52 protein-coding genes and 1 pseudogene (2 of these 53 running past the window's edge) are annotated in these 57,285 nt (G+C 59.4%); 19 read left to right on the plus strand and 34 right to left on the minus strand.

The window, feature by feature from the left end:
• The 5 genes and pseudogenes from ugpC to GV827_RS14865 form a co-directional block, all read right to left on the minus strand.
• A protein-coding gene (gene ugpC, locus GV827_RS14845; protein WP_164354599.1) for a sn-glycerol-3-phosphate ABC transporter ATP-binding protein UgpC crosses the window boundary here: on the minus strand, positions 1-560 show its 5' portion. 448 nt of this gene lie to the left of the window's left edge; the window shows 560 of its 1,008 coding nt (coding positions 1-560); the start codon lies at positions 558-560; the stop codon falls past the left edge of the window.
• Between the two features lie 2 nt (positions 561-562).
• Positions 563-1,400 (minus strand): annotated as a pseudogene (ugpE, locus tag GV827_RS14850) (sn-glycerol-3-phosphate ABC transporter permease UgpE).
• Positions 1,401-1,417: 17 nt separating this feature from the next.
• Positions 1,418-2,290 carry a sn-glycerol-3-phosphate ABC transporter permease UgpA gene (gene ugpA, locus GV827_RS14855; RefSeq protein ID WP_164354600.1) on the minus strand — a complete coding sequence of 291 codons (873 nt, stop codon included), beginning with the start codon at positions 2,288-2,290 and terminating at the stop codon, positions 1,418-1,420.
• A 45-nt stretch (positions 2,291-2,335) separates the two neighbouring features.
• Positions 2,336-3,643 carry a sn-glycerol-3-phosphate ABC transporter substrate-binding protein UgpB gene (ugpB, locus tag GV827_RS14860; RefSeq protein ID WP_164354669.1) on the minus strand — a complete coding sequence of 436 codons (1,308 nt, stop codon included), beginning with the start codon at positions 3,641-3,643 and terminating at the stop codon, positions 2,336-2,338.
• A 182-nt stretch (positions 3,644-3,825) separates the two neighbouring features.
• Positions 3,826-4,776 (minus strand): 2-hydroxyacid dehydrogenase, encoded by a 951-nt coding sequence (locus GV827_RS14865; protein ID WP_164354601.1) that lies wholly within the window; start codon positions 4,774-4,776, stop codon positions 3,826-3,828.
• A 174-nt stretch (positions 4,777-4,950) separates the two neighbouring features.
• Here GV827_RS14865 and GV827_RS14870 point away from each other — a divergent pair, with 174 nt between their 5' ends.
• The gene (locus GV827_RS14870) at positions 4,951-6,078 is read left to right on the plus strand and encodes a cupin domain-containing protein (RefSeq protein ID WP_164354602.1); all 1,128 of its coding nucleotides are present in this window, start codon (positions 4,951-4,953) and stop codon (positions 6,076-6,078) included.
• Between the two features lie 250 nt (positions 6,079-6,328).
• Here GV827_RS14870 and GV827_RS14875 read toward each other — a convergent pair whose 3' ends face one another.
• The 7 genes from GV827_RS14875 to GV827_RS14905 form a co-directional block, all read right to left on the minus strand.
• The gene (locus tag GV827_RS14875) at positions 6,329-6,640 is read right to left on the minus strand and encodes an antibiotic biosynthesis monooxygenase family protein (protein ID WP_164354603.1); all 312 of its coding nucleotides are present in this window, start codon (positions 6,638-6,640) and stop codon (positions 6,329-6,331) included.
• 13 nt (positions 6,641-6,653) lie between these two features.
• Positions 6,654-7,469, minus strand: a complete 816-nt coding sequence (locus tag GV827_RS14880) for a ChaN family lipoprotein (RefSeq protein WP_235930376.1) — start codon at positions 7,467-7,469, stop codon at positions 6,654-6,656.
• A gap of 79 nt (positions 7,470-7,548) precedes the next feature.
• Positions 7,549-8,349, minus strand: coding sequence for a 2-oxo-hept-4-ene-1,7-dioate hydratase (gene hpaH / locus GV827_RS14885; protein ID WP_164354605.1), 801 nt, complete (start codon positions 8,347-8,349; stop codon positions 7,549-7,551).
• Positions 8,346-9,203 (minus strand): fumarylacetoacetate hydrolase family protein, encoded by an 858-nt coding sequence (locus GV827_RS14890; RefSeq protein ID WP_164354606.1) that lies wholly within the window; start codon positions 9,201-9,203, stop codon positions 8,346-8,348. Before GV827_RS14890 ends, hpaH begins: the two co-directional genes overlap by 4 nt.
• Positions 9,200-10,183 carry a 3,4-dihydroxyphenylacetate 2,3-dioxygenase gene (gene hpaD, locus GV827_RS14895; RefSeq protein ID WP_164354607.1) on the minus strand — a complete coding sequence of 328 codons (984 nt, stop codon included), beginning with the start codon at positions 10,181-10,183 and terminating at the stop codon, positions 9,200-9,202. Before hpaD ends, GV827_RS14890 begins: the two co-directional genes overlap by 4 nt.
• Positions 10,184-10,197: 14 nt before the next feature.
• Positions 10,198-11,706 (minus strand): 5-carboxymethyl-2-hydroxymuconate semialdehyde dehydrogenase, encoded by a 1,509-nt coding sequence (hpaE, locus tag GV827_RS14900; protein WP_164354608.1) that lies wholly within the window; start codon positions 11,704-11,706, stop codon positions 10,198-10,200.
• Positions 11,703-12,092, minus strand: a complete 390-nt coding sequence (locus tag GV827_RS14905) for a 5-carboxymethyl-2-hydroxymuconate Delta-isomerase (RefSeq protein ID WP_164354609.1) — start codon at positions 12,090-12,092, stop codon at positions 11,703-11,705. Before GV827_RS14905 ends, hpaE begins: the two co-directional genes overlap by 4 nt.
• 97 nt (positions 12,093-12,189) lie before the next feature.
• Here GV827_RS14905 and hpaR point away from each other — a divergent pair, with 97 nt between their 5' ends.
• Positions 12,190-12,660, plus strand: a complete 471-nt coding sequence (gene hpaR, locus GV827_RS14910; RefSeq protein ID WP_164354610.1) for a homoprotocatechuate degradation operon regulator HpaR — start codon at positions 12,190-12,192, stop codon at positions 12,658-12,660.
• On the opposite strand, the gene GV827_RS14915 is transcribed toward hpaR, so the two are convergent.
• The gene (locus GV827_RS14915; protein ID WP_164354611.1) at positions 12,657-14,309 is read right to left on the minus strand and encodes a sulfatase-like hydrolase/transferase; all 1,653 of its coding nucleotides are present in this window, start codon (positions 14,307-14,309) and stop codon (positions 12,657-12,659) included. The two genes, hpaR and GV827_RS14915, sit on opposite strands and share 4 nt — an antisense overlap.
• Before the next feature lie 165 nt (positions 14,310-14,474).
• Here GV827_RS14915 and GV827_RS14920 point away from each other — a divergent pair, with 165 nt between their 5' ends.
• Complete coding sequence (locus GV827_RS14920; RefSeq protein WP_164354612.1) at positions 14,475-15,641, plus strand: nucleotide sugar dehydrogenase; 1,167 nt, start codon at positions 14,475-14,477, stop codon at positions 15,639-15,641.
• Between the two features lie 16 nt (positions 15,642-15,657).
• Positions 15,658-16,923, plus strand: a complete 1,266-nt coding sequence (locus tag GV827_RS14925) for a glycerate kinase type-2 family protein (RefSeq protein ID WP_164354613.1) — start codon at positions 15,658-15,660, stop codon at positions 16,921-16,923.
• Here GV827_RS14925 and GV827_RS14930 read toward each other — a convergent pair.
• The 6 genes from GV827_RS14930 to GV827_RS14955 form a co-directional block, all read right to left on the minus strand.
• Positions 16,920-17,846 (minus strand): aminotransferase class IV, encoded by a 927-nt coding sequence (locus GV827_RS14930; RefSeq protein ID WP_164354614.1) that lies wholly within the window; start codon positions 17,844-17,846, stop codon positions 16,920-16,922. The two genes, GV827_RS14925 and GV827_RS14930, sit on opposite strands and share 4 nt — an antisense overlap.
• 62 nt (positions 17,847-17,908) lie before the next feature.
• Positions 17,909-18,883 (minus strand): DNA topoisomerase IB, encoded by a 975-nt coding sequence (locus GV827_RS14935; protein ID WP_164354615.1) that lies wholly within the window; start codon positions 18,881-18,883, stop codon positions 17,909-17,911.
• Complete coding sequence (locus GV827_RS14940) at positions 18,880-19,095, minus strand: hypervirulence associated TUDOR domain-containing protein (RefSeq protein ID WP_164354616.1); 216 nt, start codon at positions 19,093-19,095, stop codon at positions 18,880-18,882. The genes GV827_RS14935 and GV827_RS14940 overlap by 4 nt, the downstream gene beginning before the upstream one ends.
• A gap of 58 nt (positions 19,096-19,153) precedes the next feature.
• Entirely contained in the window at positions 19,154-19,948 is a 795-nt protein-coding gene (locus GV827_RS14945) for an ABC transporter permease (protein WP_164354617.1), read from the minus strand.
• Positions 19,941-20,708, minus strand: a complete 768-nt coding sequence (locus GV827_RS14950; protein ID WP_164354618.1) for an ABC transporter ATP-binding protein — start codon at positions 20,706-20,708, stop codon at positions 19,941-19,943. The genes GV827_RS14945 and GV827_RS14950 overlap by 8 nt, the downstream gene beginning before the upstream one ends.
• 184 nt (positions 20,709-20,892) lie before the next feature.
• Positions 20,893-21,912, minus strand: a complete 1,020-nt coding sequence (locus GV827_RS14955) for an ABC transporter substrate-binding protein (protein WP_164354619.1) — start codon at positions 21,910-21,912, stop codon at positions 20,893-20,895.
• 98 nt (positions 21,913-22,010) lie between these two features.
• On the opposite strand from GV827_RS14955, the gene GV827_RS14960 reads away from it, so the two are divergent.
• From GV827_RS14960 to rpe, 3 genes are all read left to right on the plus strand, one after another.
• Positions 22,011-25,214, plus strand: a complete 3,204-nt coding sequence (locus GV827_RS14960; RefSeq protein ID WP_164354620.1) for a 2Fe-2S iron-sulfur cluster-binding protein — start codon at positions 22,011-22,013, stop codon at positions 25,212-25,214.
• Positions 25,211-26,212 (plus strand): NAD-dependent epimerase/dehydratase family protein, encoded by a 1,002-nt coding sequence (locus GV827_RS14965; RefSeq protein ID WP_164354621.1) that lies wholly within the window; start codon positions 25,211-25,213, stop codon positions 26,210-26,212. Before GV827_RS14960 ends, GV827_RS14965 begins: the two co-directional genes overlap by 4 nt.
• A 65-nt stretch (positions 26,213-26,277) precedes the next feature.
• Positions 26,278-26,967, plus strand: coding sequence for a ribulose-phosphate 3-epimerase (gene rpe, locus GV827_RS14970; RefSeq protein WP_164354622.1), 690 nt, complete (start codon positions 26,278-26,280; stop codon positions 26,965-26,967).
• Between the two features lie 60 nt (positions 26,968-27,027).
• Here rpe and GV827_RS14975 read toward each other — a convergent pair whose 3' ends face one another.
• From GV827_RS14975 to GV827_RS15015, 9 genes are all read right to left on the minus strand, one after another.
• Positions 27,028-28,521, minus strand: coding sequence for a class I adenylate-forming enzyme family protein (locus GV827_RS14975; protein ID WP_164354623.1), 1,494 nt, complete (start codon positions 28,519-28,521; stop codon positions 27,028-27,030).
• A gap of 30 nt (positions 28,522-28,551) precedes the next feature.
• On the minus strand, positions 28,552-29,322 hold the full coding sequence (locus GV827_RS14980) for an oxepin-CoA hydrolase, alternative type (protein ID WP_164354624.1): 771 nt from the start codon (positions 29,320-29,322) through the stop codon (positions 28,552-28,554).
• Complete coding sequence (locus tag GV827_RS14985; RefSeq protein WP_164354625.1) at positions 29,319-29,762, minus strand: PaaI family thioesterase; 444 nt, start codon at positions 29,760-29,762, stop codon at positions 29,319-29,321. Before GV827_RS14985 ends, GV827_RS14980 begins: the two co-directional genes overlap by 4 nt.
• Positions 29,759-30,892: an acyl-CoA dehydrogenase family protein gene (locus GV827_RS14990; RefSeq protein WP_164354626.1), complete on the minus strand. Its 1,134-nt coding sequence runs from the start codon at positions 30,890-30,892 to the stop codon at positions 29,759-29,761. Before GV827_RS14990 ends, GV827_RS14985 begins: the two co-directional genes overlap by 4 nt.
• Positions 30,893-30,895: 3 nt before the next feature.
• On the minus strand, positions 30,896-32,107 hold the full coding sequence (locus GV827_RS14995) for an acyl-CoA dehydrogenase family protein (RefSeq protein WP_164354627.1): 1,212 nt from the start codon (positions 32,105-32,107) through the stop codon (positions 30,896-30,898).
• 20 nt (positions 32,108-32,127) lie between these two features.
• Positions 32,128-33,300, minus strand: a complete 1,173-nt coding sequence (locus GV827_RS15000) for an acetyl-CoA C-acyltransferase (protein WP_164354628.1) — start codon at positions 33,298-33,300, stop codon at positions 32,128-32,130.
• On the minus strand, positions 33,297-35,393 hold the full coding sequence (locus GV827_RS15005; protein WP_164354629.1) for a 3-hydroxyacyl-CoA dehydrogenase NAD-binding domain-containing protein: 2,097 nt from the start codon (positions 35,391-35,393) through the stop codon (positions 33,297-33,299). The genes GV827_RS15000 and GV827_RS15005 overlap by 4 nt, the downstream gene beginning before the upstream one ends.
• A 19-nt stretch (positions 35,394-35,412) precedes the next feature.
• A complete protein-coding gene (locus GV827_RS15010) occupies positions 35,413-36,189 on the minus strand; it encodes an IclR family transcriptional regulator (RefSeq protein ID WP_164354630.1) in 777 nt (258 codons plus the stop codon).
• A 275-nt stretch (positions 36,190-36,464) separates the two neighbouring features.
• Positions 36,465-36,947, minus strand: coding sequence for a class I SAM-dependent methyltransferase (locus GV827_RS15015; protein ID WP_164354631.1), 483 nt, complete (start codon positions 36,945-36,947; stop codon positions 36,465-36,467).
• Between the two features lie 160 nt (positions 36,948-37,107).
• Between GV827_RS15015 and GV827_RS15020 the strand changes: the two genes are divergently transcribed.
• Genes GV827_RS15020 through GV827_RS15035 form a run of 4 tightly spaced genes read left to right on the plus strand, consistent with a single transcriptional unit; the run spans position 37,108 to position 42,959 of the window.
• The gene (locus GV827_RS15020; protein ID WP_164354632.1) at positions 37,108-38,877 is read left to right on the plus strand and encodes an ABC transporter ATP-binding protein; all 1,770 of its coding nucleotides are present in this window, start codon (positions 37,108-37,110) and stop codon (positions 38,875-38,877) included.
• Positions 38,870-40,780: an ABC transporter substrate-binding protein gene (locus GV827_RS15025; protein WP_164354633.1), complete on the plus strand. Its 1,911-nt coding sequence runs from the start codon at positions 38,870-38,872 to the stop codon at positions 40,778-40,780. The genes GV827_RS15020 and GV827_RS15025 overlap by 8 nt, the downstream gene beginning before the upstream one ends.
• Positions 40,777-41,805, plus strand: a complete 1,029-nt coding sequence (locus GV827_RS15030) for an ABC transporter permease (protein ID WP_164354634.1) — start codon at positions 40,777-40,779, stop codon at positions 41,803-41,805. Before GV827_RS15025 ends, GV827_RS15030 begins: the two co-directional genes overlap by 4 nt.
• Entirely contained in the window at positions 41,802-42,959 is a 1,158-nt protein-coding gene (locus tag GV827_RS15035) for an ABC transporter permease (RefSeq protein ID WP_164354635.1), read from the plus strand. Before GV827_RS15030 ends, GV827_RS15035 begins: the two co-directional genes overlap by 4 nt.
• A gap of 117 nt (positions 42,960-43,076) precedes the next feature.
• Here the strand turns inward: GV827_RS15035 and GV827_RS15040 are convergent, their stop codons facing one another.
• A complete protein-coding gene (locus tag GV827_RS15040) occupies positions 43,077-43,850 on the minus strand; it encodes an MBL fold metallo-hydrolase (RefSeq protein WP_164354636.1) in 774 nt (257 codons plus the stop codon).
• A gap of 85 nt (positions 43,851-43,935) precedes the next feature.
• Positions 43,936-46,374, minus strand: a complete 2,439-nt coding sequence (locus tag GV827_RS15045; RefSeq protein WP_164354637.1) for a mechanosensitive ion channel family protein — start codon at positions 46,372-46,374, stop codon at positions 43,936-43,938.
• 255 nt (positions 46,375-46,629) lie between these two features.
• On the opposite strand from GV827_RS15045, the gene GV827_RS15050 reads away from it, so the two are divergent.
• The 6 genes from GV827_RS15050 to GV827_RS15075 are packed head-to-tail and all read left to right on the plus strand — an operon-like array spanning position 46,630 to position 52,644.
• The gene (locus GV827_RS15050; RefSeq protein WP_164354638.1) at positions 46,630-47,832 is read left to right on the plus strand and encodes a glycosyltransferase family protein; all 1,203 of its coding nucleotides are present in this window, start codon (positions 46,630-46,632) and stop codon (positions 47,830-47,832) included.
• A 5-nt stretch (positions 47,833-47,837) separates the two neighbouring features.
• On the plus strand, positions 47,838-49,094 hold the full coding sequence (locus tag GV827_RS15055) for a glycosyltransferase (RefSeq protein ID WP_164354639.1): 1,257 nt from the start codon (positions 47,838-47,840) through the stop codon (positions 49,092-49,094).
• Positions 49,094-50,170, plus strand: a complete 1,077-nt coding sequence (locus GV827_RS15060) for a glycosyltransferase family 4 protein (protein WP_204325909.1) — start codon at positions 49,094-49,096, stop codon at positions 50,168-50,170. The genes GV827_RS15055 and GV827_RS15060 overlap by 1 nt, the downstream gene beginning before the upstream one ends.
• Entirely contained in the window at positions 50,167-50,751 is a 585-nt protein-coding gene (locus GV827_RS15065) for a histidine phosphatase family protein (protein WP_164354640.1), read from the plus strand. The genes GV827_RS15060 and GV827_RS15065 overlap by 4 nt, the downstream gene beginning before the upstream one ends.
• Complete coding sequence (locus GV827_RS15070; RefSeq protein WP_164354641.1) at positions 50,748-51,893, plus strand: glycosyltransferase family protein; 1,146 nt, start codon at positions 50,748-50,750, stop codon at positions 51,891-51,893. Before GV827_RS15065 ends, GV827_RS15070 begins: the two co-directional genes overlap by 4 nt.
• Positions 51,883-52,644 carry a polysaccharide deacetylase family protein gene (locus tag GV827_RS15075; RefSeq protein WP_164354642.1) on the plus strand — a complete coding sequence of 254 codons (762 nt, stop codon included), beginning with the start codon at positions 51,883-51,885 and terminating at the stop codon, positions 52,642-52,644. Before GV827_RS15070 ends, GV827_RS15075 begins: the two co-directional genes overlap by 11 nt.
• An 11-nt stretch (positions 52,645-52,655) precedes the next feature.
• Here the strand turns inward: GV827_RS15075 and GV827_RS15080 are convergent, their stop codons facing one another.
• Positions 52,656-53,486 (minus strand): BKACE family enzyme, encoded by an 831-nt coding sequence (locus GV827_RS15080; protein WP_164354643.1) that lies wholly within the window; start codon positions 53,484-53,486, stop codon positions 52,656-52,658.
• A 76-nt stretch (positions 53,487-53,562) separates the two neighbouring features.
• Between GV827_RS15080 and GV827_RS23415 the strand changes: the two genes are divergently transcribed.
• Positions 53,563-53,799 (plus strand): hypothetical protein, encoded by a 237-nt coding sequence (locus tag GV827_RS23415; RefSeq protein ID WP_204325910.1) that lies wholly within the window; start codon positions 53,563-53,565, stop codon positions 53,797-53,799.
• A gap of 87 nt (positions 53,800-53,886) precedes the next feature.
• Here GV827_RS23415 and GV827_RS15090 read toward each other — a convergent pair whose 3' ends face one another.
• The 3 genes from GV827_RS15090 to lepA are packed head-to-tail and all read right to left on the minus strand — an operon-like array spanning position 53,887 to position 56,726.
• Complete coding sequence (locus GV827_RS15090) at positions 53,887-54,333, minus strand: hypothetical protein (protein WP_164354644.1); 447 nt, start codon at positions 54,331-54,333, stop codon at positions 53,887-53,889.
• Between the two features lie 16 nt (positions 54,334-54,349).
• Entirely contained in the window at positions 54,350-54,934 is a 585-nt protein-coding gene (locus GV827_RS15095) for a hypothetical protein (protein WP_164354645.1), read from the minus strand.
• Positions 54,927-56,726, minus strand: coding sequence for a translation elongation factor 4 (lepA, locus tag GV827_RS15100; protein WP_164354646.1), 1,800 nt, complete (start codon positions 56,724-56,726; stop codon positions 54,927-54,929). Before lepA ends, GV827_RS15095 begins: the two co-directional genes overlap by 8 nt.
• 232 nt (positions 56,727-56,958) lie before the next feature.
• Between lepA and GV827_RS15105 the strand changes: the two genes are divergently transcribed.
• Positions 56,959-57,285, plus strand: the 5' portion of a protein-coding gene (locus GV827_RS15105) for a hypothetical protein (RefSeq protein ID WP_164354647.1). 33 nt of this gene lie beyond the right edge of the window; 327 of the gene's 360 nt are visible here — the first part of the coding sequence; it begins with the start codon at positions 56,959-56,961; the stop codon falls past the right edge of the window.

Genomic DNA, 57,285 nt, shown 5'->3' on the forward strand with positions numbered 1-57,285 from the left:
GATGTCACCCCCAGCCGCCGCTGTAGCTGCTTGATCTCCAGTCGCATCTGCACGCGCAGCTTGGCGTCGAGGTTCGACAGCGGTTCATCGAATAGAAACACGCTTGGCTTGCGCACAATCGCCCGCCCCATCGCAACCCGTTGCCGCTGACCGCCCGACAACTCGCGCGGACGCCGTTTCAGATATGGCTCCAACTGCAACAGCTTCGCCGCCTCTTCCACCCGCGCCGTGATTTCGCCCTTGGGTGTGCCCGCGATCTTGAGCCCGTAGGCCATGTTCTCGAACACCGACATATGCGGATACAGCGCGTAATTCTGGAACACCATTGCGATGTCCCGCTCCATCGGTTCCAGCCCGTTCACAACGCGGTCCCCGATGCTGATCTCACCGCTCGTGACTGTCTCTAGCCCGGCCACCATGCGCAGCAGTGTGGACTTGCCACAGCCCGACGGCCCGACGATCACGATGAACTCCCCGTCCGCAATGTCGATGTTGATCCCGTGGATCACATCGGTCTTGCCGAATGATTTCTTGACGTTTCTCAGGCTGACTGTCGCCATGGTTATTTCTCGCTGTCTACAAGGCCGCGGATGAAGAGTTTTTGCATCGAAATCACAACCACCACCGGCGGGATCATCGCCAGAATTGACGTGGCCATGATCACCGGCCAATCAGCCACATCATCGCCCGATGGGAACATCTGCTTGATCCCCATCACGATAGTGTTCATCGACGGGTCCGTGGTGATCAGCAGCGGCCAGAGGTATTGGTTCCAGCCATAGATGAACAGGATCACGAAAAGCGCCGCGATATTCGTCCGGCTCATCGGCAGCAGGATATCAAAGAAGAACCGCATGGGGCTGGCCCCATCCACCCGCGCGGCTTCGGCCAGTTCGTCCGGCACGGTCATGAAAAACTGTCGAAAAAGGAAAGTTGCCGTGGCAGACGCTATCAGCGGGAATATCAGTCCCGAATAGCTGTTAAGCATACCAAAACCCGCAATCACCTCGTAGGTCGGCACGATGCGCACCTCCACGGGCAGCATCAGCGTCAGGAAGATCAGCCAGAAGAAAAGCCGCCGTCCGGGGAACCGGAAGTACACAATGGCGAAGGCGCTCAGCAGCGAGATGATGATCTTTCCAATGGCGATCCCCATCGCCATGATCAGGCTGTTCAGCATCATCAGCGCCACCGGCGCATTCACCCCCCGCCACCAACGCCTTGCGGTAATTCTCAAAGAACTGATCTCCGGGCAGCAGGGGCATCGGCGGCTTCACGATCTCGGGCTGGCTGACGGTCGAGGCCACAAAGGCCAGCCAGATCGGAAAGAAAATGAACAACAGCCCGATGATCAAACCCAGATGCGTCAGCCACAGCCCCGCACCGCGTTTCTCGACCATGCCCTCGCGTGTTTCCATCAGTAGTGCACCCGGCGTTCGATGAATTTGAACTGGATGATCGTCAACACCCCGACAAGCACCAGCAGAATAACCGACTGCGCAGCAGAGGAGCCAAGGTCTTGCCCCACGAAACCATCCGAATAGACCTTGTAGACAAGGATTGTCGTCGATTGCTGCGGCCCGCCTGACGTAATCGTGTGGATCACGCCGAAGGTTTCAAAGAACGCGTAGACGATATTCACGACCAGCAGGAAAAACGTTGTCGGTGACAGCAGCGGAAAGACAATGGTCCGAAACCGCGTCCAGAAGTGTGCGCCGTCAATTGCAGCGGCTTCGATGACAGTACGCGGAATGGCCTGAAGCCCTGCGAGGAAAAACAGGAAGTTATAGCTGATCCGCCCCCAGGCCGAAGCGACGACCACAAGGCCCATCGCTTCCTCGCCGTTCAGGACATGGTTCCAGTCGTAGCCCAGCAACCCAAGATACCACGTCACCACGCCCACCCGCGTGTTGAACATGAACAGCCACAGCACGCCGGCCACGGCAGGGGCCACCGCGTAGGGCCAGATCAGCAATGTCCGGTACACGCCCGGTCCCTTGATCAACCGATCCGCAAGGTAAAGCGCCACACCCATCGACACCAGCGTGACAAGGATCGAGAAAACTGCCGTCGTGACAAAGGAGGCCCGATAGTACGAATTGGACAGCAGATACTCAAAATTGCCCAAGCCGACATATTGCATCGACAGCCCGAAGGGATCGGGAATGAACAGCGACTGCCAGATCGCCTGCCCCGCCGGATAGAAGAAGAAGACCGCCGTAATGACGATCTGCGGCAAGACCAGCAGCAGCGGCAACCAAATGCCTTTGAAAGTAACGCGCTTTTCCATCGGGATGGCGCACCCCGGCCTACGTGACCGGGGTGCTTTCCTTGGTCAGCGGTTGGCTTGCTCGAACCGGCGCAGCAGTTGATCGCCACGCTCTTTCGCGCTGTCGAGCGCTTCCTGAGCAGATTTGTCACCGGACCAGACCGCCTCAAGCTCTTCGTCGATGATGCCACGGATCTGATCGAATGACCCCAGTCGCAGACCCTTGGAATTATCCGTCGGCGCCTTCGCTGTCATCTGGATCACAGCGGTGTCCGTTCCGGGGTTGGCATCGTAGAACCCTTGCTCTCGTGTCAGATCGGCAGCGGCCTTCGTGATCGGAAGATACCCGGTGTCCTGATGCCACTTTGCCTGAATCTCGGGCGAGGACAGGAAGTTCAGGAAGGCGGCGACGCCCTTGTATTCCTCGTCAGACTGACCTTCCATCACCCAAAGAGATGCGCCACCGATAATGGTGTTCTGTGGTTCATCTGCGACTGCCTTCCAATAGGGCAGCGGGCGCACGTCAAAATCAAACTCGGCCTCCGCCTTGATCCCGGCATATCCCGCAGAGCTTTCGGTAAAGAGCGCGCATTCACCTGCGCGGAAATTCGCACCACCCTCATTGCGGCGACCCGCGTAGATGAACTTGCCATCCTTGGCCCAGTCGCCCATCGCAGAGATATGCGCGACCTGTGCTGCACTGTTCAGGGCAAGTTCGGTGTCGACACCGCCAAAGCCGTTGGCCTTGGTTGCGAAAGGCGTGTCATGATACGCCGAGAAGTTCTCAAGATGGATCCAGCTTTGCCAAGCGGTTGTCATCGGACAATCCACGCCCTCGTCTTTTAGTTGCGTCAACACATCACCAACCTGCTCCCAGGTCGACAGATCCGTATTGGGATCGATGCCCGCCTCCTGCAGCTTGTTGCGGTTCACCCACAAAACGGGCGTCGAAGAATTGAATGGCAGCGACAGCATCTCTCCGTCAGAAGATGTATAATAACCTTTGACCGACCCGATATAGGCATCCTGATCGAACTCTGCTCCGGCATCTGCCATCACCTCGTAGACAGGTTTGATCGCGCCTTGTGCCGCCATCATCGTCGCGGTGCCAACCTCGAACACCATCAGGATGTCAGGCTGCTCACCCGCACGGAATGCGGCGATGCCTGCGTTCAGCGTCTCGGAATAGTTGCCCTTGTGCGTCGCCACGACGGTGTAGTCGGATTGGCTGTTGTTGAATGTCTCAACCTGCTCCGCGACCAACTCTCCCAGACGGCCGGTGAAAGCATGCCAGAATTCAACTTCGGTCTGCGCAAGTGCAGGGGCTGCGAAAGCCATTGTGGAGACGCCAGCGAGTAGGAAATTCTTTACCATTTTGATGATCATCCCAGATCCGTTGAGGGTACAAACCCAGCTATCAGGCGTCGCTTCTTTTTGGCAACGGCCTGAAATATGAAGATTTGTAACAAGCGAACAGGGCCGAAGTCTGGACCGAACTCTTGGTTCTGTGCAAGCCCTTTCATCACCTCCGGTTGTGCTGGCGTCAGACCACTGGACTATACCGGGTTTGGTACCTGCCCGCCGTCAAAGAAGGCCGCAAGGTTCGCCACCGCCATCATGCCCATCTCTTCGCGCACCTCTTGCGCAGAGGTCCCAAGATGCGGCAGCAGGGTGACGTTTTCCATCGCGCACAGCGCCTCGGGCACCTTCGGCTCAAACTCATAGACATCGAGCCCCGCACCCGCGATACGCCCTTCCTGCAATGCCGTGATCAAGGCTGCCTCGTCCACGACATCACCCCGTGCGATGTTGATCAGGTAGCTGTCAGGCGTCATCGCGCCCAATGCGGCGGCGTCGATCAGATGATGTGTCTGAGGCGAAGCCGGCACCGCCAGCACCACCACATCCGCGGCGGCCATCACATCCTCAAGCCGGTCCATCTGCGTGGCTTCGCCCCCCGGATCACTGACAGTGGAGCGATTAAAGAACACCACCTGCATTCCAAAGCCTGCCTGCGCACGTCGCGCAATTGCCTTGCCGATGCGGCCCATCCCGACAACGCCCAGTGTCTTGCCCGTCACATGCATCCCCAACAGCTGCGTCGGGTGCCATCCGGCCCATTCACCCGCACGCACCATCCGCTCGCCTTCTCCCGCACGGCGGCAGGTCATCAGCATCAGTGTCATGGCAATGTCCGCCGTCGCGTCGGTCACCGCTCCGGGCGTGTTGGTGACCTCGACACCGGCCTTGCGCGCGGCGACGGCATTGATGTGATTGAACCCCACGCCAAAGTTCGCGAGGATCTTGCAGCGCGGGGCCTGCGGGAAAACGTCGGCGGAAAAGGCATCCCCCAACGTCGGCAGCACCGCGTCGAACTCTTCAAGAGCCGACACCATCTCGGCGCGGCTCAGCGGCGTGTTCTCTGATCGTATGGTCACCTCGAAACGGGCTTTGGCCGCCTCCACGACCTTGTCTGGCAATGGGCGGGTGATCAGTAATCTCGGCACGATGTGTCTTCCTTGCGTAGGTCCATTTCTGACGTCGCGGCACACTGGCGCATCGTACCGGCAAGCGCAATTCGGATTGGCGGGTGGGTCAGCGCCAATGTTGCATGCCCACCGCTCTTGTGAGACGGTCCGCGCAGCCCCGCTCCACCGCAACTTTCAGCAAGGTGCAAAGACATGAATTCCCAAGCCAAGATCACAGCGGACGCCATCCGCTCTGCCGAAGTCGTCCTGCCGGTACAGGATCTCAAGACCGAGATGCCGTTCTTTCTGGGCGAACTGGGCTTCCGGCTTGACACCATCTATCCAGCCGACGATCCGGCCGTCGCCGTGATCTCTGGTCATGGGGTCCGAATCCGGCTGGAACGGGACAGTGACGCAGGCCCCGGCGTGGTGCGGCTCTACTGCGACAGCCCGGACAGCTTTGCCTCGGATGGCGCGACGCTCACCAGCCCCAACGGCAACCGGGTGCAGGTCCACGATGCCAACCCGCCGCTGGTGATCCCGGAAACGCAGCACTCCTTCATGGTCCGCCGCCTTGCCGACAGCGACAGTTGGATCATCGGCCGCGCGGGCATGCGCTACCGCGATCTGATCACCGACCGGCTGGGTGGCTCCATCATCGCCAGCCACATCCGCATCCCTGATGGCGGCCCGGTGCCTGATATGGTGCATTACCACACCGTCGGCTTCCAGCTGATCTTCTGCTACCGCGGCTGGGTGCGGCTGGTCTACGAAGACCAGGGCGATCCCTTCATCCTCAGCGCAGGCGACTGCGTGATCCAGCCCCCGCAAATTCGTCACCGGGTGCTGGAGGCCTCTGACAATGTCGAAGTGCTGGAGATCGGCGTGCCCGCCGAACATATCACCACCATCGACCACGAGATGGAACTGCCCAACGGCATCGGCGACCCCGACAGGGACTGGGAGGGCACGAAATTCGTGCATCACAAAGAGGCCGAGGCGACGTGGACGCCCTGGCGCATCCCGGGATGGAGCGCACGGGACACCGGGATCGGCACGGGCACCGCGGGCGTCGCCGGAGTACAGGTCGCCCGCCCCGATGGCACCGCTGCGCCAGCGCCCTGGGCCAGCCACGACACCGATATCCATTTCACTTTCGTCAAGGAAGGCAGCCTCACCCTCGAGGCCGACAGCAAGGGGCGTAAATCCCACGACCTCGTGGCAGGCGATGCCTTCGTCCTGCCGCCCTTTCTCAAAACCCGCTATGTCAACGCCTCCGCCGATTGCGAATTGATTGAGGCCACTCTGCCAGCGACTTTCAAAACGACCGTCTTCGACTAGGCCAGAACGATGATTCTGCGCGGGGTCAAGGATGCCGCAGGCACCGCGCTTGCGCGGCTTGTCCTTGACGCCGTGGAGAATCGCCACCCACCCTCGAACAGGTGTCTTGAGCGCAGACTTGCGGCTCAAGCACCTCTCAGCAGACGGGAAAAACCTGTCCGCCTGCGCAACGCTGCAATGACGGGCTCACCCTACAACAGACGCCAAGAATGTCATCGCGCGTCAGCGCGGCAATCGGATCACGGCCGCGTCAGGCAATGTGCTGGATCGTCGTGAAACCTTCAAAGCGCGGGGCACCCTCATGAAGCTTCGACGTGCTGCCTGCATCCTTGTGGGCGGCCCGAAACGCCTCTGATTTTGTCCAAGCCCGAAAGGCATCCTCGGATGCCCATACGGTGTGCGAGGCATAAAGCACCGTCCCGTCGCGCTCAGGCCCACGCAGCATATGGAATTCGACAAATCCGTCCATCTCCTTGAGATGACTGTCACGTCCCAGCCAAAGCGCCTCGAACGCTTCCGCGTTTTCCGGTTTCACCTCAAATCGGTTCATGGCGATGTACATCTGTCTCTCCGGGTCAGTTCTTGTCAAAGGTCGCGCAAGGGTCTTGGCGCGGCGCGGGGTCAGTCACGATGGTCAAATCAAAGCGCGGATCGTCGGGTGCGGCGGGCGCTTCCACAAAGCCCACTGTGTAGGTTGAAACATCCGGTTCTGCCAGCGCGATCATATGCGGCATGGCCCAGTCGCGGCGGGCATGGCCATTGCCGGTGATCACCACGATGGGCGCACCGTAGGTATCAAGTGCCGTCAGCGCAGCCTTCGAGAACGCCGCGTCGCGCAGGCGCTGTGCTTCGACCATGCCCCCCATCAGGTTGAGCGGCATCGCCGCGCAATGGGCGTCGAACTGTAATTGCTTGCGGATGTCCAGCTCTGCGTCAGGCAGGCTTTCGGTCAGACCAAATGCCTCCGCCCCGTCGCCAAAGACACCTGCAGCACCCTCGGCGAAAGCCGCCCGCACGCTGTCGCGGGCGACCATGGCGCCCACGGCATCAGCGTCTCCGAGTGCGTCGAAAACCGGTGCATAGAGCGCGATGTCAGGCCAGCCGGCGTCCTGCCAGCCTATCGCCGCGCCCAAGGCGGCAATGTCGCTCCGGTCCGAGGCGTTGACGCCCTCGGCCATCTCGGCGTTCAGCATCTCGAAGACCACCGCTTTCGGCGCGATCAGCCGCATCAGGTCAGCCTGCCCCGCATGATGCGCCGGATTGTCGTGGATCTCTCCGAGGATAACGATATCGGCATCCAGCATTAACTCGGTCTGGTCATCCGTCAGGTCCAACGCGACAGCCGCCTGTGCCGCCGCAAGGGTAATGAGTGCTGTCAGTGCCCGCCACATCACGCTGTCTCTCCGTTCAGGTTATATCCGCGGAGATAGAGGGTTTGTTAACCAAATCCACGCGACAGGAGGGCGCAGATCAGTCAAACTTAACCGAGACGGACCCGAAGAAGCCATAATCCGCAATCACCTTTGCGCCCGGTGGGCATTCGACCGGTCGGATGAAACTGCCCGACAGCACGATGTGCCCGGCGTCGATCTGCTGGCCATATTGTGCCATTCGGCGTGCCAACCAGATCACGCTTTCGACCGGGTCGTTCAAGACGCCCGCGCCCAGACCGGTCTCCTCGATCTCACCGTTTCGGGACACCATCGCACCGACCCAGCGCAGGTCGATATCCCCCGGCGCATGGTGCGTCTCTCCCAACACGATGCCCGCATTCGCGGCATTATCGCTGATCGTGTCCAGAACGCTGCGGGTCTGGTGGGTTTGCGGATCGGCGCGCAGGATGCGCGTGTCGAGGATCTCGATCGCCGGGGCAACATAGTCGGTGGCTGCCAGCACTTCATCGCGGGTCACCAGCGCACCGCCCAGCGGGGCCTTCATCACGAAGGCAATCTCGGCCTCCATCCTTGGCTGGATGAAGCGCCCTCTTGGCACTGTCGCACCGCTTTGAAACAGCATGTCGTCAAACAGGATGCCGCTGTCGGGAATGTCGATGCCCAGGGCCGATTGCATCGCCTTTGAGGTCAGCCCGATTTTCCAGCCGATGACTTTGCGCCCCGCCTTCAGCTTGGCCTGCCCCACCTCTTTCTGGATGGCATAGGCATCATCCATCGTCATATCGGGAAAACGCAGGGACAAAAGTCCTACCTGCTGCCCGGTCTGTTCGGCCATGATCAGGTCAGCCGCCGCTGCTGCGTGTTGCTCTGGCGTCATGCCTCATCCTCCACGGTGTTGCGCAGGGTGCCGATGGTGTTCACCTCCACCTCGACAACGTCGCCCGGTTTCAGGAACCTTGGCGGATCAAAGCGCGCGCCTGCGCCGGTCGGCGTGCCGGTGACGATGATATCGCCCGGCTGCAGCGTCATGAAGGTGGAGATATAGGCGATCTCTTCGCGGATCGGGAACATCATCCGGCTCAGGGTGTCGTCCTGACGGACCTCCCCGTTGACCCGCGTGACGATGCGTGCGTCATCCAGTTGAGCGGTATCGGTGAAGGGGACGATCCACGGCCCCATGGCACCGGATTTGTCCCAGTTCTTGCCCTGCGTGACGTTGAACTTCGCATGGCGCACCCAATCGCGGATCGTGCCCTCGTTGCAGATCGTCAGCGCCGCGATGTGGTCATAGGCATCCGCCTGCGCGATGCGCCGCCCGGCCTTGCCGATGACAATCGCCACTTCACCTTCGTAATCCAGCTGATCGCTCTCTGGCGGGCGGATCAGGGGCTGGTCGTGCCCGGTAAAACCGCTGGCAAAACGCGGGAAAAGCGACATGTGCTTCGGCTGTGCGCTGCCGTCCTTATACTCCGCGTTGCGGTCCGGAAAGTTGACGCCGACGCAGAGGATGCGACGGGCGTTGGGCAGCACCATGTCGTAGGTCACATCGGTATGCGTCACCGCCTCGCCATCTGCGGCGCGGGCCAACGTCGCAAGCCCACCGTCTGCAACAGCATCCAGCAGGCTGGGCCATTGCGGAAAATGTGCTGACAGATCGATCATGCCCTTGTCTGCAACCGCGCCGTAATAGCGGGTGCCATCGGCGATGTAGGTGGCAAAGCGAGCGGTCATGGCGCGATGATCGGCGTTGCCTTCAGCTGCGCCTCCTGCGTTTCGGTGCCGACGAACTTTGTGCCATGTTCGAACCAGCTTCTGGGTGCCGCCGCACCCCAAAGCGTCTGGCGCTGCGGATCTTTCAGGTCCCACTTGATCGGCTCATGATCGGGGTCCAGCGTCTGGTAGTCGGAGCTGTAGATTTCAATCCTGTGCCCGTCCGGGTCCAGTACGTACAAAAAGAACGCGTTGGAGATCCCGTGGCGACCCGGGCCGCGTTCGATGTTGCCGACGTAGCCGGTTGTCGCCATCAGATCGAGCAGGTCAATGATGTGCAGCGGGTTCGCCACCCAAAAGGCCACATGATGCATGCGCGGGCCGGTGCCGTTTGTGAACGCCATATCATGCACACCACCTTTGCGGTGCATCCATGCCGCCCAAAGCGCGTGGCTCTCCTCGTCCTCGGTGTATTCCGTCACGCGGAAACCGATGTCGTTATAGAACGCGACAGAGGCGTCGACGTCCGGCGAGAAACAGTTGAAATGGTCGATCCGAAGCGGTCTGACACCATGGTACAGCGCGTAGTTCTGATGGATCGGCTTGAGGCGATCCATCTTGTGATAAAATTCCAGCGGGATGCCGTGATTGTCCGCGGTCAACAGCGTTCGGCCCTGGTAGGGACGCGTGATCCATTCGGTCGGTCGTCCCCTGGCGCTGAAATAAGCCTCGGCGCGGTCCAGGTCATCCTCCGCATATGTCTTGAACCCCATAGTCTCAACCGTGCCGGGCTGATCGGATTTTTGCAAAATGATGCAGTGATGCCCGCGTTCCTCGAGCGCGCGCAGATAGATATGCGTGTCGCTTTCGTCTGTGACCTGAAGACCGAATGTGTCGACATAGAATGCACGCGACGCGGCAAGGTCCGAGACATTCAGGTACAAATGGCTGAGCCGGATGGTATTGAAGTCCGGATACAGATTTGGGGCGGGTACGGGCATTCTGCTGTCCTTTCTCAGACGCCGAGGCGGGAGATTTTGTGTTGGCCGGTAGCGAAGCCAATGTGCTTTTGTTCCATGTAGAACTCAAAGCTCCAGTCCCCGCCGTCGCGGCCGATGCCGCTGGATTTGACGCCGCCGAAGGGTGTCGGCAGATGCCGCACGTTTTCGGAGTTCACCCAAATCATGCCAGCCTCAAGCTTGTCGGTAAAGCGCAGCGCGCGGGTCAGGTCATTGGTCCAGACATAACCTGTCAGGCCATAGTCGGTGTCATTGGCGATCTGTAGCGCCTCCTCTTCCGTACGGAAGGGTATAGACGTCAGAACCGGGCCAAAGATTTCCTCGCGTGCGATCCGCATATGGTTGTTCGCGTCAGTGAAAAGCGTCGGTTTGACGAAATAGCCCTCACTGCCGATGGGCTCTCCCCCTGCCGCGATGGTCGCCTTGTCGTCTTTGGCTATGTCAAAATAGGACGTAACCTTGGCATAATGTTCCTCAGAGATCAGCGGCCCCACTTCGGTCTCTGGATCAAGCGGATGACCGACGCGGATGTTGTTGACCCGTTCGATCAGCCTTGCCTCAAAATCTTCCTTGATGCTCTCCTGCACCAGCAGACGCGAGGACGATGTGCACCTCTCACCGTTGATCGAATAGATCATGAAGATTACCGCATCGAGGGCGCGCTCAAGATCGGCATCGTCAAAGACGATCACGGGATTCTTGCCACCGAGTTCAAGATGCATACGCTTGAGGGTGTCGGCCCCCTGCTTGGTGATCAGGCTGCCGGTGCGGCTCTCTCCGACGAAAGCAATGGCTTTGATGTCGCGGTGTTCGGTCAGGGCCTTGCCCGCATCCTCACCATATCCGTTGACCATGTTCAGCACACCGGGGGGCAGGCCTGCCTCTTCGGCGATCTCGATCAGCAGGCGCGCGGTCAGCGGAGAGGCTTCGGCGGGCTTGTGTACCACCGTGCAGCCCGCGGCAAGCGCCGGGGCGATTTTCCAGGTCGATAGCATGAAGGGAGTATTCCACGGGGTAATCACGCCAACGGGGCCAATGGGCACGCGGGTAGTGACGTTCATCAGCGTGGGCGACGGCAGGTTTTTACCATCGCGGGCCGAGGTAACCTGATCGGCGAAGTAGCGGAAATTTTCGGCCCCGCGCAACGCCGCCTTGGACATGAAGCGCCACGCCTGACCGGTATCCCAGCATTCGCATAGTGCGATTTCTTCCGCGCGTGCCTCGATGCCTTCGGCGACGCGGATCAGGATCTTGCGCCGCTCGGTTGCGGGCATGTCGCGCCATGCGGGGAATGCTTGCTTGGCGGCTTTGGCGGCGGCGTCGATATCCGCGGCGGTGCCATGGGCGACGCTGCAGATCACGCTTTTGTCCACCGGTGAGATGGTCTGAAAGCTGCCACCGCTGCCAGCCGCATCCTCGCCCGCGATCCGGTTGAGGATGCCGCTCTGGCGAAATCGGGTCAGCAGGGTATCCAGCTTGGCGAGGTTTTCGTCGAATTTGCTCATTCGGTGTCCTTCAGGTGGTCGCGGATGGTCCCGGCCTTGGGCGAAAGATCAGGGTCGATATCGCGCATCTCGAACGACAGCGCGATGGGTTGCTTAGCCATGATGGGGGCAATGAAATCGTGGGCGACGCCAAAAAGCGTCTGGGTCGCCAGCTTTTTTGCAGCCATATCACGGCCTGCGCGCAGCCGGACAGAGATGTCGATATAGCCATGCGCGGGGTTGCCATCGGCAATGCTGTAATGCAGTGCGGGCACGGCGCGGACCCGGACACCAGCAGCAGGAAAGATGTCCAGTTGGGTGGCGGCCACGCGGAGCGCATTGCAAAGGCCCGCCATATCGACCGCGTCTTCGAGATTTGCAGAATAGTCGATGATCAGGTGAGGCATATTTAGTTACCATGTTAAGTGTATACTGAAGACCACTCCTGCGAGATTCTGTCAAGAAATTTCCTTCACATGAGAACGATCTGGCCTATAAGACCTCATGTCCAGACGCAGCACCATAGGCACCCTTCCCCCAACCCAGAGGTCCTTGCCGATCGCATTGATCCGTGCGCGAGAGAAAGTGATGGCCCCTATTCGGGACATGCTATCCGAGACCGGGATCACCGAACAGCAATGGCGGGTCTTGCGTGTTTTGTCAGAGCATCCCGCACTGGATGCCACGGACCTTGCCGAGCGTGCTGGGTTGCATCAACCCAGCCTGACACGCATCCTCAAGACCCTGAGCGAGCGGGATTTCATTCACCGCGACACGGACGCCAATGACCGGCGGCGACAGGTGGTTGCGCTGTCGAAGGCCGGGCGCAAGGTGATTGACGACAACCTAGATCAGGCGACCCGGATAGCCGAGGCAATTCAGGCCTTGCTTGGTCAGGAACGGTTTGACACGCTACTGGATCTCTTGACGGCGCTGGATGACTTCTCATTTGATCCGGCAGCGCCACAGGATTAGGGCGCTTCGTCTTCCGCGCTGAAACGCTGCCGCACCGGGCCACGGTATTTCTCTGTCAGTTCGTCGTCGACTTCGGTGCCGTCGTACAGGAACGGCAGAATTCCCCGACGTATCGATTTGCCACGCATGTTTAGGATATCCTGATCTGACCGCGTGACGCGCTGCGACATGCGTCTGCCCCATTGCGCGAGGTAGTCATAGAGACGGTCAACCTTGTCTTGATGGGCATCGCCCTTGGCCAGATCGTGAAATTCGTCGGGATCGGTTTGCAAATCGAACAGCATGGGACGGAAGCCACCTTCGGCATGCATCAGCTTGAAGCGGCCGTCAAAGACCATGAAGAGCCGCGCGTCACGCGGAGCCACCCCCAATTTGGCAGCCTGCGGTGTCGCTGAATAATCGTATTCGCTGATCGCGTACTGCCGCCAATCCGGGGTGTGACCCTGCAACCAAGGCAGCAGGGATCGCCCTTCGATGATGTGATCGGGCACGGTGCCTCCCGCAGCCTCCACAAAGGTCGCGGCCAGATCGATGCTTTCGACCAGCGCGTCGCAAGTGGTGCCACATGTGCTGTCAGCTGTGGAGCGTGGGTCGTAGATGATCAGCGGTATTTTCACCGATGGTTCATGGAACAGATCCTTTTCGCCCAGCCAGTGATCCCCAAGATAATCGCCATGGTCCGAAGTCAGGACGATCATCGTATCCTTCAGCGCATCGGTCGCTTCAAGGTGGTCCAGCAGACGGCCCAGCTGGTCGTCGCATTGCTTGATTAGGCCCATATAGGCCGGGATGACCTTTTCGCGGACCTCCTCGCGCTGGAAGGCCACCGCGATTTTGTTTTCCATGTACGCGCCATAGACCGGATGCGCGTCTTCACGCTCCGCCGGGTGTCGTGTCGCGGCAGGGACGTGGTTCTTGCCAAACATGTTGTGATAGGGCGCAGGCACAATGTAGGGCCAATGCGGCTTGATAAAGCTAACATGCGCACACCATGGAGCTTTCGTCTGATCCATGAAGGCGATGGTTTCGGAGGTGAGCCAGGGCGTCTCGCTGTCTTCTTCTCGGATATTGGCAGGCTGGTCCGCGTTGCGGAACATCCAGCCCGATGCGATCTGGTCATCGGTGATGCCGGCGTTGGCGTAATCGGCCCACGGGTTCTCACCGTCATATCCCTTTTGCTTGAGATATTCATTATAGGGGGAGCGTTTCTCATCGTAATATCCATCGGGTCCGTAGGCCCACAGGCCATCGTCCCTGATCCAGGCGTCGAACCCGCATTCCGCCTGCCGCGCACCGATTTCGCTGTCGGGGGCAAGGCCAAGCCGCGCCATGCCTTCGGCATCGGCCTTCATATGGGTCTTGCCGATCAGCCAACAGCCCATCCCGAGCTTGCGCAGGTGGTCGCCCAATGTCTGTTCACCCACCCGCAGCGGAAAGCCGTTCCATTGCGCACCATGGCTGGAGGCATAGCGTCCGGTATAGAAACACATGCGGCTGGCACCACAGATCGGGGATTGCACATAGGTGTTTGTGAAGCGGACCCCCATTGCAGCGACGCGATCAAAATTGGGTGTCTGCAGATGCGGATGACCGGCACAGCTGAGATAATCAAAGCGCAGTTGGTCATACATGATGAATAGAATGTTCATACCCGTCCCCCCGCGCGCAGTATTCACATCGAAAAGACGGAACACCAGCCTGTTTGAGATGCAAACCTACCCGAATACCGTGTCAGCACCTCTCCCGGCACAACATTGCCAGTCATTCATGAATATGAAAGGAATGGATCGGAACTAAAACTAGGACTGAATTTCATGAAGATCGCCGTATTTGGTATCGGTTACGTTGGGCTGTCCAACGCGGTTCTCCTTGCACAACAAAACACGGTGGTTGCGGTAGATGTATCTGCCGAAAGGGTCGCACTGATCAACGCGCGCAAATCCCCGATCGAAGAAGAAGCGCTGGCGCACTGGCTGGCTGAGCGGAACCTGAACCTGAGCGCAACCACGAATGCCGAAGCTGCCTGCAAAGATGCCAATTTCATCGTCGTAGCAACGCCCACGGACTATGACCCGCAAACCAATTTCTTTGACACCTCAACGGTAGAGGGGGTGATGAGACTAGCGGTCGAGACAAATCCATCGGCCACGATCGTCGTCAAGTCTACGGTGCCTGTCGGTTTCGTACGGCGGATGCGCGAGGAACTGGGAACGGACAACCTGTTTTTCTGTCCGGAGTTTCTGCGCGAAGGTCAGGCGCTGCACGACAGCCTGCATCCTTCACGGATCGTCGTGGGCGCAGATACGGATGCTGCCCGGACGTTTGCGCAACTGCTGAGGGACGGCGCGCTGGAGGCCGATATTCCGACACTTTTCACCGGATCGGACGAGGCGGAATCAATCAAGCTGTTCGCGAATACCTATCTGGCGATGCGCGTGGCGTTCTTTAACGAATTGGACAGCTATGCCTTGAGTGCGGGGATGAACGCGCGCCAGATTATCGAAGGGGTCGGCCTCGATCCCCGGATCGGCACGCATTACAACAATCCGTCCTTCGGATACGGGGGCTATTGTCTGCCCAAGGATACCAAACAGCTTTTGGCCAACTTCTCGGATGTGCCGCAGAACCTGATGCGGGCGGTGGTGCAGGCCAACAAGACCCGAAAGGATTTCATCGCCGCGCAGGTGATCGCGATGAAGCCCGATACCGTCGGCATCCACCGCCTTGCGATGAAGGCAGGGTCGGATAATTTCCGGCAGTCCTCCGTGCAGGGGGTGATACGGGATATCCGCGATGCGGGGCTTCGGGTTGTGATATTTGAACCGTTGCTGGACAAGAAGAAGTTCATGAATTGCGAGGTCATCACTGATCTTGAAGCATTCAAAAAGGCAAGCGACTTGATTGTGGCGAACCGCAATTCCCCCGATCTGAGTGACGTGGCCGACAAGGTATTCACGCGGGACATTTTCGGGTCGAGCTGACCCGCAGGAGCATAGGATGTCAGAGCAGAACCGGCGCTTTCTGAGCGATCTGTTTGAACGGGCGGTTGCAGCTGCTGACCCGATGCAGGCGCTTTCGGGAAAGTTGCCCGCGCCGCCAAAAGGCAAGACCGTTGTGGTGGGCGCGGGGAAAGGTGCCGCGCAACTGGCTCAGGCCTTCGAGGCCCTCTGGGACGGACCGTTTGAGGGGGTGGTGGTTACCCGCTATGGCTATGCCGCACCTTGCAAGACAATCCGTGTGCTCGAGGCGGCGCACCCGGTGCCGGACGCCGCAGGTTTGGATGCATCACGGGCTTTGAAAGACGCAGTCACCGGGCTGGGGCCGGATGATCTGGTGATAGGGTTGATCTGTGGCGGGGGATCGTCGCTGTTGCCGGATCCGCCCGACGGATTGGGCTTGGACGATCTGATGGCCTTGAATGAATCGTTGCTTGCCTCTGGCGCGCCGATTTCGGTGATGAACGCCATCCGCAAGTGTTTCAGCGGGATCAACGGCGGGCGATTGGCAGAGCTGGCAGCCCCCGCGCAGGTGTGTAATTTCATCGTCTCGGACGTGCCAGGCGATGCACCGGGCGAGGTTGCCTCGGGGCCGACCGTTCCGGGACGGCCCGCGCCCCGGGACGTGCTGGACATGGTCGAGGCGCGGGACATCAAAATGCCAGAGCGGCTGATGACGCACCTCCGCGCGCAGCTTGATATCGGCGCCACGCAAACGGGTGATCCGCGTGTGACGACACAGATCATCGCCTCGGCGGCGCTGTCACTTGAGGCGGCGGCAAGGCTGGCCCGTGAAAAGGGTGTGCAGGCGTGGGTCTTGTCTGACGCGGTCGAGGGTGAGGCGCGCGATGTTGCCCTTGTCCACGCGGCACTGGCGCGACAGGTCGCTGCGTCAGGGTTTCCCTATCCTGCGCCCACTGTCATTTTGTCAGGGGGTGAGACAACGGTGACCATACGCCATAAAGGGCGCGGTGGGCGGAATAGCGAGTTTCAGCTCGCACTGGCACTGGCGCTGGAGGAGGTGCCGGAAATCGAGGCCCTTGCCGCAGATACCGACGGGATTGACGGGTCAGAGAACAATGCTGGCGCTTTTGTTGATGGAAAGACCGCTGCCCGGATGCGGCAGGCGGGGGTGAACCCGCAAAGCTTTTTGCAGAAAAACGATGCCTATTCGGCTTTTGAGGCCGTACAAGACCTTTTTGTCACCGGTCCGACGGGGACCAATGTGAACGATTTTCGCGCCATTCTGATTGGAAACGCGCCTTAGCCGTCCCTGCCCTTGACCGACGCGACGTGCTCGCGGATCGCTTCCTTGTAAAGCGCCTGTATCCGTTGTGTGATCGGTCGGGGGCCGTTGCCGATGGGTTTGCCGTCAATCTCGGCGACCGGGGTTTGAGCGCCAAAGGTGCCAGTCAGAAACGCCTCGTCCGCGCCATAGGTCTCGTAAAGTGAATAGTTCTTTTCATGGACAGGGATGCCATTCATGCGGCACAGGTCGATGACTTTCTGCCGGGTCACCCCGTTCATGCAATAATCCCCGGTCGAGGTCCAAACCTCTCCCCGCCGCACGATGAAGAAATTGCAGGCATTCGTGGTGTTCACGAAACCATGCGGGTCAAGCATGAGGCCCTCATCAGCGCCCGCAGCCTCGGCCTGCAGGCAGGCGATGATGCAATTCAGCTTGGAGTGGGAGTTCAGCTTCGGATCCTGGCTCATCGGCAGGCCGCGCACCTGTGGGACCGTGGCAAGGCGGATGCCTTTGCTTTGCAGACGGTCGACAGGTTTGGAATGTTCCATGATGATCACCAGCGTCGGACCGGAGCGGCTAAGCTGGGGGTGCTGGAATGGTTTGTCCTTGATGCCACGCGTCAGCATCAGGCGGCAATGCACGTCGTGGTTCATGTCATTGGCCTGCGCTGTCGCGCGCAAGGCATCGGCGATGCCGTCCTCGTCCATGCCAATATCCAGCGAAATGGTTTTGCAGGAATTGAAAAACCGGTCCATGTGCTCATCAAAGAACGCCCAGACACCATCGTAGAGCCGCATCCCCTCCCAGATGCCGTCGCCCAGCATGAAGCCGCTGTCGTAGACCGACACCTTGGCGTCATCCCGGTGGACGATATCTCCGTTCACGTAAATCTTGATGTCGCGGTTGCGGACGTCTTCGTCTGCGTCATGGGTGGTGCTCATCATCTTGTCCTCGCGCTGCACCCTTGTTTGATAGCAGGATTGGGCGCGGGCAAAAGACGAGATTACGGATCTTCGAGAAAACGCAACAGACGGCCTTCGGCAAGACGCAGGTCGTTTCGGTCATACCCTTCGATATCGAGCGGTTCCTGCCCTGCGCGGTCTATCACTGCCGGATGAATATAACTCTTGCGGGCAATCGTTGCGGTATTGCTCAATTCGGCGGCGGCGGCTTCGGCCATGGCTTTGATGGTTGAGTTACCCTGCTCTGCCACTTGGAAGGCCGCCAGCGTGCCTGTCCACGTTCGGAACGTCTTGGCGGTTACCCCGTCCGTCCCCGCAGCCTCGGCGATGTAGGTGTTGAGTGCGTTGGATGACAGTGTTTGGGCTGCACCCTCGTCATCGATCCAAGTCAAAAGTTCAGCTCCCGGAAGATCGCTGATTTTGTCGAGAATGCGAGACAGGCGCTTGTCATTGAGGTGCCTACGCACCTGCTTGCCGCCTTTCGCCACGTAGCGGAGCCTGATGCCGCTGTCGTCAAGTGCGATGTGTTTGCGCCGCAGCGTCAGTGCGCCATAGCTGCCGTTTTCCCGCGTGTAGTCGGGGTTGCCGACACGGATGGCGGTACGGTCGATCAATGCAACGGCGCTGGCCAATGCGAAGGCTCGGTCGCCCACATCCTCCTGCAGGTCGCGGCGCACGTGGCGGCGGATGCGCGGAAGCATCTCGCCGAATTCGATCAGGCTGTCAAACTTGGTGCGGGCCTGTGCTTCGGCCCAGTCGGGATGGTAGCGGTACTGCTTGCGGGCGCGTGTATCCCGCCCGGTTGCTTGCAGGTGGCCGTTGGGCAGCGGACACATCCAGACATCTTCGTAGGCGGGCGGCACGGCAAGCGCCTCGAGCCGCTTGCGTTCGGGGCCCCGTGCAATCGTGGTGCCATCTGTCGCAATGTAAGTGAAGCCGCGACCACGCCTGCGCCGGGTGATACCCGGTTGGTCATCACTGACATAGACCAGATCGGTCGCGGCAATCGCGTTCATGCCTTGCGCACCTCGGAGGCAAGTTTCAGGACGTTGTCACCGTCTGACTGTTCAATGTAGAGCGCAGGGTCGTCCTTGGTTCCGTTTCGGGTGACCTCGGTGCCTTTGATGGTGCGCGTGGTTTCTTCCGGGAATGTGCTTTGAACGGTGCCTGTCGCGGTGCCATCGCCCCAGTCCCATTCCACCTTGTCGCCTTCGCTGATCTTCGCCATGAGTGCTGTCCTTGTCTGTTTCAGACAGACAACATTCAAAGATGAGGCTTTGTTCCCATCAAACCCGCCAGCGCAGCATGCGGCGTTCGATTGCGCCAATGCCCGTAGACACAATGACACCAAGGATGCTGAGGATGACAACCCCGGCAAACAGACGTTCAAGATCATAGAGACTGCCTGCCTGAAGGATGTAGGCACCGATGCCATATTCCGCGCCCAGCATTTCGGCGGCGACCAAAAGGATGATGGCAATGGTCAGAGAGATCCGCAGTCCCGACAGGATCCCCGGCATCGCCCCCGGCAGGACGATCTTGGCCACGATAGAGCGCCACGACAGGCCAAAGCTTTGCCCCATGCGTATCAGTGTGCGATCGACGTTATCGACAGCGCCGTAGGTCGCGACGACGGTGGGTGTAAATGTACCAAAGGCAATTAGGGCGTACTTGCTGGCCTCGTCGATGCCAAACCAGATCACGAACAGCGGCAGCAGAGCGATCTTGGGGATCGGGAATATCGCTGCGACCAGCGGCACCAACCCCGCCCGCGCAAGGGAGAACAACCCGATAAGAACACCGATCAAGATGCCAAAGGTTGCGCCAAGCGCCGCACCGACCAGCAGGCGGGTCAATGATGGCACAAGATGCTTGAACAGCAGACCTGAGTTGTAAAGTTCAACAAAGGTATAGGCCACGTCGCTGGGTCGCGGCAGGGTCAACGCCGAGATGAAGCCAGTTCGCGTGCCCCATTCCGCCAGCAGCAGCAGGATGACGAAGACGGCAATACCGACACCACGCTTGCGTTCGGCAACAAAACCGCCGCCCCGAAATGTTACCTTTTGTGCAGTTTCAGGCATGGATCAATTCCGCGTCTGCCGCAGCGGCCTCTGCACGCATAAGGCCCCACAGATGTTGTTGTTGCCGTTCCAGCGTGGCGTCACCATAGCTGCGCTCGGCCAGCGGGATATCGATGTCAACGACCTCGCGGATTTGGCCGGGGCGGCGCGAGAGGACAACGATCTTGTGACCAAGGCGCACAGCCTCAGCCAGATTATGGGTCACGTAGACAGCGGTGAAGGGCTGACGGGTCCAGAGGCTGATCAGATCATCCATCAAGAGCTCTCGGGTCTGGCTGTCGAGGGCGGAGAGCGGTTCGTCCATCAGCATGACAGCGGGGTTCACGGCCAATGCGCGGGCGATGGCCACGCGTTGTTTCATGCCCCCTGAAAGCTGTTTGGGCAGAGCATCTGCAAACTCGCTGAGTTTCGTACGGGCAAGCACATCCGCGATGATGCTTTCGCGGTCAGAGACGGACAGACGATGGTCTTCGAGGACAAGGGCGACGTTTCCGTGAACCGTGCGCCATGGCAGCAAGGCAAAGTCCTGAAAGATATAGGTCAGCGGATTCAGGCAGCCGGGTGGTGGTGCGCCGACCTGAAGCACCTGGCCCTGCGTTGGCTGTTCCAGCCCGCCGAGCAGGCGCAACAGCGTGGACTTGCCGCAACCTGAGGGGCCGACAATGCAGACGATCTTGCCCGACGGCGCGTCCAGCGTGATGTCCCGCAGAACCTCGGTGGGGCCGTAGTGGTGATGGATATTCTGGGCTTGGAGATCCAAGGGCATTCCTGAAAGCTAAGGGCAGCCCACTCCTTGAAGGGGGCACCGGGACGGTCGTGCAGCGCACATCATAGTTAACGGGCAAAAGGGCACGTCGAAGAGATATGGTCGCAATAGCCCCTACTGGGGGAGGGAGGGGGCTGCCCGGCGTGCCGCCGGGCGGTACTTCGCTCTGACGCCTCGCTTACGCCCCGATCGTCTCCACGTATGAGGTATCGATCAACTGATCCAGCGTGATGTCCGCGTCCACCAGCCCCTCGGACTGGAACCATTCCAGCTGATCCCGCACCGAGGCCACATTCAGCGCCGCCCCTTCGTTCAGCCGCATCGTCCCGTTGATGATCGACGGTGCCGCCTTTTCGCGCGGGCGGTCGGTATAGACATACTTGTGAATGAGATCGACCATGGCATTCACCCCGTCGTCGCCGCCATCCTTGGCGATCATCGCGCTGTTGTAATCCGCGACGCCCTTGGAAAACCCATTGAGGAAGCTCTGCGTCATCTCCCGTTCGTCCGCCGCGTTCTTGGCAGAGGTAAAGACGGTCGTGACCTGATAGTCCTTCACGTAGTCAGACACGTTTCCGATGATATGCACCGCACCAGACCCCGCCAAAGGCTTGGCGATATGCGGCACGATGGACCACGCGTCGATCTGACCGGACTTCAGCGCGCCGATGATTGCGCCAACCTTTTGAAGCGGCTTGAAGCTGAGGTTGATCCCTTCGGCCTGCGCCATCTTGGAACCCATGTAGTGGAAGGACGATCCCGCCTGCGTGACGCCCCACGACTTGCCATCCAGCTTGCCGGGCGCATCGATGCCCGCCTTGAACGCAGCATCGGAGACAAGAATTTTCTGGCCGTCGATGCCCTCTTCTTCCTGCAGCGCGCCGCCGATGACTTTGATCGCACCCTTGTCCGCGAGGGAAACCAGACCGCCCGAAATCGCGGTCACGGCATAGTCCACATCGCCGCTTGCAATGGCCACGGCCATGGGCTGTGCTGCTTCGAAAAAGCGGAGTTCAACATCAAGGCCCGCATCCGCGAAATAGCCACGCTCAAAGGCAACAAAGCTGCCGGAGTGGCTGGTGAAACGCAGGGCACCGACAGTGATCTTCTTGTTTTGCGCAAGTGCCGGTGTGGCAAGGCCTACGGCGGTTGCGGCACCCATAGTTGCCAGCGCCTGACGGCGATTGAAACGTGTCATGTGATCCTCCCTTTATTTTGATCGAAGCATGGTCGCGGCGGCATCGCAGAGTCAAGCGCACACTGGCTTTTCCCAGCTGCCTATGGCACGGGAATCTCATGAAGTTTTTCTCGTCAAAATCGCGGCGCGTCCATCTGGGCGGGTATCCTCTGGAACGGCTGCACCGGCTTGACGCCCCCTTGAGCACCTTTCCCGACGTTCCGTTCCCAAGCCTGTCGTTCGACCGACCCGAGACGCCGCAGAGCATCGTCAACGCGATGGGGCCGTTTCAGGCGATGATGGATGTTCTGAGGACGGGCAAGGTAAACCCGGTCCGCGCCACCATACCCGGTGACCCTGCTGAACGCGCGAACCATCTCAAGGCATTTGGCTATTACAACGATGCCTCAATGATGGGGATCTGCGCCCTGCCCGAAGCGGCGCGGCTTGCCACGCCACGCCTGAGCGGCGGCACCGAGTTGCTGGCCCGTGATCTGCGGGAGCGCCAGACCAAGACATTGGCAGCCGGTGTCGACGTGATCATGGCGAACCTCCGCGATGCGGCAAACGCGCCGGTGACGCCATTGCCAAGCCACAGCCATGCCATCGTCGTGCTGCAAGCCTATCCCCGCGATCCCCGCAGGGATGAGCCGGGCTGCGACTGGATCATGGACGCGCAGGCAGAACGCGCGGCCTTGCGCGCCACTGAAAACGCGACTGTATTGGCAGAATATATTCGCCAGCTTGGGTTCGACGCACGGGTTCATTCCGCAACGACCTCTGATCTGAACCTCGGTCTTTGTGCGCTTGCCGCAGGACTCACGGTCTGGGAGCAAGAGGCATTGCGTGCCCCGTGGATCGGGGAACGCTTTGGTTTGGCCGTTGTCAGCACTGAGATGGAACTGGCGCCGGACATGCCCTTGGCCGCTCTGCCAGAACAGCCCAGGTCGGTGCTGGGCGGTGTCCAATGGCGCATAGGCGTCCACGGTGGGCTGAGGGCCGGAACACAGGACCCATTCGCGCAGAGGGACTTTGCGCAGGGGCCGCACCCGTTCGAGCAACTCAAGCGGGTCGACAACCCCACGACCTATATCGACGCGCCGAACGTACCGCGCATTCCCAAGCGGACGGACATGTTTGCGCGGGGCCAGTTTGGCGACATGGGGCCAAAGGTGCAAAACGCCATGAAAGGCGGACACCACGTAATCAAATCCGCACCCTCAGCCGCGCAGCGACGGCTCTTGGGCGCATTGATCTTGTTGCAGGACGGTGATGTCAGTGCAGACCCTACCTTGACCGATCCTGCACAGAACGCGGCCAATCTCAAGGCGGCAAGCTATTTTCTGGGCACTGATGCCGCGGGCCTCTCGGCCTGTCCCGAATGGACCTGGTACAGTCACGATGCCACCGGGACACCCATCACGCCGCCCCACGATCAGGCGCTGTCACTGATCATTGATCAGGGTTTCGAGACGATGGAGGGCGCATCTGGTGACGACTGGATCAGTGTGTCCCAATCCATGCGCGCCTATCTGCGGTTTGCCGTCATTGGCGGGGTGATCGCGCAACACCTGCGCAACCTTGGCTACCCGGCCAAGGCGCATACGGTGATGGACGGCGACGTTTTGCAGCCGCCGCTTTTGCTGCTCTCCGGCTTGGGCGAGGTCAGCCGCATCGGTGAGGTGATCCTCAACCCGTTCCTGGGGCCGCGTCTGAAAACCGGTGTTGTGACGACGACGATGCCTATGGATCACGACAAACCCATCGACTTTGGTCTGCAGAAGTTCTGCGAAGCCTGCAACAAATGCGCACGCGAATGTCCGTCAGGCGCGATCACCGCCGGACCGAAGAAAATGTTCAACGGGTATGAGATCTGGAAATCCGACAGCCAGAAATGCGCGACCTACCGGATCACCAACCAGGGCGGCGCGATGTGCGGCCGCTGTATGAAGACCTGCCCCTGGAACCTTGAGGGTCTTTTTGCCGAGGCTCCCTTTCGCTGGGCCGCAATGCATGTTCCGACTGCGGCACCGATGCTGGCCAGGTTCGACGACAAGGTTGGCAGAGGTGGGTTGAACCCGGTCAAGAAGTGGTGGTGGGATATCGAGGTAAAGCCGGACGGCGGATATGGCATCCCAGACGCGCCGGTGAACCGGCGCGATTTACAGACCGATCTTGATCTGAAGTTCGAGGACCAGACGCTGGCCGTCTACCCGGCCCCGCTGGCCCCGCACCCCTGGCCCTACCCCGATCCGATGAACCGGGAGGCCGGGATCAAGGCACATGCCGCCCTTGTCTCTGCCGATATGCACCGCGCCAAGAATGCGCGCGGCGAAACGGATCATCTGCATCTCTACGATCGCGACGGCGACGCGCCTGTTCTTGATTTGCGCATCACAAACGCAGAGAGGCTGACTGAAGATGTGATGCTCTATGACTTCGCGCACCCGCTTGGGCATGATCTGCCAGCATGGACGGCGGGAGGGCATCTGGATCTGGTCGTGGCACCGGAATTCCTGCGGCCCTACTCGCTGATGGGCGATCCTGCCGACCGGAGCCGCTACCGTATCGCAGTGCTGCGCGAGGATGCGGGGCGCGGGGGGTCAGCCCTGTTGCACCGCGTGTTCACGAAGGGGCGGCGGGTCTTCGTGTCGAAACCCGTGAACCATTTTGAGCTGGTCGAAGATGCGCCCCATACGCTGCTGATGGGCGGTGGCATCGGGGTAACGCCGATGATCGCCTTTGCGCATCGGTTGCACGCGTTGGGCAAGCCCTTTGATCTGCATTATTCGAGCAGTTCTCGAGACGGTGCGGCGTTTGCGGAGATATTGGGCAAGATGCCGTGGTCCGACCATGTGCACTTGCATCTGTCAGACGAAGGCACCCGCGCTGATCTGACTGCGATCATGTCCGCGTTACCCAAAGGCACCCACGTTTACACCTGCGGTCCGGACGCATACATGCAGGCCGTTATGCAAAGCGCCACAGCTGCAAATATCCCCGAAGATGCACGCCATCTTGAGTATTTCTCGACTCCGGATGTGCCGGAGTACGTCAACCATCCGTTCACGCTGCGCCTGCGGTCGGGGCAGGAAATTGCCGTCAGCGCAGAAGAGACCGCGTCAGACGCGCTGATCGCTGCGGGCGTTCATGTCGATATCAAGTGCAGCGATGGCATTTGCGGCGTTTGCAAATGCGGCGTGATCGCAGGAGAGGTCGAACACCGCGACTTTGTCCTGTCCGCCAGCCAGCGTGAAAGTGCGATGATCCTCTGCCAGTCGCGGGCGGCCACCGCAGGCGGCACGCTGGAGATTGATCTGTGAAGACTGCCCTTGTCACCGGCTCGTCCGGCTTTGTCGGATATTTCACCACGCAGGCCTTGCTGGATGCAGGTTGGGGCGTGGTCGGCATCGACAGCATGTCGGATTATTATGACGTGAGCCTCAAGAAACGGCGGCAGGACATGCTGCTGGCGCATCCGCAGTTTATGGTCGTCAATGAAAAGATTGAGACGCCGGGCACCCTGCTGACCCTATTCGAGCAACATCGCCCGGACATTGTCATCCACCTTGCAGCACAGGCCGGTGTGCGCCATTCGATCCAGATGCCACGCGCTTATGTCGAGGCGAACCTGATTGGCACCTTCGAACTGCTCGAAGCTGCCCGTGCCTTTCCGCCAAAGCATATGCTGCTGGCGTCCAGTTCATCGGTCTACGGCGCGAATACCAAACTGCCTTATGCCGAGACTGACAAGGTAGACACGCAAATGTCTTTTTATGCCGCCACCAAGAAAGCGACAGAGAACCTCGCTCACAGCTATGCGCATCTCTACAATTTGCCAACCACGATGTACCGGTTCTTTACCGTCTATGGACCGTGGGGGCGACCGGATATGGCGCATTTCAAGTTCACCCGCGCAATCCTCAGCGGTGAGCCGATCGACATCTACAATCATGGAAACATGCAGCGGGATTTCACCTATATCGACGATCTGGTCGCCGCCATTCTTGCGTTGGTCGATGTGGTGCCGAATCCCGAACACCCCGTCCCCGGTGACAGCCTTTCGCCCGTCGCGCCCTTCAGGGTGGTGAACATCGGCAACGACAGCCCCGTCAAACTGCTCGATTTCATCGCAGCAATCGAGAAAGCCTGCGGCCGGGAGGCAATCAAGACCTATCATCCAATGCAACCCGGTGACGTACCCGCGACATGGGCGGACGCCAGCCTTCTGCAAGAGCTGATCGGTCAAAGAACGGTTACGCCGGTCGCCGAAGGCATTCAGCGTTTTGTGGATTGGTACCGTGACTACTACAAAGTCTGAGTGAGCCCCTACCCTTGCACCGCGCAAGGGGTTAAGTAGCCCCAAACAGCTAAGAGGCCCCGCCCATGACCTTCGACCGTTCGATCAAGATCGCTCCCTCCATCCTTGCCGCCGATTTCGCCAACTTTGGCGCGGAATGCGAAGCCATTGAGGCGCAGGGCGCGGATTGGGTGCATGTGGACGTGATGGACGGTCATTTCGTACCGAACATCACTTTCGGACCTGCGATGTGTGCAGCGATCCGGCCGCATATCAAGGGCGTGATGGACGTACACCTGATGATTGCCCCGGTTGATCCCTATATTGACGCCTTCGCGAATGCGGGTGCGGATGTGATCACGGCGCATGTCGAGGCCGGGCCCCACATTCACCGCACGCTGCAGGCAATCCGTGCAGCAGGAGCCAAGGCAGGCGTCGCGCTGAACCCTGGCACCCCGGCAGAGGCGGTGGCGCACCTGCTCGATCTCACTGACCTGATTTGCGTGATGACGGTGAACCCCGGATTTGGCGGGCAAAAGTTCATCGACATGTCGGACAAGATCAGGACGCTGCGGTCAATGATCGGCGACCGCCCCGTGCATATCGAGATCGACGGCGGCGTCGACCCCAAGACCGCGCCAATGGTTGCGCAGGCCGGTGCCGACGTTCTGGTGGCCGGATCAGCAGTGTTCAAGGGAGGGTCGGTCAGCGATCCGGCGCCATATGGCGCGAACATCCGTGAGATCAGAGCGGCGGCGGAAGGTGTCTACGTCTGAACAGGGACAGGCAGAGGTTGGACGAACGGCCCTCATCGCCGCTCTTTAATCTCTTTTTGGTCAGCTCAAACGGTCCGCGAAAGCGTCAAGCAGCTTGTGTTTGAGCAGCTTGCCCGTTGGCGCGGCAGGCAGTTCGGTGGCTATGACAATCTGGCTGGGCCGCTTGTATCCCGTCAGCCGTTCTTTGACGAATGCGCGCAGCTCTTCCGCGTCAAGCGTGTCGCCTTCGGCAATCTGCACAAAGGCCAGCACCTCTTCGTCGCCGTCTTTCATCCGGCCAATCACGGCGGACTGGATGACCTGAGGATGGTCGTTCAGCGCCGCCTCCACCTCTGGCGGATAGACATTGAAACCGCCGTGGATGATCAGTTCCTTGGACCGGCCCAGAATGTGCAGATGACCGTTCTCGTCGATCTTGCCAAGATCACCGGTGCGTAGCCAGCCGTCGGAATCCAGCGCCTTTTCGGTTTCTACCGGGTTGCGATAATACCCTTTCATGACATGCGGCCCGCGCACCAGAACTTCGCCTGTTCCCGCGCCATTGCCGCCCGGAGCCTGATCATCAATGCTGATTTCGGTTCCGGGGGTCTTGGGGCCGACCGAGATGTCAGGAGAGCCAAGCGCATTCTTCGTGGCAGAAGCGCCCGAGGATGTCTCGGTCATGCCGAAGCCGTTCTGCAGCGGCAGGCCGTAGAAAGCTTCGGCCTTGCGCTTCCATGCCGGATCAAGTGGCGCGCCACCAGAGGACACGTAGCGCAGGCTGGGAGAATTCAGTTTCGCCAGCCCCTGTTCCTTTGTGTATTGCATCACAAGCGCATGCATTTGCGGCACGGCAGGCAGGACGGTCACACCGTTCATCACCGCGTCATAAAGTGCCGCTGCTGAAAACCGGGCTTCCTGCTGGACACTTGCCCCGGCATAGCAGGCCGCCGTCACGACCGAGACCAGCCCGAAGACATGGGTCAAAGGCAGCACGCCATAGATCACGTCCGCGGGCGTCATCTGGCGGAGGTTGGCCGAGGCGATGCCGCCAAAGCGCATGTTGCCATGGGTGAGCATCACGCCCTTGGGGTCGCCCGTAGTACCGGTTGTGTACAGCAGGACGGCGACATCGGACAGATCGGGGTCGGGATTCGAGGTTCGGATCGCCATGTGCATGGTCCCGAACGCGCCCGAGATTTCTGTTGCGGCCAGATGTTCGGCGTGCGCGGTGGCGTCCTTGGACACGGCGGTTGTCATCAAGACTACGGCTGGTGTGGCGTGATCAAGGATACGTTGCACTTCGCCCCTTGTCTGGCGGGCATTGACCGGGATCGCGACAGCATTCAGTTTCCACGACGCAAAGAGCACAGCGATGGCCGAGGCACAGTTTTCCGACAGCATCAGGACGCGGTCATTGGCCTGTACCCCCGCACCTTTCAGGGTTTCGGCCAGCGCATCGCTCGCACGGTCAAGATCGGCGTAGGTCCAACGTGTACCGATGCTGTCGGTGAAGGCCAGTCCGTCACCGCCTGCGGCCACCTGATCGGCCAGAAAGTCTTCTACCCGTGCCATTTCACAGCACCTTTCTTACTCGGATGTTCTTTACCCGTAGGACGGTTTGCGTTTTTCCAGAAAGGCCGAGATGCCTTCTGCGGCCTCATCACGACCGGAAGCGGCGGCCATGGCATCGCGTTCCGCGTCAAGTTGGCTGGCTTCGGTTGTTTCATAAGCATCGGCAACGAGCCCACGGATCACGCCCTGCGCCTGACGCGGCCCTTCGGCCAAGGCATCGGCCAGCGCCATCGCCTCCTCCATCGCCTTACCGGGGCTGGCAAGGCGGCTGACCGCCCCCAGTTCCGCAAACCGTTTCGCCATGACCGGACGGCCAAGCAAACACATCTCCATCGCCAGGGGACGCGGCAGAAGGCGCGCCATGGCTGAGGTCAAACCGCCGTCGGGTACCAGCCCTGCCTTGACGTAGGCTGCGACGAACTTGGCATCTTTCGCCGCGACGATCAGATCGCAGGCCAGCGCAAGGCTTAGACCCGCGCCTGCCGCCCCACCTTCGACAGCAGCGATCACCGGCACCGGGCTGGCGCGCATCCCTCGGACCAGATCGTGCAAATCATCGACCTTGTCGCGGCGCTCAGCTTCGCTGATTTGGCGGCGTTCGATGATCGTGTTCAGATTGCCGCCAGCACAAAAGAACGGACCTTCAGAGGTCAGGATCACCGCACGAATGCGCAGCTCTCGCGCCTGTGCCAAAGCATCATTGATGCAGGCATAAAGCTCTGGTGACAGCGCACCTCGCTTTTCGGTATTGCCGTTCCAGATGATCAGGCGGTCGCCCTTGTCTTCGATCCGTGCGCTCATGTCAGTTTCTCCTGCGGTACCCGTTTGAAGACGCCCGTCGAGGTGGCGATCACGGTGCCGTCTTCATGCTCCAGCACCGCGTCGATATAGAGAATGCTGCGCCCACCCCCCTTGACCGTGCCCGTGGCCCAGACGCGGCCGGGCCGACCCGGCGCGATGAAATGGGTGGTCATCGAAACCGTCAGGAACGGCGCCCTGCCGCTGGGATCCACGGTCAGCGAACCTGTGCAACCGCAGGCGTTATCGAGCATGCAAGTTGCGACGCCCCCGTGCAGAACGTTGTGCCGGTTGGTATGTTGTGGCCCCACGTCGAGATAACAGCGCCCATGGACCCCGTCGGATACGTCAACGACGTATCCGATCAGGGTCTGGGTGCCGGTCTCGTCCCGGATGAGGTATTTCTCATCGGGCTGCGACCTGAGGTAGCTTCCGTCGCTCATGCAGCGGCAAGCGCGATAAAGCGTTCAAGGTGATGGTCGGTATCCCCAAAACGGTGATCGGCCATGACGATGCGCTTGGCGATATGCGCCAGCTCATACTCCTTGGTCATCGCGATACCGCCGTGCAGTTGGATGCTGTCCTCGGCCACCAGGCGGCCCGCGCGGCCCAGCAGATTTTTTGCGCCTGACACGTGGCTTTCGCGGCTCTTGCGGTTCCCCTCAAGATGGCCTGCTGCATTGATCACGGCAGAGCGCGCCTGCTCCATCTCGATCAGGAGGTCCGCCATGCGGAAGGCCAGCGCCTGGAAGGTGCCGATGGGCCGCCCAAACTGCTTGCGCGTCATCAGGTAGTCCTTGGTCAGGTGTGTCGCGGTCTCCATGGCGCCCAGCGTTTCGGCGCATTGTGCAACGTTCGCTGCAGCGATACGCGCCTCAATTGCAGGAAACGCTTCGCCCGCTTTGCCCAGACGAGCAGAAGATGGCACACGAACATCGTCCAGCATCACTTCAGCCGCGCGGCCTCCAGCCAAGAGCGCGTATCCCTGAATGGTCACGCCCTTTGTATCCGCAGGGACAAGGAACAGCGAAATACCAGCGTCTTCGCCCGGCGCACCGCTTTCGCGGGCCGAGATGACAAGGTGATCGGCAGCCTCGGCGTTGACCACAACGGCCTTGTGACCGTTCAGCACGATCTCGTCGCCATCCGTTTTGGCGGAGGTCTGCACGCGATTGAGGTCATAGCGGCTTGTCGGCTCGCCATGGGCGAAAGCCATCTGGCAGCCACCGCCGATGATTTCCTCGACCAGCCCTTTCTGTGTGTCCGTTCCAAGATCGGCCACAAGGCCACCGGCAAGGACGGCAGTGTCCAGAAACGGCTCGACCACGCCCGCGCGGCCCAACTCCTCGAACACCACGGCAATGTCAAAACCTTTGCCGCCGAAACCGCCCTGCTCTTCGGTAAAGAGCGCGCCGATCACGCCAAGTTCGGCCAACTCTGTCCAGATCTCTTCGGACATGCCGCTTTCGCTGTCGATGATCTTGTTGCGGGTTGCCGTGTCGTATTTCTCGCGCAGGAAACGACGCAGCGTGTCCTGCAGCATTTGGCGTTCTTCTGTCAGATCGAAATTCATGGCTTATGCTCCCCCGCTCATGGTCACTTTGGCGATGATGCCGCGCTGGATTTCGTTTGAGCCGCCAAAGATCGACAGCTTGCGGTTGTTGAAATACTTGGCCGCAACGGGGCCTGCACCCAGTGGATCCGGTAGCGCCGCATTGGATCCTTCCACTGCTTCAGAGGCGAAGGGCATGGCATAGGCACCAGCCGCACGGCGGGCCAGATCGTTGATTTCCTGACGGATGATCGTGCCTTTGACCTTGAGCATAGAGGCTTCAACGCCGGGTGCTTCGCCAGCGGCGGCTTTCGAGATGATCCGCAGGTTGGTGGTGGACATGGCATTGAGATCAATCTCGACCTGAGCAACACGCGCGGCGAAATGCGGGTTCTGAATGAGCGGCTTGCCGTTCGACATCTCGTGCTTGGCAATGCGCTTGACCGCAGTGAGGCCCGCCTGAGAGAAGCCGACGCCCGCAATGTTGGTGCGTTCATGCGTCAGCAGGTACTTCGCATAGGTCCAGCCCTTGTTTTCTTCGCCAACAAGGTTCTCGACCGGGACTTCGACGTTGTCAAAGAACACCTCGTTCACCTCGTGAACACCGTCGAGCAGAATGATCGGGCGCACTTCGATACCGGGAGTGTTCATGTCGATCAGGAGGAACGAGATGCCCTCCTGCTGCTTGACCTCCTTGTCGGTGCGCACCAGGCAGAAGATCATGTTGGCGTGCTGACCCAGAGTGGTCCAGGTTTTCTGGCCGTTCACGATGTATTGCGTGCCAGCCTCGTTCTTGACGGCTGTGGTCTTGAGCGAGGCGAGGTCGGATCCGGCACCCGGCTCTGAATAGCCCTGGCACCACCAGTCTTCACCCGACAGGATACGCGGCAGCCAATAGTCTTGCTGTTCCTTTGAGCCAAACTTTTGCAGCACAGGGGCCAGCATCGACAGGCCAAAAGGCACGATGCGTGGCGCGTCGGCTGCGGCGGTTTCTTCTTCGAAGATGTGGCGCTGTACCGCGTTCCACTCGGCCCCACCGAATTTCTTGGGCCAATTGGGCGCAAGCCAGCCCTGCTCGTTCAGGATCGCATGCCATTGCTCCATGTCTTCCTTGGTCAGCCCGTCGCCATCGGTACCGGCGACCTTTTCGCTCAGTTCCTTGGGCAGTTTTTCTTTCAGGAAAGTGCGGACTTCTTCGCGGAAGGCCTTTTCTTCGTCAGAATAGCTAAGGTCCATTTTCTCGCTCCCATTATCTCTTAGTAAATCTCGAACAGTCCGGCGGCACCCATGCCGCCCCCGATACACATAGTCACAACGCCCAGCTTGGCACCGCGACGTTTTCCCTCATAGAGAATGTGCCCCGTCAAGCGTGCGCCCGTCATGCCGAAGGGGTGGCCGATCGCGATAGAGCCGCCGTTCACGTTGAATTTGTCCGGGTCGATACCCAGTTGGTCACGGGAATAGAGGCACTGCGAGGCAAAGGCTTCGTTCAGCTCCCACAGGTCAATGTCGTCGACCTTGAGGCCGTGCCGTTCCAGCAAGCGTGGCACCGCATAGATCGGGCCGATGCCCATCTCGTCAGGCTCGCACCCAGCAACGGCAAAGCCCTTGAACGCGCCGATCGGTTCAAGGCCTTTTTGCTCCGCTTCCTTGCTGTCCATCACGACAACGGCGGCGGCACCATCTGAAAGCTGGCTGGCGTTGCCAGCGGTGACATAGCCGCCTTCACGTACCGGCTGCAGGCCGGACAGCCCCTCCATCGTGGTGCCGGGACGGTTGCATTCGTCCTTGTCGACGGTGACCTCGTGATGGGTGATTTCCCCGGTTTCCTTGTTCTGCATGCCCATGGTTGTGGTCATCGGCACGATCTCTTCGTCGAATTTGCCCGCCTGCTGCGCCTCGTGGATGAGCTGCTGGCTGCGCAAGCCGAATTCGTCCTGATATTCGCGGCTGACGTTGTAGCGTTCAGCGACGATGTCAGCGGTTTCGATCATGGTCAGATAAATGTCTGGCTTGTGCTCTTCGAGCCATGGATCCCGGACCGATATCGAATGCGGCTGCACCATCGAAATGCTTTCGACGCCGCCTGCGACCATGGGTCCGGCGCCTTCCTGTGTGATGGCGTTGGCCGCCATGGCGATGGTCTGAAGACCGGATGAGCAAAAACGGTTCACGGTCACGCCGGACGCGGTCACCGGCAGCCCCGCGCGCAGAGCGATCTGGCGTGCGATGTTGCCGCCGGTTGCCCCTTCAGGCGTGGCGCAGCCCATCAACACGTCTTCGATCTGTGCAGGATCAAGGCCCGCACGTTCGACAGCGTGGCTCACCACATGGCCGCCAAGGGCCGCACCGTGGGTCATGTTGAACGACCCCCGGAAGGATTTCGCAAGCCCGGTCCGGGCGGAAGAGACGATGACAGCTTGTTTCATTTCGATGCGTCCTTGTTCAGATCGTCAAAGGTGCGGCCCTCGGCCACGAGTTGTTTCAACAGCGGGGCAGGTTGCCAGAACCACGCGTCTTCCTTGGCGTAGCCTTCGATGTCCGCCAGAATATTTGGCAGGCCCTGGATATCCGCCCATTTCATCGGTCCTCCCCAGTAGCGCGGAAAGCCGTAGCCGAAGAGCAGCACCATATCGACATCCAGCGGACGCTTGGCGATGCCCTCGCCCACGACCTTCGCGGCCTCGTTCACCATGGCACACATGTAGCGGCGCACAATCTCTTCATCCGAGAAATCGCGTGGCGTAATTCCCAGCTCCTGCTGCTCGGCCTTGACCAGTTCCATGATCTTGGGGTTCGGCGTGCCGCCGCGCTTGCCCTTTTCATAGACGTAGTAGCCTTCGCCGGTTTTCTGGCCGAAATGGCCCTGTTCGCAAAGGCGGTCGATGTAGGTTGGCACGCGTTCTTCGGGGTGGCGGTGCGGTGCCTTGCGCTTGCGGGTGGCCCAGCCAATATCCAGACCGGCAAGGTCGGACACCGCGAAGGGCCCCATGGCAAAGCCGAAATCGACAAGCGCCTTGTCGATCTGGAAAGGCGATGCACCATCAAGCACCATATGGCCCGCCGCATCTCGGTAAACGGCAAGGATGCGGTTGCCGATAAAGCCGTCGCAAACACCTGCGCGCACGCAGATCTTGCCCAGCGCCTTGCCCAGCGCAAAGCCGGTTGCGACCACGTCGATCGCGGTTTTGTCCGCCACCACGACTTCGAGCAGTTTCATGACGTGGGCGGGCGAAAAGAAGTGCAGTCCAATGACGTCTTCGGGGCGAGTGGTAGAGGCCGCGATTTCATCCACGTCAAGATAAGAGGTGTTCGAGGCAAGTACGCAGCCTGGCTTGCAGACGGCGTCCAGTTTTCCAAAGACCTCTTTCTTAACAGACATTTCCTCGAAAACGGCTTCGATGACCAGATCGACATCCTTGAGGCTGTCGTAGCTCTGGCTGACTTCCAGCGCGATGGTCAACAGGTTGTCGTGTTTTTCCTGACTGATCTTGCCGCGCTTCAGCGCACCGGCCAGATTGCCTGCGATGCGCTCTTTGGCAGCTTTCGCCGCCTCATCGCTCATTTCGATCAGCACCACGTTCATTTCCGCCAGCAAGCAGGCGGTTGCAATGCCCGCCCCCATCGTGCCGCCGCCAATTACGCCAATGGATTGCAGCGTGCGCGGCTCAACCCCTTTCAGTTCAGGCAGGTTGCCGACAGCGCGTTCGGAAAAGAACGCGTGGATCATGCCTTGCCGTTGGTCTGTTTGCATCAGATCCATGAAAATCTTGCGCTCGGCCTTCACGCCTTCGTCAAAAGGCAATTCGGCAGCCGCCTGTACAGCGCGGACCGCCTCGGCGGGGCTGATCTGACCGCGGCCCTTTTTCAGCACCGCCTCATAGGTCGCATCCCAATCGATCGCTGCAGGCGGGTCCAGTTCGCTGACCGGGCGGCGTGCGGCACCGGAGTCAAGCAGGTCTTGCGCATACGCCAGCCCGACCGCTTCAGGATCTCCTTCGGAAACCTTGTCGATGATACCCAACTCAAGCGCTTCCGCTGCTTTGACCTGTCGGCCCGTGGTGATGACATCAATGGCCTTTTCAGTACCGGTCAAACGTGGCAAGCGCTGCGTGCCGGTCGCACCGGGGATCAGACCCAGATGCACTTCGGGCAGGCCAACGCGGGCAGACGGTTGTGCGACGCGGTAATGCGCCGACAGGGCGATTTCGAGGCCACCGCCCAGAGACACACCATGCATGGACGCGACAACGATCAGCGGCAATGCCTCGATCCGGTTGCAGACATCGGGCAGGTAAGGTTCAAGCGGCTGCTTGCCGAATTCCTTGATGTCGGCACCCGCGATGAAAGCGCGGCCTTCGCCGACGATGACGACGGCTTTGACGCCTTCATCCGCTTCAGCCTGCATCAGCGTCTGCAAAAGACCTGCGCGGACGTCCTGGCTCAACGCGTTGACCGGCGGGTTCTGGATGCGCAGTACGGCAATATCACCGTGGCGGCTGTAGGCTACTTTATCACTCATCAGTCTCTCCTTGATCTTTTCATCCGCGCCGCGCGAGGGCGGGGGCATGCCCGGTGCGCTGTTCCAGCCTGCGCACGGCGTCTCTGAGCGCGGGGCCTACTTCGGTCTTCATGCGCTGATCCGGCAGATCGCGGGGCAGCGCGCCGCAGGTAAAGGCAACACATTCGGCAAATTCGCCTGCGTAGTAGGGTACGCTGACGGCATTGACCGTGCGGGCATAGCGTGTGTGCTCTGGCGCGATGGTGAACCCTTGCCCGATCAATTGGTCATACCCGTCCTGTCGAAACGCGGCCAATTCTGCCTCACTGTCCATGGTGTCGAATTTTTCATCCGACATGGTGGCAAGTACTGCTTGTCCGGAAGAAGAGCCGAATATCGGAATGCGGTGGCCGGGTTCAAGCCAGATCGTTGCAACACCCTGCGGGCGCCATGTCTTGGCCAGCAGCATGCGGTCGCCATCGCGCACTGAGATCAACGTCAATGTGCCGGTCTGATCGGCCAGCTTTTGCATGGTATCCGAGGCCAGATCGACAAAGCTGATCGAAAGCGATGCCACCGAGCCCAGCGCCACGGCGGCAGGTCCAAGGCGAAAACGCTCGTTCCGGCCCGCGTGGCTGAGGTATCCCAGCTCGCACAGAGTGTAGGTCAATCGGGAGATCGTCGGTTTCGGCAAGCCTGTCCGCTCTGCAATCTCGGCATGGGTCAAACCGTTATCGCTGGCCCGGAAGGCCCGCAACACGCCGAGGCCGCGTGCTAGCGTATTGGCAAATTTCCTGTTCCCGGAGTGATCGTTCATTGGCCAGCCAAGCTGTCATGGCAGCAGCCCAAACAGGGACGTGACGCGTCGGTGGCCTGTCCCAAGACGGCATGGCAGGTTGTCCGGTTCACCCTCTGCCCCGGGTTGTTCAGAAAGCTCATGTAACCCTCCCGATCACACTTATTTCGCACAGCAAAACGGCGTTCCACTAATTTTCGCGGAAGTTAGAACCGTCTTTTGCGAACCGCAAGGGTTAGTTCGGGCGCTGACCGGACAACCGGCCTAATTTCTTGTTAACATGTGGAAACTTTGGATCAGCCGTAAATAAAACAGCTGTTCGGAACAGCGCCGGGCGGCAGATCCAACTCTTTGAGGTTGTCGAAATACATCCTGTCGCTGGCTACCATCAGCCCGCCTTTTGCGAGCAGAGGTTCAATCAGCGGTGAAACGGCGCGGGCAAAAGCGTCGTTCTTTTCGGGGTTGTGACCGCCAAGGTCCGCATGGATCAGCGATGCCGTTGGGCCGAACCGTTCCAAGGCCTGCGGGAGCGTTTCATTCACGTCTCCGAGGATCAGCATATCATCGGGCGGGGTGCTTTCAGGGTGAGAGGCGACGGCGCGCTCAAATACATAGATGTCGCGCCCCGGCATAATTTCGACCATGTGGTGATAGGTGCGGCCATTGCCAAGACCCAGTTCGAATACCGGGCCCGACATGTGGGCGGTTTTTTCAGCAGCATGGTTCAGGCATGCGCGTTGCGATGTCATGCGGTTGATGAAAGCATCAAGGCGACTCATATCGGGCTCCTTCTTGACTGCGCGTGATCTCACGACAGTATTTCCGACCCTTATGTTGCCCGATCCCGGCCCGGTGCGCCAGAGTGAGACCTAGACGCTGAGCGGCAAATCGGCTTCAATCCGAATCCGTAGCCAGAATTTTCTTACCGTCAGGACGTTAATGACCTCTTTGCTGGAAGTAGAAGCGCTTACGATTGGGTTTGGCGATGCGCCCCCTGTCGTATCTGACGTAAGCTTTGCAGTCGAAGCGGGTCAGACGATGGCGTTGGTGGGGGAGAGCGGATCAGGCAAAACGCTGACCTGCCGAAGCGTTCTGCGCATTCTGCCAGAGGCCGCGCAGGTGCGCGGTGGGCGCATCCAGTTTTCCGGAAGCGCACACCAGGTCGATCTTTTGAAGGCACCGGAACGCCAGTTGCGGTCCATCAGGGGTGACCGCATCGCGATGATCTTTCAGGAACCCATGCGTTCATTGTCGCCACTTCACCGTCTGGGCAATCAGGTGAGCGAAGTACTTCGCCTGCACCGCAGCATGGGCCCCACCGAAGCTAAGCGGCGGGTGCTTGAGCAGTTTGAGAAGGTCGGCTTTGCCGATGCTGAGCGCGCGTGGCGCAGCTATCCGTTTGAGATGTCGGGCGGTATGCGGCAGCGCGCAATGATCGCGATGGCGATGGTTGCACAACCTGAATTGCTGATCGCAGATGAACCGACAACGGCGCTGGACGTGACGACACAGGCGCAGGTATTGGGGCTGATCAACCGGCTCAAAGAAGATACCGGCATGGCGGTGATCCTGGTGACCCACGATCTTGGCGTTGTCGCCAATATGGCGCAGCATATCGTCGTCATGAACAAAGGCCGGGTGATGGAAGCGGGCAGCGCCGCAGATGTGCTTGGCGCACCGGCCCATGGCTATACCAAGAAACTGATTGCAGCCGCCCCCATGATCCCCGATGTCGCGGCCCCCGCGAAACCGGCCACCGGCAAGGATGTCATCCTGGACATCAAGAATGTCACCAAAAGTTTTACCATGCGCGCCGGAGGGTGGCGCAAACCGGTCGTGGTGACCGCATGCAAGGACGTGAACCTCCAGGTCTTGCGAGGCAAGACCTTGGCTGTGGTCGGTGAAAGCGGATCTGGGAAAACCACCTGCGCGCGTGTTGCGTTGGGCGCAGAACGGCCTGATCCGGGCGGCGAGGTGATTTTCGCCCCTGCTGTCGGGGCCGCGCAGATTGCCGTGCACGATATGACGCCAACAGAGCGCACGGCATTTCAGCGGCAGGCGCAAATGGTGTTCCAAGACCCCTATTCATCGCTGAGCCCGCGCATGCGGGTCATGGAGGCGCTGACAGAACCGATGGAAATTCACCGGCTCGGCAGCCGCAGCGAACGCCGCGACAAAGCGGCAGAGATGATCCGCTGGGTCGGGTTGGACCCGGAGATGCTGAACCGCTATCCGCATGCCTTTTCGGGTGGTCAGCGACAAAGACTGTCAATTGCGCGGGCATTGACGCTGGACCCCAAGTTGCTGGTCTGTGACGAGCCGACCTCAGCCCTTGATGTGTCGGTTCAGGATCAAATTCTGAGCCTGCTGGAAGACATCCGGGACCGTGCCAACCTGAGCTATTTGTTCATCAGTCATGATCTGGCCGTGGTGGCGCGCATTGCGGACGAGGTCGCGGTGATGCGCGCCGGTGTGATCGTGGAACAGGCCCCACCGGACACGCTGTTCTACAATCCACGGCACCCCTACACCAAAGCGCTGATTGCGGCGCAGCCGGAACCGGACTTGGCGCGTCCGATTGATCTGGAACTGGTGTCCAAGGGTGCCGGGGCGCCGACGACCTGGCCCGAAATGTTCCGGTTTGATGGGACATCGGCACCGGCCCTGCGCGAACTGGAACCCGGTCACATGGTGAGATGCCATGCATAGACTGTTTGCCCTTGTTATCATCCTCCTCGCTTCCTCCGTGGCGGCCCAGCCGGGGTTGCAAGAAACGACATTCTGGAAGCAAGAGGTGCAGAACGGCAGTCTGCCGCCCGTCGCGGAACGCCTGCCAGAGGTGCCGCTGATCGTCGATCTGGAAGCCAAGGGCCGGACCTTCGGCAAGCAGGGCGGCACGTTGCGTACCATGGTCACACGCTCCAAGGACGTACGGCAGATGGTGGTCTATGGGTATGCGCGCTTGGTGGGCTACGACGCCAACTACGACCTATATCCAGACATCTTGCGCGATGTTGAGGTGATCGAGAACCGCAAATACATTCTGCACCTGCGCCCCGGCCACCGCTGGTCTGACGGGGTGCCGTTCACCTCGGGGGATTTCCGCTATTGGTGGGAGAAGGTCGTCGGTAACGAGGAAATCACGCCCTCCGGCGCGCCCGAATTCATGTTCGTAGATGGCAAGCTGGGCAAGGTGAGCTTCCCGGATGACCATACTGTCATCTTTGAATGGGACGCGCCAAATGCAAACTTCCTGCCTCTACTGGCGCAGGCCTCGCCCCCGTTCATCTATCGTCCCGCGCATTATCTGAAGCAGTTTCACGCTGACTTTGCCGACCCGGATGCGCTTGCGGACGAGGTGCGCGCCGCACGAGTCAAAAGCTGGGCCGCGCTGCACAATCGGCGCGACAACATGTACAAGTTTGACAATCCGCAACTGCCCACGTTGCAGCCATGGATCAATGCAAGCGGCAAGACCTCGCGCCAGCTTTTTGTGCGCAACCCCTATTATCACCGCATCGACGCACGCGGCGTACAACTGCCCTATATCGACGTGGTCAACATGACGATCGTGGGCGGCGGTCTGGTTGCGGCCAAGTCCAATGCAGGGGAATCCGACCTTCAGGCGCGGGGGCTGTCGTTTCCTGACGTTGCCATACTGAAGAAGGGTGAGCAGGACGGCGGCAACTACCGTACGTTCCTTTGGGCCAGTGGCGTTGCAAGCCAGATCGCAATTTATCCCAACCTGAATTTCCGCGACCCCGTCTGGCGCGAGGTGATGCGCGATGTGCGTTTCCGCAGGGCGCTCAGCATGGGGGTGGACCGCCGGATGATTAACCGCGCCCTCTACTTCGGTCTGGCCAGCGAAGGGGGCATGACGGCGTTGTCCTCCAGCCCGCTTTACAAAGAAGACGACCTGATGATGTGGTCCGAGATGGACATTAAGGCTGCCAACGCCCTGCTGGACGAGATGGGGCTGACCGAACGCACGCCAGCGGGTCTGCGCAAACTGCCTGACGGGCGGCAAATGGAGTTCGTGATCGAAACCGCCGGTGAACGTCAGGAAGTTGAGAACGCACTGGCCATCGTCACAGACACATGGCGTGAACTTGGTATCAAATTGGTGATGCGCCCGCTGGACCGCGATATTCTGCGCAACCGGGTATACGCGGGCATTACGATGGCGGCGATCTGGTATGGCTGGGACAACGGCCTGCCCACGGCCGGCACTTCGCCCAAGTACCTGGCCCCGACCAATCAGGAATTTTTCGCCTGGCCTATGTGGGGGCAGTACTACGTGACCGGAGGCAGCGCGGGAGAACCGCCTGACCTGAAACCCGCACAAGAGCTTTTGGAGCTAGCCGACGCGTGGGCCCACACCACTGACAAGACTGAACGGACGCGGATCTGGCACCGGATGCTGGATATCCACGCAGAGCAGCAGTTTGCAATCGGCATTCTGTCAGAGGCACCACAGCCCATCGTTGTGTCAAAGAACCTGCGCAATGTCCCCGAGAACGGCATCTGGGCCTATGACCCCGGCGCGCATTTCGGGGTCCACCGGGTTGATGAGTTCTATTTCGACGAACCGTTCGAGCAGGTGACGAAATGATGCTGTTGCGCTATGCCGTCTTTCGGCTGCTGTCGATGCTTCTGACGCTTTGGGTCGTTTCGATCCTTGTGTTCATCATCATCAACCTGCCGCCGGGCGATTACCTCAGCAACCAGATTGCGGAGCTGCGGGCAACCGGTCAGGCCGAGGGGATCGCCAAGGTGGAATTCCTGCGCAAGGAATACGCGCTCGACCGGCCAATCTGGGAGCAATACTTCATCTGGGTCGGCATGATGCCGGGGCCAAATGGGTTTTCGGGACTGCTGCAAGGTGACTTTGGCTGGTCATTCGAATTTGACCGTCCTGTGGGTGACATCGTCGGCGATGCATTGTGGTTAACGGTATTGGTGAACCTCGCTGCGGTGCTTTTCGTCTATGCCGTTGCCTTGCCACTGGGCATTCTGGCTGCGGCCAAGTCCGAGACATGGGTGGATTACACCGCCGGCTTCATCGGCTACCTGGGCCTTGCAACGCCGAACTTCCTGCTGGCGCTGATCCTGTTCTACTACGGAAACAAGTATTTCGATCTGCCCATCGGCGGACTGATGGGACCCGAGTTCGAGGGCGAACCGATGTCGTGGGACAAGGTGAAATCCATTCTGCTGCACCTGATCGTACCGACTTTCGTGATCGGCACCTCGGGCGCGGCCGCAATGATGCAACGTCTGCGCGCCAATATGCTTGATGAATTAAGCAAACCCTACGTCGAGACGGCAATTGCCAAGGGCATGGCCCCGTCGAGAATGCTTGCGAAGTACCCATTGCGCATGGCGTTTAACCCGTTCGTTGCAGACATCGGTAACCTGCTGCCTGCGATGGTGTCAGGATCGGTCCTTGTGTCGGTCGTACTGGGTCTGCAAACCATCGGGCCATCGCTGCTGACCGCACTGAAATCCCAAGATCAGTTCCTTGCAGCCTTTGTCCTGATGTTCGTGGCACTGCTGACGCTGATCGGGACGATGGTTTCTGACTTGCTGCTGGTGCTGCTTGACCCACGCATCCGCTACGGAGGGCGCGAGACATGAGCGGCATCCAACCTGACAATCGCTTCGTCGATACGGCGCCGTGGATTGACGAAGCGGACCTCAGCGCGCCCGAACGCTCGGATATGGATGCGCCCGGCTGGTTGCTGACATGGCGCAAGTTCAAGCGACACAAGATCGCACTGATATCGGCCATTTTCCTGCTGACCTGTTACCTGATCCTGCCCATTGCGGGTTTCATTGCCCCCTACACCCCGAACGAGCGCAGCGCCGATTATCTTTATGCGCCGCCACAAAGCATCAACCTCTGGCACGAGGGGTCTTTTATCGGGCCTTATGTCTACCCGATTACGGCAGAGGCCGATCTGGTCAATTTCCGCTGGACCTATACCACGGATGAGACCACGCCGATGCCGCTGGAGTTCTTTTGCGAAGGCGATGACTATCGCCTGTTTGGCCTGATCCCGTCCGACACCCATCTGTTTTGCGCGCCTGAGGGCGCTACAGTGTTCATCTGGGGATCCGACCGCCTCGGCCGCGATGTGTTCTCTCGCATCCTTTATGGCGCACAATTATCGCTGACAGTGGGCTTGATCGGCATTACCGTATCGTTTCTTTTGGGGATCACTTTCGGGGCAATGGCCGGATATTTCGGCGGGAAGACCGATTGGATCATTAACCGTGCCATCGAGATACTTCGTTCGCTTCCTGAATTGCCGCTTTGGCTGGCGTTGTCAGCAGCCGTGCCGTCGAACTGGGGACCGGTCGCGGTATTTTTCATCATCTCGATCATTTTGGGCATCCTTGACTGGCCAGGGCTGGCCCGCGCAGTGCGTTCCAAATTTCTAAGTTTGCGCGAAGAGGAATACGTCAAAGCGGCCGAGATGATGGGGGCGAAACCCGCGCGTGTGATCCGAAGGCACCTGCTGCCCAACTTCATGTCGCACCTGATTGCCAGCGCCACGCTGTCGATTCCGGGCATGATCCTGGGCGAAACCGCGCTGAGTTTTCTGGGTCTGGGGCTGCGTGCACCTGCCGTCAGCTGGGGCGTTATGCTGAACGATGCGCAAAACCTTGCAAGCATCGAAATCTACTGGTGGACGGCCATCCCGATGCTGCCGATCATTGTCGTGGTGCTGGCCTTCAATTTCCTCGGTGACGGGCTGCGCGCCTCGCTGGATCCCTACAAAAGCTGAGGGCGCTGACAAAAGCCAACGCCCTCATGTCATAAATGTTTATGATATCTTCGGCGGGTTTATGAAGCGAGGGTCATTGCCCGACCTGTCCACTTCCGAAAGGCCGTCGGAACGATCTTAGGCGTACCACTTGCCGAGTTTGACCTCGACCTCGTCGCCGACCATTTTGGCAAACGCCTCTGGATCCTGCGTGCCACCATCGCGTCCCCGGTAATGATAGGGGTACACGCATGTTGGTGCGAATTCGGAAACGGCTGAAGCAGCTGCGTTTGCATCCATCGTGAAGGGCAGGTTCATGCAGACAAAAGCCAGATCGATGTTTTCCAGCGCGCGCATCTCGGGCGTGTCCTCGGTATCGCCGGAGATATATATCCGGAAGTCGTCGAAGTTCAGCACATAACCATTATCGCGGCCCTGTGGGTGAAAGTTCAAACGATCTTCACTGATGTTATAAGCCGGGATCGCCTCAATCTTCATACCTGCGAACTCTGCGATGCCGCCGTTTGCAACTTCACTTGCGCGCCCTTTGAGGCCCTCTGACAATTTACCCATCACCGCTGGGTTGGTGATGATCTGCGTGCCTTCGGCAACGATCGCCTGCAAGGTTTCCTCATTGTAGTGGTCACCGTGCTCATGCGTGATCAGGATTAGATCAGGCGCTGACTTGCCCTCGTACTGGGCGGCGTCGCCCACAGGGTCGACATTGATGACACCCTTGGGCGTCTCCATCACGAAAGACGCATGAGCGACGGGATGAACGGTGATCTTGCCCGTATCGGTTTCAAAGCTATCGGTGGCATGGGCTGCCGCACGTGCGGAGAAGGGCAGAATGGTCATGGCACCGGCTGTAGCTGCAGAAGTGGCAAGGAAATGGCGTCGTGTCTGTGTCATGTGGCGCTCCTGTCATTTGTTTGACCTGAGCTAGACGAAAGTGACCTTAAGTCAAAACAGACACCTGCATGGTGGCGATCCTCCGCTAACGGTCATCGTCACCTGAATCCCCGGCGCCTCCTTCAAGCATTTCTTCCTCGATCGAGGCATGCGCCGCGGCGGTTACGGTTTTCTTTTGCTCTTCGGACAGTTCATCTACCTTGCCATCCGCTAGCCGAACGGTCACTTCGCGGTGCGCGAACTTGATCCCTTCGCGTTCAAACAATTCACGAATTTCCTCGTAGACGCGCTTGCGGATCACCCACTGATCGCCGGGTTTGGTCATAAACTTCACCCGGATGATCATGGCGCTGTCCTGCATTTCGATCACGCCCTGTGATTTCAGCGGTTGAATGAAGTCCTGACCTATCAAGGGGTCTTCCAAGAGGCGCTGACCCAGCTTCTTGATCAGTTTGCGGACCTTCTCGACATCCGTGTCGTAGGTCACGCGCAAGGGCAGCTTCATCATGACCCAGTCGCGGGAATAGTTCGTCATGACCTGCAATTCACCGAAAGGAATGGTGTGCAGCGCGCCAAGGTGGTGGCGCAACTGGAAGGAGCGAACCGAGATCTTTTCAACCGTCCCCTTCACCCCGCCTACGTCAAGGTATTCGCCTTTGCGAAAGGCATCATCAAAGAGAAAAAACGCCCCCGCAAAAATGTCGCGCACCAGCGCCTGTGAGCCGAAACCGACGGCGACGCCCACGATACCGGCACCGGCAAAGAGCGGACCAACGTTGATACCGATCTGCATCAGCACGATCAGCAAGATGGTGACCACAACGACGATCAGAATGATGTTTCGAAACAGAGGCAGCAAAGTCGCCAGACGGGACGCGGATGATCCGCCGCCCTCGTCGCCAAGCTCTGCCTCTTCCTGATCGCCTGTCTCTTCCCTGATCTTGCTGTCGATCCAGATACGGAAGGCATGATAGACGATGTAGCCGATAAATATGATGATCATGATATCAAGCAGCCTGTCGGCAAAGCTTTCAACCATTTCAGCGCTTTCGGTGTCCCAGATATAGAAAAACGCATAGACGCCTGCCACGAATGCCAAGATACCGGCCACGCGTCGCGCCAAACCTTCGAAGGTGTTCATCTCATAACGCTGGCCGATTGCCGCACGGGCCTCTTCCTCGGCAGCGCGGGTTTCGGAAAGCTCTTCTTCAAGCCGTTCTACTTCGTCGCAGTCGGCCAGTGTCGCTTCGGCCTCGGCGAGCGCTGCCTCCTGCGCCTCTTCCTCCGCCATAATCGCATTCATGCGCCTTACGGCACGGGCGCGGGCAAAACCCCGTTCGATCACGAAGTTGATGACGCCGTAGACAACGATGATCGACACCAGAATACCGTATGCGCCAGCAATCAAGGGGATTTGGTTCGGGTCGCCCAGAACCAGATTATAGGTCAGCTGGAACCAAGCGAAGATAACGTAAAGGATGACTGCCGGTGCCCAAACGTTACTGAGGAACCGAACGACAGTCGTGGTATCCTGCGGCTCCCTGCCGTTGCGAAGCGCATGGGAAATGGCCCGGCGATTGACAAGCACCATGACGATATTCAGCAAAACGATGACGCCAGACAGGATTGACGAAAGAAATGCGTAAACTTCGTAGTTCAATCCAAGCTGGGCTATCCACGCGCCGAACAGGATGGCACAAATATCAAAAGTAGCCAGCCCCCAGAGCCAACGATGCAGACGATTGGCGTCACGGTCAGTCAGCGCGGGAATACGATATTGAGCGAGGTAGGGCGACAGGATCATCCGCCATAGCCCCGCGATAAACCGGCAGGTGAAATAGCCAATGTTGATCAAGGTCGCGGTATACTGGATTGCGGTATCTTCGAGTGTGCCAAAGATCGAGACACCGATGATGTAGGCCACAAGCATCGAAACGATGATGCCGCCCACACCTGCAACAAAACGCAGGATAAGGAAGGGCATCTTTTCGGTGTAGCCTTGCGGGTTTTCCATGATGCGCGGCACGATGACGTGCTTCATGATCCGCTTGCCATAGACCTCGCGTTCAAACAGGACGCCCGCTGCGAACAAAAGCAGCGAATATAAAAGGACCTTGCCGAAGGCGATGAGGGTGCCATCAGGGCTGGCGGCGCGGAGGATATAAATGACCTCGTTGAAGGCATCAGGAAGTTGCAGAAGGCGGTCAATAAGAGCTTTGCGGAACCGCAACGTTTGATCTTGCAGCTTCATCACGCCCGAGGTTTCACTTTCCGGTTCAAGCGTGACCGGTAAATCGTTGGAGCTTTCCGACTGGGAGATCAGGCTGCCGTTGCTGTCGATAATGACCACCCCAACACCACTTTCGGCGGCCTGACGCATGATTTCATCGATCTTGTCATCAGAATCGGCTGGCGTCGCCGTGTCCTGAGAGAAAAGTGACCCCAGTGCCTGCGCATGCGCTGAATGCGGAGCCTGCGAAAGTAGCAAAATGAGCGTGAGAAACAAAAAAATTGAAAAGCGCATCACTGCCTCGAATGGCCTGAAAAGACACGATCAGGCTAAGCCAGCGCACCTTGCAATGCAATTGCGCTGAAACTGCCGCCTGCACCTGCAAGGGGTTGTTTTACAAAGCAGTCCATTCTGTGCCATAGCGGATCACAAGGTGAGTTGCTTCTAGGCAACTTGGAAATACACGACAAAGCCCCAAGGCTCAGGCCGCAAATCCCGCCAAGCGGATGCGTTGCGCCACATCGAACCGTATTGGGACAGGTGACACTTATGGGGCCAACGCTCTCCCAGTCCAACCGCGCCGCAACTTCGTCGCGTCGGATTATGTTATACAGCCATGACACTTTTGGATTGGGCCATCTGCGCCGCTCACGTGCGCTGGCCGCTGCCTTGACCGAAGGCGATCCACATGCCTCGGCCATCATTCTTACAGGCTCGCCTGTTGCAGGCCGATTTACCTTTCCCGAACGGGTCGATCACATTCGCCTGCCCGGCGTAACCAAGCTTTCCGACGGGACGTATATCAGTCAGACCCTGGGTTTGAATATTGATGACACGACATCCTTACGTGCCGGCCTGATTCAAAGCGCGGTCGAACGCTACGAACCAGACTTGCTGATCGTGGACAAGGAACCGACCGGGTTCAGAGGAGAGTTGCTGCCCACGCTGGAATATCTGCGCATGCGGGGCCGGACCCGTGTGGTCTTGGGCTTGCGGGACGTCCTGGATGAACCGGAGGTTCTGGCCGCCGAATGGGCGCGCAAGGGGGCCATCGCTGCTGCCGAGAACCTCTATGACGAGATATGGGTGTACGGCGTGCGCGATGTTTATGATCCAACAGAGGGTCTGCCGCTGTCGGATGAAACGCGCGCGCGCATGCATTGGACAGGCTATTTGCGACGGCAAGTCACGGATGCGTCTGACACGCCTCAAACACCTTACATCCTGGTCACCCCCGGCGGCGGCGGCGATGGCGCAGCGATGGTTTCACTTGTGCTGTCGGCCTACGAGCAAGATCCTGACCTAAAGCCAAATGCCGTGCTGATCTATGGCCCATTCCTGTCCGGTGACGTCCGAGATGCATTAGACGCACGGGTCAGCAAATTGGGAGGGCGGGTTACCGCCGTTGGGTTTGAGAGCCGTATTGAGGCGCTTTTTGCCGGGGCTGTGGGTGTGGTGTGCATGGGCGGGTACAACACCTTCTGCGAGGTCTTGTCCTTTGACAAGCCCGCCGTGATCCTGCCCCGCACAAAACCCCGTCTTGAGCAATGGATCAGGGCCAGCCGTGCCGAAGATCTGGGGCTGGTGCGGATGCTGGACGAATTCCGGGACGGCATGACAACACAGGCGATGATAGAAGCGATCCGTGCGCTGCCGGACCAGCCAAAGCCATCGGAATCGGGGGCGGATGGATTGCTGGATGGCTTGGAAGTCGTGATCAAACGCGCCCGTGCGCTGATGGACAAGGGGTAGCAAAGATGGCGGATACCCGCGCCAAACCGTCCAGGCTTGCCATCGTTGTCAAAGGTTGGCCGCGCTTGTCTGAAACCTTCATCGCACAGGAACTGGTTGCGTTGGAAGAAGCCGGGCTAGAGTTTGACATCTGGTCGCTGCGGCATCCAACGGATCAGAAAACCCATCCCTTGCATGAGCGTCTCAAGGCTGCGGTCCACTACCTGCCAGAGTATCTCAGAGATGAGCCCGCAAGGGTTGCCCGCGCGATGGGTGCCGCTGTTGATCTGCCGGGGTTCGACGCTGCGGCAGCCGCCTATGCCGCCGATGTGGCACGCGACGACACCGCAAACCGCAGACGGCGCTGGGGACAGGCCTGCGTTCTGGCGACCGAAATGCCCGCTGATGTTGCCGGACTTTACGCGCATTTCCTGCATACGCCATCATCGGTGGCACGTTATGGGGCCATTCTGCGGGGGCTGCCCTGGTCCTTTTCAGCGCACGCCAAGGATATCTGGACCTCGCCCGAGTGGGAGCTTCGGGAAAAGCTGTCAGCGCAGAGCTACGGGGCAACCTTTGGAGCGACGTGCACACGGTTTGGTGCGGAACACTTGCAAGGGCTGGCTGATAATCCGGCACGTGTGGATCTCGTTTATCACGGGCTTGACCTGTCGCGCTTTCCCGAACCGCCAAAGCGGGAGTTGCGCGCCCCCGACGATGCGTTTCAAATGATGTCAGTCGGGCGGTTGGTTGAAAAGAAGGGCTTTGATAATTTGATCGACGCGCTTGCGCTTTTACCTGCCACGCTGAATTGGCGCTGGACCCATATCGGTGGCGGCGCACTGGATGCAGAGATGCGTGAGCGGGCAGAAAAGCACGGGCTGAGTGATCGGATCATCTGGCGGGGGGCATGTGACCAGCCCGAGGTGATTGCCGCAATGCGAGAGGCGGATTTGTTTGTTTTGCCGTCTCGGATCGCCGCAGATGGTGATCGCGATGGCCTGCCAAATGTGCTGATGGAAGCGGCCAGTCAGCGCTTGCCGATCCTCAGCACCCCGGTTTCCGCGATACCTGAGTTTATTGAGGACGGTGTGCACGGTGTTCTGTCCAGCGACGCCCCTCCTGCCCTTGCCGCCGCAATGCTCGATCTTGCGCAAAAGCCCGACAAGGCCGCAGGTCTGGCAGATGCTGCTTTCGAAAGACTGACGGCTGATTTCCTCATGCATCCCGGCATCGTGCATCTGACATCACGGCTGAACGCGATGCTGGCGCGGGACGCCTGATGCGGCTGGCTTTCTATGCGCCCATGAAGCCACCCGATCATCCGGTGCCGTCAGGTGATCGCAGCATCGCCCAATCCCTGATCGCCGCACTGGAATATGCCGGCGTGTCGGTTGACCTTGCCAGCCGCCTGCAAACCCGCGACGGTCGGGGGCAGGACGTGCGGCAGAGAGAAATCATGGAGGCCGCAAAGACAGAAGTGCACCGCCTGATTGCTGAAGGTCGCGGGCGTGCTTGGGACGGCTGGGTCACGTACCACAACTACTACAAGGCCCCTGATCTGATTGGCCCGCAGGTCGCTGCAGCACTGAATATCCCTTATCTGCAGATTGAATCGACACGCGCAAAAAAACGCCTGACCGGACCTTGGGCAGAATTCGCCCGGTCCGCAGAGAAGGCGACGGATGCGGCAAGCGTTGTGTTTTACTTTTCAAAGCGCGATGGGGAAACGTTGAAACGGGATATGGTTCTGGACCAACAATTGATCCATCTGCGCCCATTTCTAAACCGCGCGGAAATTGCATACGGTAGCGTATGCAATGGTCCCATCCTCAGTGTTGGCATGATGCGTCATGGCGATAAACTGGCCTCATATGAAATCATTGCGCAGTCTTTAGCACTTTTACCCCAAGATGGATGGCAGCTCGAGATTGCGGGTGATGGACCGGCCCGGAGTGAGGTTGAGGCTTTGATGCAACCTTTTGGCGCAAACGTCCGGTTTCTAGGGCAACTTGAGGACGACGGTATTAATCTGGCCTATGACCGTGCCGGATTGTTTTTTTGGCCGGGAGTGAACGAAGCACTTGGCATGGTCTATCTCGAAGCACAGGCAGCCGGGCTCCCGGTTGTGGCGCAAGACCGCCCTGGCATGCAGGAAGTGCTTGCACCGAATACATACCCATCCGTAGACGAGGGCGCGCAAGGACTTGCTAAGATGTTGGAACTATACCTTCAGGATCAAACCCTGCGGCACGCCAAAGGTGCAGCGGCGCAATCTTTTGTTGCTGACCATCACCTTCTGCCACAAGCCGCCCGGACCCTGCGAGAAGGTCTTGCCAAAGCGGGGCTAAGCCTATGATACGAATTGCCTTGTTACGACATGGCCACACGGCTTGGAACCGCGCCGGGCGCATTCAGGGACGCACAGATGTACCGCTCGATGAAGACGCGATCGCTCAGCTATCAACACTGGCCCTGCCCGCCGATTGGCCAGAAAGCGCGCTTTGGTCGAGCCCTCTCAGTCGTGCTGTAGACACGGCCAGATTGGTGGCTGGCCGTAATCCCATGACGGACCCTGCATTGACCGAAATGAATTGGGGTGACTGGGAAGGCCAACATGCAGCTTCACTTTACGAGGACCCGAACAGCGACTATCGCCACCTTGAAACATGGGGCTGGCACTATACGCCACCGAATGGCGAAAGCCCCGATGCGCTGCGGGCGCGATTGATCCCTTGGATTAACGCCCGTACCGAAGACACCGTTACAGTCTGCCATATCGGTGTGATGCGCGTGATCCTCGCGATGGCGACAGGGTGGGATTTTGACCGCCCTGCCCCCTTTCAGATCAAGCGAAACCGCCTGTATGTGGTTGAAGTCACCGAAAACGGCCTGACGCTACAGCCTGAAGCTGTTCGATTGATTGAGCAATCACCATGAAGGTCATGATTGTCGTCACCCATCTGCTCGGCACAGGGCATCTGACCCGCGCCCTTACTCTGGGTGGCGCGTTTCAGGACGCAGGTCACCGGACAGTTATCGTATCTGGGGGGATGCCGACCGCGCACAAACACACCGGTGCGTCTGTATTCGTTCAGCTGCCGCCGGTCCGGTCAGATGGCACTGATTTCACCCGATTGATAGATGACAAAGGGGCGGTCGCAACCGACGTCTACCGTACCGCCCGGCAGAACCAACTGAATTCCCTTCTGCGCCAGGAACAGCCTGACGCATTGATCACCGAACTTTTCCCTTTCGGTCGGCGCATTCTCAAGGGCGAATTCTTGTCTTTGCTGGAACATGCAAAGACCCTTCCCAAGCCGCCCAAGGTCTTCTCTTCTATTCGGGATATCCTTGCGCCTCCGTCCAAAGCGTCCAAGGCAACCTTTGCCGATATTACCGTTGCCGCCTTGTATGACGCCGTCCTTGTCCACGCGGACCGCAATATGACGCCCCTAAACCTCAGCTGGCCCGTTTCGGAGCGTTTGGAACCCACGCTGCGCTACACCGGTTTCGTTGCACCACCACCTGCCCCACCTCACCCTGATCATCTTGGCGCGGGTGAGGTGCTGGTGACCGCAGGCGGTGGGGACGTCGGCATGGCGCTGTTTAATTGCGCGAAAGCCGCGGCAGCGCAGGACGATGCGCGTCAATGGCGTTTGCTGGTCGGGGGACAACACGCAACGGAACATTGTGAATTGTTGAACCGCGATGCGCCCGCCAACATGCGGGCAGAGCGGGCGCGGCCCGATTTCCGCAGCATGCTCCACCATGCGGCAGCATCGGTGTCCATGTGTGGCTATAACACCGCCCTTGACCTGCTTCAGACGACCTGCCCCGCTGTGTTTGTGCCGTTCGACGAAGGTAACGAGGTTGAGCAAGGCATCCGCGCGCAGGCATTGGCCCGTCAACCCGGCATAGAGATGCTGCGTTCATCCGAGATTACTGCGGGGACTCTCCTGACCGCGATCAACCTTGCAATCTCGGTGCCGCGCGAGGTTGCTGACGGGGCATTCGCGCAGGGCGCGCAGCGAACGGTAGAAATTGTCGCCGAGGTTTGCGGGGCGTCTCATGCAGGGTGATTGGGCGCCGCTTGAAAAAGAACTGGCCATCTGGCGAAATCAATCGCTGGATCTGCCGATTTGGTGGCGCGATGACGATGTGGTCGCCCAAACGGACGCCTTGGACACGCTCGTGCGGATGTCCGACGATCTTGGCCTGCCCGTCCATCTGGCTGTCATCCCGGTTGGCGCTGAAGTGTCGCTGGTGACAGTCTGTGCAGGGCAGGCGAATTTGGTGCCGATGGTGCACGGTTGGGCGCATCAGAACCACTCGCCGCCAGGTGAGAAGAAGGCCGAGTTCGGTCATCCAAGAGACGGCCTTGTTGCGGACGCCACCAAGGCTCTGACCCGGATGAGAGAACTGTTTGGCCCAGGTTTTCTTGAGATTTTCGTGCCACCCTGGAACCGGATTGATCCGTCTCTGGTGACGTCCCTTGGTGATATTGGTTATCGCGGACTGTCCACGTTCACATCCCGCGTATTCCGGCAGGCCGCGCCCGGTCTGGTCCAGATCAACACACATATTGATCCGATCCATTGGCGCGCAGGTGGTGGTTTGGTGCCGATAGAGCAGCAGATCGCGGGTATTGTGAGCCTGCTGCAGGACCGTCGCGCAGGACAGACCGATAAAACAGAACCGCTGGGCTTCCTGACCCATCATCTGGTGCATGATCCGTCCATCTGGGCGTTTACTGAACGCTTTCTGTCCTTCCTGCTGGATGGAGGTGCGCGCCCGGTGAACCTTGCGGATGAGGCAGATCACCTGCCCTGATCCATATCCCTTTACGCAGGTCGCAGACCCAGTATCTCGCGGGCCTGTGCAGGTGTGGCGACGGGTCGTTCGTATTTCTCGCAGAGGTCGGCAGCGCGTTTGATCAGGGCGGCGTTTGACGGGGCCAGCGTATCCTTGTCGAGGCGCACGTTGTCCTCAAGCCCCGCGCGGGTATGGCCCCCGGCAGCGATGGACCATTCGTTCAGGACGATCTGGTTGGGCCCGATCCCGGCGGCGCACCACAGCGCGTCGGGGGCGAGGCGGCTCAGGGTTTTGATATAGAAGTCAAAGACTTCGCGATCCACAGGCATGGCGTTCTTCACGCCCATGACGAACTGCACGTAAAGCTGACCGGGGATGCGGCCATCCTTGTTCATCTCGGCGGCCTTGAAGATATGGGACAGGTCAAAGGCCTCGATTTCAGGTTTGACCTCGTAGGTGCGCATCTCGCCTGCCAGCCAATCAACCAGTTGCGGAGGGTTTTCATAGACGCGCGTGGGGAAGTTGTTGGAGCCGACCGAGAGGCTGGCCATGTCGGGGCGCAGGGGCAGCATGCCGCCGCGTGCCTCACCTGCGCCGGAGCGTCCGCCGGTGGAGAACTGAATGATCATATCGGGGCAATGCTTCTTCAACCCCTCCTGCAGGGCCGCGAATTTTTCGGGATCTGATGATGGGGTTTCATCAGCGTTCCGGACGTGGGCGTGGCAGATGGATGCGCCCGCTTCGTAAGCTGCGTGGGTGGATTCGATCTGTTCTTCGACGCTGATCGGGACGGCGGGATTGGCGGCTTTGGTGGGGACAGAGCCGGTGATTGCGACGCAGAGGATGCAGGGGGTGGTCATGAGGGCGGGCCTTTGAATTTATCGAGAACCGGGCCAAGGGCGCGGAGTTTGGTCATTCTGCGTGAAATGTCGTGGGTTGTACACCGCATGTGAATCCGCGGGGAAGGGGGTTGGCGGCGTCTCGGAAACGATCCGGGGGATCGTTTCAGCCGCGAACGGGCGGAGCCCCGGCCACGAAGTGGATTGCATCCGGGACGCCGAGGATTTTGCGGCGCATGTGGATTATTGCCATTGGAACCCGGTGAAGCATGGGTTTGTGGATCGGCCCGAGGATTGGGCGTGGTCTTCCGTGCATCGGGAGAGTGGCGGGTAAGGGGGGCGTAGGGTGGGTTTTCAACCCACCAATGCGCGACGGTTCGGTTTGATGAGACGCGTGGAGGCAAGTCCCACCTTACGCTTGCTATGCGTGCTCATTATTGGCCAGGTAATGATCAAAATCCCAAAAGAGTTTCCAACAGTAGCCATCGAAAAGCTCTATTCGCGAATGATCATCGTCGGCATAGTCGCCCGCAAGACTGTTCTCAATGCGATTTTTGGTATCGGACGAACGGCCCTTTGTGGTCGCGAGGATCCGCTCCACCGAAACACCATCACCTGGAAGAAGGCGCATATTCAAATCGATAAATGAAAAGCCCAAGAATATGAGAAGCCTGGCACCTTGCAACGCTTCTGATATCTCTCGGGGTGTATTGGCATCCGCCACTCCTTCAGTAAATGTCCGAACGTCTGATGTCGCGCGAAGAATAGTATTTGTGTTTCGTTCTTCTCCAAAATACCCCATCTGCCCAGCATCAATGACTAAGTCTCCGATTGAGCCGTACGGATGGATTACGTTTAGCGCATTCATCACCTCTCTCGTTTGGTCAGGCCAATCGGAAATATGACCTCGCAGCGTGCGTGAAGAACTGCTTGATACAGCGGTCGTAGTTAAATGAAATGAAGGTGATACTTGAGATTGCCGCGAGGAACGCTTCGTAATCTCGCTTTACAACAATGATCTTAAAAAAGACCGACGCCCAAGTCTCACGTAATTCTTCGAAACGCATCCTGTTATAGATGTTCGACGGATCAACAGGCAACTTGCTGGTTCTTTCGGCGGCTAGGATCGCGTTGGCGATCGCGATTTTCCCCACGAGAACAATTTCTTCATCGGACTTGTGGGTATCCAGAAAATTATCAATCGAAGGCGCCAATGCCATATTTTCACTAATGAAGAGAGTTGCTTCTTGTAGCGGTGCGACAGGCTTTCCTTGTCGAGCAGCGTAGTCCCGCAATGCAACAAAGAGCTCACGGCCGTTTCCTGGCCGCAGGCTAAGGCCACCGTCAGATCGCTGAAAAGCGAGATTGTTTTGCAGTATTTCAGTGAGCTCCGCGCCAGTAGGCAAATCAAATTCTTGGCTCGCTCCAGCTCCAACTACGATCACATTCGAGCGGTCTTCGTTACCCATCCATCTTCAGCGCACTAATAAACGCCTCCTGAGGAATATCCACCTTCCCGAACTGGCGCATCTTCTTCTTGCCCGCCTTCTGCTTCTCCAGCAGCTTCTTCTTCCGCGTGGCATCGCCGCCGTAGCACTTCGCCGTCACGTCCTTGCGCATCGCGGATAGCGTTTCGCGGGCGATGACCTTGCCGCCGATGGCCGCCTGGATCGGGATCTTGAACATGTGGCGGGGGATGAGGTCCTTGAGCTTTTCGACCATGGCGCGGCCGCGGGCCTCGGCCCGATCCCGGTGGACCATGGTGGAGAGCGCGTCGACGGGTTCGTCGTTCACGAGGATGGACATCTTGACGAGGTTGTCGGTGCGGTAGCCGATCATCTGGTAGTCGAACGACGCATAGCCCTTGGTCACCGATTTCAGGCGGTCATAGAAGTCAAAGACCACCTCGTTCAGCGGCAGGTCGTAGACGACCATCGCGCGGGAGCCCGCGTAGGTGAGGTCTTGCTGGATGCCACGGCGGTCCTGGCAGAGTTTCAGCACGTCGCCGAGGTACTCGTCGGGGACAAGGATCGTGGCCTTGATGCGCGGCTCCTCAAGGTGGTCGACCAGCGTGAGGTCGGGCATGTCGGCGGGGTTGTGCAGTTCCTGCATCGTCCCATCCTTGAGATGGATGTGGTAGATGACAGAAGGCGCGGTGGTGATGAGGTCGATGTCATACTCGCGCTCGATCCGGTCGCGGATCACCTCGAGGTGGAGCAGGCCGAGGAAGCCGCAGCGGAAGCCAAAGCCGAGGGCGGCACTTGTTTCCATCTCGAAGGAGAAGGAGGCGTCGTTGAGGGCGAGTTTCTCGATGGCGTCCCGGAGGTCTTCGAATTCGGCGGAATCGACCGGGAAGAGGCCGCAGAAGACGACCGGCTGGGAGGGTTTGAAGCCCGGCAGCGCTTTGTCGCACGGTTTCTTTTCGTGCGTGATGGTGTCACCGACACGGGTGTCGCGGACCTGCTTGATGGAGGCGGTGAGAAAGCCCAGCTCGCCCGGACCCAGCGCATCGATCTCGGTCATGGAGGGGCGGAAGACGCCGATGCGATCGACGTGGTGCACGGAGCCGTTTTGCATCATGCAAATGCGGTCGCCCTTTTTCAGCACACCGTCCATGATGCGGACGAGGACGATGACGCCGAGATAGCTGTCGTACCACGAATCGACCAGCATCGCCTTGAGCGGCGCGTCGAGGGTGCCCTTGGGCGCGGGCAGCCGCGTGACGATGGCCTCGAGCGTTTCGTCAATGCCGATGCCGGTTTTCGCGGAGACGCGGATCGCTTCGGAGGCGTCGATGCCAATGACGTCCTCGATCTGCTCGGCCACGCGGTCGCAGTCGGCGGCGGGCAGGTCGATCTTGTTGAGCACTGGCACGATCTCGTGATCGGCTTCAATGGCGTGGTAGACGTTGGCGAGCGTCTGCGCCTCGACCCCTTGGGTGGAGTCGACAACCAGCAGCGAGCCTTCGACCGCGCGCATGGAGCGGGAGACCTCGTAGGCGAAATCGACGTGGCCGGGGGTGTCGATGAGGTTGAGGACATATTCCTCGCCATCCTTGGCGGTGTAGTTGATCCGCACGGTCTGGGCCTTGATCGTGATGCCCCGTTCACGTTCGATATCCATGCTATCGAGCATTTGTTCCTTCATGTCCCTGTCCGCCACGGTGTTGGTGGACTGGATCAGCCGGTCGGCAAGCGTGGATTTCCCGTGGTCGATGTGCGCGACGATCGAGAAATTGCGGATATGTGAAAGCGGTGTCATGGAGGTGGATATGAGGCGGAAACATGCTTTGGTCAATGGGATATGGCATAGTGATGGGCCGTCTTTGCATGTCTTGTCACGCGATTGCGCAAACGTGTCGCACCATTTGAAAAATCAACGCCCTTTTCGTGATTTGCCCCGCTCCCCCAAATCCGCCATACTTGGCTTCAATCCGGAAACGGACCACAAAAAGGGGCAAACCCCATCGGTCCAGCAAGGCAAGGCAGTTGTCATGATACGTTTGGGTGTGGTGCTGGTGGCACTTTTTGGGCTTTCTGCCTGTGGCGGCGGGTCAAGGTACGCGTCGGGAAATGCAGGAACGCCGGTGCTTTATGCGACAGGGCCGATACAGAAGGCCTGTCAGTCGGGCGGGCGGCGAGCAGCCTCACAGGCGCGGTGTGGTTGTATTCAGGCGGTGGCGGACCGGGAATTGTCGGGCAGTGATCAGCGGCGCGGTGCGCGGTACTTCCGGGATCCGCATCAACTGCAGCAGGTGCGGCAGAACCAGGATAACAACGCAAGCAATCGGCGCTTCTGGGCCGCGTGGAAGGCTTTCGGG

The sequence above is a fragment of the Sulfitobacter sediminilitoris genome (genome assembly GCF_010667575.1).
GTDB lineage: Bacteria > Pseudomonadota > Alphaproteobacteria > Rhodobacterales > Rhodobacteraceae > Sulfitobacter > Sulfitobacter sediminilitoris.

What these genes read in the sequence shown, in the direction of transcription:
- ugpA (WP_164354600.1), bottom strand. Translation starts at nt 2,290, where the DNA reads ATGGAAAAGCGCGTTACTTTCAAAGGCATTTGGTTGCCGCTGCTGCTG.
- ugpB (WP_164354669.1), bottom strand. Translation starts at nt 3,643, where the DNA reads ATGGTAAAGAATTTCCTACTCGCTGGCGTCTCCACAATGGCTTTCGCA.
- GV827_RS14870 (WP_164354602.1), top strand. Translation starts at nt 4,951, where the DNA reads ATGAATTCCCAAGCCAAGATCACAGCGGACGCCATCCGCTCTGCCGAA.
- GV827_RS14875 (WP_164354603.1), bottom strand. Translation starts at nt 6,640, where the DNA reads ATGTACATCGCCATGAACCGATTTGAGGTGAAACCGGAAAACGCGGAA.
- GV827_RS14880 (WP_235930376.1), bottom strand. Translation starts at nt 7,469, where the DNA reads ATGTGGCGGGCACTGACAGCACTCATTACCCTTGCGGCGGCACAGGCG.
- hpaH (WP_164354605.1), bottom strand. Translation starts at nt 8,349, where the DNA reads ATGACGCCAGAGCAACACGCAGCAGCGGCGGCTGACCTGATCATGGCC.
- GV827_RS14890 (WP_164354606.1), bottom strand. Translation starts at nt 9,203, where the DNA reads ATGACCGCTCGCTTTGCCACCTACATCGCCGATGGCACCCGCTATTAC.
- hpaD (WP_164354607.1), bottom strand. Translation starts at nt 10,183, where the DNA reads ATGCCCGTACCCGCCCCAAATCTGTATCCGGACTTCAATACCATCCGG.
- hpaE (WP_164354608.1), bottom strand. Translation starts at nt 11,706, where the DNA reads ATGAGCAAATTCGACGAAAACCTCGCCAAGCTGGATACCCTGCTGACC.
- GV827_RS14905 (WP_164354609.1), bottom strand. Translation starts at nt 12,092, where the DNA reads ATGCCTCACCTGATCATCGACTATTCTGCAAATCTCGAAGACGCGGTC.
- hpaR (WP_164354610.1), top strand. Translation starts at nt 12,190, where the DNA reads ATGTCCAGACGCAGCACCATAGGCACCCTTCCCCCAACCCAGAGGTCC.
- GV827_RS14915 (WP_164354611.1), bottom strand. Translation starts at nt 14,309, where the DNA reads ATGAACATTCTATTCATCATGTATGACCAACTGCGCTTTGATTATCTC.
- GV827_RS14920 (WP_164354612.1), top strand. Translation starts at nt 14,475, where the DNA reads ATGAAGATCGCCGTATTTGGTATCGGTTACGTTGGGCTGTCCAACGCG.
- GV827_RS14925 (WP_164354613.1), top strand. Translation starts at nt 15,658, where the DNA reads ATGTCAGAGCAGAACCGGCGCTTTCTGAGCGATCTGTTTGAACGGGCG.
- GV827_RS14930 (WP_164354614.1), bottom strand. Translation starts at nt 17,846, where the DNA reads ATGAGCACCACCCATGACGCAGACGAAGACGTCCGCAACCGCGACATC.
- GV827_RS14935 (WP_164354615.1), bottom strand. Translation starts at nt 18,883, where the DNA reads ATGAACGCGATTGCCGCGACCGATCTGGTCTATGTCAGTGATGACCAA.
- GV827_RS14940 (WP_164354616.1), bottom strand. Translation starts at nt 19,095, where the DNA reads ATGGCGAAGATCAGCGAAGGCGACAAGGTGGAATGGGACTGGGGCGAT.
- GV827_RS14945 (WP_164354617.1), bottom strand. Translation starts at nt 19,948, where the DNA reads ATGCCTGAAACTGCACAAAAGGTAACATTTCGGGGCGGCGGTTTTGTT.
- GV827_RS14955 (WP_164354619.1), bottom strand. Translation starts at nt 21,912, where the DNA reads ATGACACGTTTCAATCGCCGTCAGGCGCTGGCAACTATGGGTGCCGCA.
- GV827_RS14960 (WP_164354620.1), top strand. Translation starts at nt 22,011, where the DNA reads ATGAAGTTTTTCTCGTCAAAATCGCGGCGCGTCCATCTGGGCGGGTAT.
- rpe (WP_164354622.1), top strand. Translation starts at nt 26,278, where the DNA reads ATGACCTTCGACCGTTCGATCAAGATCGCTCCCTCCATCCTTGCCGCC.
- GV827_RS14975 (WP_164354623.1), bottom strand. Translation starts at nt 28,521, where the DNA reads ATGGCACGGGTAGAAGACTTTCTGGCCGATCAGGTGGCCGCAGGCGGT.
- GV827_RS14980 (WP_164354624.1), bottom strand. Translation starts at nt 29,322, where the DNA reads ATGAGCGCACGGATCGAAGACAAGGGCGACCGCCTGATCATCTGGAAC.
- GV827_RS14985 (WP_164354625.1), bottom strand. Translation starts at nt 29,762, where the DNA reads ATGAGCGACGGAAGCTACCTCAGGTCGCAGCCCGATGAGAAATACCTC.
- GV827_RS14990 (WP_164354626.1), bottom strand. Translation starts at nt 30,892, where the DNA reads ATGAATTTCGATCTGACAGAAGAACGCCAAATGCTGCAGGACACGCTG.
- GV827_RS14995 (WP_164354627.1), bottom strand. Translation starts at nt 32,107, where the DNA reads ATGGACCTTAGCTATTCTGACGAAGAAAAGGCCTTCCGCGAAGAAGTC.
- GV827_RS15000 (WP_164354628.1), bottom strand. Translation starts at nt 33,300, where the DNA reads ATGAAACAAGCTGTCATCGTCTCTTCCGCCCGGACCGGGCTTGCGAAA.
- GV827_RS15005 (WP_164354629.1), bottom strand. Translation starts at nt 35,393, where the DNA reads ATGAGTGATAAAGTAGCCTACAGCCGCCACGGTGATATTGCCGTACTG.
- GV827_RS15010 (WP_164354630.1), bottom strand. Translation starts at nt 36,189, where the DNA reads ATGAACGATCACTCCGGGAACAGGAAATTTGCCAATACGCTAGCACGC.
- GV827_RS15015 (WP_164354631.1), bottom strand. Translation starts at nt 36,947, where the DNA reads ATGAGTCGCCTTGATGCTTTCATCAACCGCATGACATCGCAACGCGCA.
- GV827_RS15020 (WP_164354632.1), top strand. Translation starts at nt 37,108, where the DNA reads ATGACCTCTTTGCTGGAAGTAGAAGCGCTTACGATTGGGTTTGGCGAT.
- GV827_RS15025 (WP_164354633.1), top strand. Translation starts at nt 38,870, where the DNA reads ATGCATAGACTGTTTGCCCTTGTTATCATCCTCCTCGCTTCCTCCGTG.
- GV827_RS15030 (WP_164354634.1), top strand. Translation starts at nt 40,777, where the DNA reads ATGATGCTGTTGCGCTATGCCGTCTTTCGGCTGCTGTCGATGCTTCTG.
- GV827_RS15035 (WP_164354635.1), top strand. Translation starts at nt 41,802, where the DNA reads ATGAGCGGCATCCAACCTGACAATCGCTTCGTCGATACGGCGCCGTGG.
- GV827_RS15040 (WP_164354636.1), bottom strand. Translation starts at nt 43,850, where the DNA reads ATGACACAGACACGACGCCATTTCCTTGCCACTTCTGCAGCTACAGCC.
- GV827_RS15045 (WP_164354637.1), bottom strand. Translation starts at nt 46,374, where the DNA reads ATGCGCTTTTCAATTTTTTTGTTTCTCACGCTCATTTTGCTACTTTCG.
- GV827_RS15050 (WP_164354638.1), top strand. Translation starts at nt 46,630, where the DNA reads ATGGGGCCAACGCTCTCCCAGTCCAACCGCGCCGCAACTTCGTCGCGT.
- GV827_RS15055 (WP_164354639.1), top strand. Translation starts at nt 47,838, where the DNA reads ATGGCGGATACCCGCGCCAAACCGTCCAGGCTTGCCATCGTTGTCAAA.
- GV827_RS15060 (WP_204325909.1), top strand. Translation starts at nt 49,094, where the DNA reads ATGCGGCTGGCTTTCTATGCGCCCATGAAGCCACCCGATCATCCGGTG.
- GV827_RS15065 (WP_164354640.1), top strand. Translation starts at nt 50,167, where the DNA reads ATGATACGAATTGCCTTGTTACGACATGGCCACACGGCTTGGAACCGC.
- GV827_RS15070 (WP_164354641.1), top strand. Translation starts at nt 50,748, where the DNA reads ATGAAGGTCATGATTGTCGTCACCCATCTGCTCGGCACAGGGCATCTG.
- GV827_RS15075 (WP_164354642.1), top strand. Translation starts at nt 51,883, where the DNA reads ATGCAGGGTGATTGGGCGCCGCTTGAAAAAGAACTGGCCATCTGGCGA.
- GV827_RS15080 (WP_164354643.1), bottom strand. Translation starts at nt 53,486, where the DNA reads ATGACCACCCCCTGCATCCTCTGCGTCGCAATCACCGGCTCTGTCCCC.
- GV827_RS15090 (WP_164354644.1), bottom strand. Translation starts at nt 54,333, where the DNA reads ATGAATGCGCTAAACGTAATCCATCCGTACGGCTCAATCGGAGACTTA.
- GV827_RS15095 (WP_164354645.1), bottom strand. Translation starts at nt 54,934, where the DNA reads ATGGGTAACGAAGACCGCTCGAATGTGATCGTAGTTGGAGCTGGAGCG.
- lepA (WP_164354646.1), bottom strand. Translation starts at nt 56,726, where the DNA reads ATGACACCGCTTTCACATATCCGCAATTTCTCGATCGTCGCGCACATC.